The organism is Bradyrhizobium sp. HKCCYLRH1034 (assembly GCF_051168375.1).
Classification (GTDB): domain Bacteria; phylum Pseudomonadota; class Alphaproteobacteria; order Rhizobiales; family Xanthobacteraceae; genus Bradyrhizobium.
In genome coordinates this window covers 112,411-160,000 of record NZ_JBNPUW010000016.1, presented here as the reverse complement: position 1 = coordinate 160,000, position 47,590 = coordinate 112,411, and the positions used below count along the sequence as shown (strand labels likewise).

The window sequence follows — 47,590 nt, the reverse complement described above, 5'->3', positions numbered from 1 at the left end:
GATCAGGTGATAGGGCTTGTACATCGCCGCATAGCGGCCAGTGGCGTCCGTCTTCAGGCCATATTGGCGGAAGCAGTCCGCGGCGTAGTCGCTCGGCGCCTCCAGCACGACATAGACGCCCCAGCGCAGATCGCGAAACACAGGCCGTCCGTCGCGCTCCAGCGATGACACCACCTCGACCATGCCCGATCGTTCCAGCACGCCGCCGCGGTCGCGCGGGCGCAGGACATGGGGCAGATCATCGACACCGCAGGGGGGAAACAGCAGTCCGTCCGTGGGCACGTCGAGCCCCGTCGCGTTGGCGATCGCGGCCATCTCGATGGCCGACTTGGTGCCGTCGAGGAAGGAATTGAACATCTGCGGATTCATGCCGGCGGACTGTGCTTCGCCGGCCGTCAGCCCGTAATGCTGCCAGACGCCGTCCGGCGTCACGTCGTGATAGGCCGGCAGATATTTCGTGCCCTTGCCGGCCGCGACCACGTGGAAGCCGGTCGCGCGCGCCCAGTCGACGAGCTCGGCCGTCAGCGCCGGCTGGTCGCCATAGGCCAGTGAATAGACAACGCCCGCCTTGCGCGCCTCTTCCGCGAGAAGCGGCCCGGCCAGCACGTCGGCCTCGACATTGACCATCACGATGTGCTTGCCAGCATTGATCGCGGCGCGCGCGTGGCGGATGCCGGCAGCAGGGTTGCCGGTCGCTTCGACAACGACGTCAATGCCGTCACCCGTCGCCTTCGAACCGTCGGGGCTGAAATTCGTGCGCGCGATCAGCTCGGCGCTCCAGCCGACCGTCCGGCAAGCGTCGCGGGCGCGGTCGGGATCGAGGTCGATGATGACGGGGACCTCGAGGCCCGCGACGTGCGGCACCTGCGCCAGGAACATCGAGCCGAACTTGCCGGCGCCGATCAGTGCGACGCGCACAGGCTTGCCGGCGGCGGCGCGGGCTTGGAGGAGGGCGTGGAGGTTCATTGGATAGTCCAGTGTCGATGCTTGCGCGAGCTGGCGTGATTTTCCTGACTCGTCATGGCCGGGCTTGACCCGGCCATCCATCTCTCATGGGGGAGTCGTCCTGTGGATGGATGCCCGGGTCAAGCCCGGGCATGACGCCTCTTTTCGTAGCGCGATTGTCTGCCTCACTCCGCCGCCTCGCGATTTTTCGCGCGGGCGAGCTGCAGCAGCGCGTCATCCGGAAGCATCGCGATCGGGGTGAAGTCGCGATGCGCGATGTACTCCGGCCGCGTCGGGGTGCGGATATGGTTCGAGACGGCGTTGAGCGTGAGGTACACGATCTTGCGCGGGTAAGGCGTGATGTTGCCGGCGGAGCCGTGCACAAGATTGCCGTGGAACATCAGCATGCCGCCGGGCTTTCCGGTCGGCGCGACGATGCCGCCTTCCGCGACCAGCCGCGTCACCGTCGCCTCGTCCAAGGTCCACAACGGATAGGACGTGGTCGCGAGATCATGCGACGCCTCGAGGTCGCCGGCATGCTGGCTGCGCGGCACCAGCATCAAGGGGCCGTTGATCGGCATCACTTCGTCGAGGAAGATCGCGATGTTCATCGCGCGCGGCTCCGGCATGCCGTCGTCGCGCTTCCAGGTGCCGTAGTCCTGGTGCCATTGCCAGACATCACCGGTGAAGGCCGATTTGGCGTTGATCTTGAACTGATGCATGTAGACCTTCTCGCCGAAGATCTGCTCGATCGGCTCGATCATGCGCGGATGCGCCGCGAGCACGCGGAAGGCGTCGTTGTAGAGGTGGGCGGCAAACGCCGTGCGCGGCGCGCCGCTCTTCTCGCGCCAGACCTCGGGACGGTTAGCCGCATAGATCGCCTCGGCCTCGCGGGCGAGAAAGGCGGTCTCCTCGGGGCTGAACAGCTCGGGCAGGAACAGCCAGCCCTCGCGGTTGAAGAATGCGATCTGCTCCGGCGTCAGCTTCATGGCCGTCTCCCTCGCCTTGGTTTCCTCGGATGAGGCGCCCGCTCTTGGCGCCGGGCTGCCCCCGCGCCGTGCTCCCATCCTTTCGGCCTGCCGATGGGCATCACGGTGCTTCCGCTGTCGACATTGGCAGAATCCGGGTGGATCGCAACATTCTCCAAGCCTAATTTGACTGGCAGATGATACGGGGCAGAGCGGCGATGGAGTCCGTCATGTCAGAGCAAAGCTTTGCAATTTTCGAGACCGCGATCGGCCCTTGCGCGATCGCATGGGGAGCGCGCGGCATCAATGCGGTGCAACTGCCGATGGGCGGCGTCGCGCAGATCCGCATCCGGATGCAGCAGCGTTACGAAGGCATCGGCGAAGCCGAGCCGCCGCCGCATGTGCGGCGCACCATCACGCGGATCACGGCGCTGCTTGCCGGAGAGCCGGATGATCTCAGCGATGTCGACCTCGATCTCGACGGCGTCAGCGCGTTCCAGCGCGGCGTCTACGAGATCGCGCGCCGGATCCCGCCGGGCCGAACCCTGACCTATGGCGATATCGCCAAGCAGCTCGGGGGAGTCGAGCTGTCACGCGAGGTCGGCCAGGCGCTCGGGCGCAACCCGTGCCCGATCGTGGTACCCTGCCATCGCGTGCTGGCGGCGGGCAACAAGCCCGGCGGCTTCTCCGCCAATGGCGGTGTCGAGACCAAGCTGAAGATGCTGGCGATCGAAGGCGCCGCGGTGAACCATACGCCGAGCCTGTTCGATTGACGGGCGCGGTGACCGGCGCCGCGCCCGTGTCTCAGACCGCCTCGCAGGCGAAGCCGTTGCCCTTGCGGGTAATGCGGCCGACCGAGGGCGACGGGAAGTGCGCCGTGCAGCACAGCGTCGACGTGTCGCAATAGCGCTCGAGAAAGGCGCGGCGCGTCACCCCGGCCTGAGCCGGGTCGACGTCGAATCTCGGTGACAGCTCGGGAAAGCTGAGCTGCAGCGGCGTGTGGATCAGGTCGCCGGCGAACACCGCATCGTCTCTGCCCCTGCCGACGGCGACTGCGATATGGCCGGGCGTGTGGCCCGGCGTCGGCAGCAGCCGGACATGATCACCGATCGCGAATGCGTCGCCGACGATGTCGGCGCGCCTGGCCTCGACCACCGGCAGCACGCTGTCGGCGAATGGAGGCACCTCGGCCTTGGCATTCTGCGCCACCCAGTAGTCATATTCGCGCTGCGCGAACACGTAGCGCGCATTCGGGAAGGTCGGCACCCAGCGGCCGTTGTCGAGCCGCGTATTCCAGCCGACATGATCGGTGTGCAGATGCGTGCACATCACGACGTCGATGTCGTCGACCGATACGCCCGCGGCCGCAAGCGCAAGCATGTAGCTGTCGTCGGTCTTCATGTTCCAGACCGGCCGCGCGCGCGGCTTGTCGTTGCCGATGCAGCTGTCGATCAGGATGGTGTGGTGAGGCGTCCTCACCACGTAGGACTGAAAGCACAGGATCAGCGTGTCCTGCGCATCGAGGGCACCGGCCGCCTGCAGCGCGCTGCGCTCTGCCGCCAGCATCGCCGGTGTCAGCGCCGGAAACATCTCACGCGCCGGCAGGAACGTGGTTTCCTGCTCGATGATGCGATGAATGGTCGTGTCTGCAACCGAGAACGTCAGCGTCACGGCAGCTCCTGTTCAGGGATCAAGCCGCCGGCGGCACCGAGATCTTCACCGATTCGCGTTCGAGCATCTTGTTGTGGAATGCGTCGAGTGCTGGAAATGCCTTGCGCCAGCCGCAATCGGCGAAGCGGAAATCGGCATAGCCGAGTACGCAGACGAGTCCGATCGCGACGATGTCGAACGGGCGTGTCATCAAGTCGGGCTGCGCATTGAAGCGCGCCATGCCCATCCAGGCCCTGTTCCAATGATCGTCGGACCAGGCCTGCCAGCGTAGGCCCTCGGGCCGCACCATCGCCTCGTAGCGGCATAGCAGCATGGAATCGAGCATGCCTTGCAGCATGGAATGCTCGCTCTTGACCTTCCAGCGCGACGGGCCGGAAGCGGGGATCAGCTTGTTGCCGCCGGCGAGCTCGTCGAGATATTCGACGATCACGTAGGAATCCAGGATCACGTCGCCATTGTCGAGGATCAGCACCGGCAGCTTCTTCAGCGGCGTGATCTTCGAATACTCCTCATTGGCCTGGCCCGGCACCACGGCTGCAGGCACGAATTCGAGCCGGTCGATCAGCCCGAGTTCGATGGCAGCGATGCGCACCTTGCGGGCGAATGGCGAGGCGGGCGAGAAGGTGAGTTTCATCGGAAGTGTCCTCTGGCTGGTCATTCCGGGGCGATGCGAAGCATCGAACCCGGAATCTCGAGATTCCGGGTCTGGCGCTACGCGCCATCCCGGAATGACTCACAAGTCGATATCGCGCCTTACGCCTCGATGATCTCCTGGCGCTGCTCGCCGAGGCGCTCGATGCCGAGCGTGACGACGTCTCCGACATTGAGGAAGGTCGGCGGCTTCATGCCCATGCCGACGCCGGGAGGCGTGCCGGTGGTGACGATGTCGCCGGGCAGGAGCGTCATGAACTGCGAGACGTAGGAGATGCACTTCGCCATCGAGAAGATCATCGTCGCGGTGGTGCCGGTCTGGCGGCGCTGGCCGTTGACGTCGAGCCACATCGACAGGTTCTGCACGTCTGGAATCTCGTCCTTGGTGACGAGCCACGGACCTACGGGACCGAACGTGTCGTGCGACTTGCCCTTGGTCCACTGGCCCAGGCGCTCGATCTGGAAGTTGCGCTCGGAGACGTCGTTGCAGATCGTGTAGCCCGCGATGTGGTTCAACGCCTCGGCCTCTGAGACGTATTTGGCGCGAGTGCCGATGATGGCGGCGATCTCGACTTCCCAGTCGAGCTTGGTCGAGCCGCGCGGCTTCTCGACCTGATCATAGGGACCGCACAGCGCGGTGTTGGCTTTCAGGAAGAAGATCGGCTCGGCCGGGATCGGGTTGCCGGTCTCCTTGGCATGGTCGGAGTAGTTGAGGCCGATCGCCACGAATTTCGAGATGCCGGTGACAGGGGCGCCGAGCCGCGGCTTGCCGGCAACGGCGGGCAGGGAGGCCGGATCGAGCGCGGCGAGCTTCTTCAGCGACTCCGGCGCATAGGCCGCGCCATCGAGGTCCTTCACATGCGCCGACAGGTCGCGCAACTGGCCGGATGCGTCGATCAGGCCCGGCTTTTCCGCGCCCTTCTCGCCGTAGCGAACAAGCTTCATTGGTTTCTCTCCCTCAATTCCCTGGTATTCCAGAGCCCTGTCATGGAGCATGGCGGGAGGAAATTCAACCTTGCGGGCTATGCGTCGCCGCTGCCCTGTAATGCCTCGAAGCGGAAGGCGGCGCCGTCCCGCCGGATATGGCCGGCATGGAAATGGCCGCCGATCACCAGCGTCTCGGTGTCGGCAAAACGCGAGAACAGCGCCCGCCGGGTCGCGATCGCCTGCGCCGGATCGGAATCGACCGTCGAGCTCCAATCGAGACGCGCCATCTGGCAGGGATGGTGGGCGACGTCCCCGGTGAGCACGGCCTGCGCGCCATCCGAGCGGATGTGCAGGCTGACATGACCCGGGCTGTGCCCCGGCGTCGGGATCAGGGTGATCTCGTCGGTGATCACCGCTTCGCTTCCGACGAACTCCGCGCGTCCGGCGGCGACGATCGGCTGCACGGAATCGGCGAAGGTCGCCGTCTCGTCGGCGGCCTCGCTGTGATCGCGCCAATGCTCATATTCGGTGCGGCCGAAAACGTAGCGCGCATTGGAGAAAGTCGGGACCCAGCGGCCGTCGACCAGCCGCGTATTCCAGCCGACATGGTCGACATGGAGGTGGGTGCAGATCACCATGTCGATGCTCTCAGGCGGGAGGCCGGCAGCGCTCATCGTTTCCAGGAACGGTGTCGCGCGGTTGTTCCACATTGGCACGCTGCGGCCCTGCTTGTCGTTGCCGAGCCCGGTGTCGACCACGATCCGCATCGTCGGTGTTTCCAGCACCAGGGTGTGGATCGACATCTTCAGCCGACCTTCATCGGTCGCAAAATCGGGCGTGAGCCAGGACAGCTCGCGGATCGTCTCGGGTGTTGCCTGCGGCAGGATGAAGCGGGTGCCGCCGACGGTCTCCAGCTCGACGAATTTGGTGACCCTGACCCGGCCGATCGTCCAAGACATGCGCGCTTCCTCGTCCTATTCTTGATGCCGGTCACGATGCCGCGCGGCTTGTTCCGGCGCAATGGATCAACTGCCCGGAACAGGCGTTGCTGCAGTCCGTCCATGAGGAGAACGCCATGCCAGAGCTGACGATATCGCCCGAGAAGGTCGCCTTCCTGATCGAAAAGGCGCGCGAGTTCGACGTCAAGGAGCAGGCGACCGATGAGGAATCCGGCTCGAATGCCGTCGATGACGACATGGTCGACGTGCTCCAGGATAGCGGCGATGATCCCGTGGTGCGCGAGATCACCGGCTTCATCAACGCGATGACCGAGGACGAGCAGACCGATCTCGTCGCCTTGATGCGGCTCGGCCGCGGCGACGGCGATATCGACGAGTGGGACGATCTGCGCCGCGAGGCCGCCGGCCAGCGCGACCGCCACACCGCGCGTTATCTGCTGGGCGAGCCGATGCTCGGCGACCTGCTGGCGGAGGGCCTCGATGCGTTCGGCATCGATTGGACCGAAGGCCGCACCACGGCGGATTCGTCGAGCCCAAGCCAGCGCGACGAGGACGAGAAGCGGTAGGTCGTTCGGAAAGGCAGAGTCGCTGTATTCATAGCGCGGATGGCAAACAGAACTCACAGCTTTATTAGTTGGATTCGAATTCCTATTGCGCCGGCACTGCGCTCCCTCGCCCCGCTTGCGGGGAGAGGGTTGGGGTGAGAGGGACTCTCCACAGACACCGCGTTCGCGGAGAGCCCCCCTCACCCCGATTGCATCTCGCGATGCAATCCGACCTCTCCCCGCAAGCGGGGCGAGGTGAAAGCCCGGGATCGGCGTAGCAGGTTTCCGCGCCAGACCGCCCAAGGAAGTCTGTCTTACAGCGTGCCTGGGAAGGCGCCGCCGTCGAGCAGGATGTTCTGGCCGGTGATGTAGCCGGCCTTGGCGCCGCACAGGAAGGCGCAGGCGAGTCCAAATTCCTCGGGATCGCCGAAGCGACCTGCAGGGTTCGTCTTGGCGCGGTCGGCGAGGATCTGCTCCGGCGTGACACCGCGCTTCTCGGCCTCGCCCTTTGCCGTCGAGAGCAGGCGGTCGGTCTCGAACGGCCCCGGCAGCAGCGCATTGATCGTGACGTTGTTGATCACGGTCTTGCGCGACAGGCCGGCGACGAAGCCGGTGAGGCCGGCGCGGGCGCCGTTGGAGAGGCCGAGAATGTCGATCGGCGCCTTCACCGCGGCCGAGGTGATGTTGACGATGCGGCCGAACTTGCGCGCCATCATGCCGTCGACGGTCGCCTTGATCAGCTCGATCGGCGTCAGCATGTTGGCGTCGAGCGCCTTGATCCAGTCGTCGCGGGTCCAGTTGCGGAAATCGCCGGGCGGCGGGCCGCCGGCGTTGTTGATCAGGATGTCCGGATCCGGGCAGGCCTTCAGCACGGCGGCGCGGCCCTCGGGCGTGGTGATGTCGCCCGCCACTTCCGTGACGGTGACGCCAGGATTGGCCGCGCGGATCTCGGCCGCGGTCTTCGCCAGCACTTCGGCGCCGCGCGCCGTGATTGTGACATGTACGCCTTCATTGGCCAGCGCGATGGCGCAGGCGCGGCCCAGGCCCTTGCTGGAGGCGCAGACGATGGCGCGGCGGCCCTTGATCCCGAGATCCACGATTGATCACTCCGATATGTCAGTGAGGCTGGAAGAAAGATGGGCGCATTCTAGCCAACCGAATTGCCGCTGATAAGAGCAGCCGGCCTGTGCCGAATTGCATGGCTCGCTATGACCGGAGAGGCGGCGCCGCCGTGTCCGTCAGATGCGCCGTTCCTGCTTCAGCCGGTCGATCAGGCTTGCGAGCTCCGGAGGCAGCGAGCGGAAGCCTTTTGCGCCTGCGAGCGAGAGCATCGGCCGCAGGCGTGATCCCTCGAGGAAGCGCGGCTGACGCTCGGGGGGAACGATCCTGTCGAACACCAGCACCAGCGTGGTCGCGACCATGCCGGTGCGCACGGCGCCGAGCAGAGCGCCGCCGAGCCGGTCGCCAAAACCGGCCTCGGAACCGATCGCTTCGTCGAGCAGGATGCGGCCGATCTTGCCCAGCGCCATGCCGATGACGACGAAGGCGGCGAAGAACTGCAGCCAGTTCTGTGCCAGCGGAGTGCCGTGCACGTCGCGCAGTTGCGGGCTCATCGCCGCAACCGCGCCCATCGCCAGCGGCATCGCGAGCAGGTAGGCCAGAATCGTGATGGCGCTGCGCAACAGCCCGGTCGAGAAGCCGCTGTAGACGGCAACCATCAGTGCGGCACAAGCGGCGAGGTCGAAAGCGTTCATGGTTGCTCCGCCGCGGTTGTAGGCCGGGCCCGGTAAACGATTCCGGTTTGCGCTGCTTCAAATCGTCTGTATCAATGCGCCGCAACAAATGAGCAATCGTGGGAGGAACCATGTCCGAGCTGTTCGACGTCAGCCGCGAGGTGATCCTGATCACCGGCGCGAGCCAGGGGCTCGGCCGGCAGTTCGCCCGGGTTCTATCGGCACGTGGCGCCGCCGTCGCGCTCGCGGCACGCCAGACCGGCAAGCTCAAGGCGTTGGAGGCGGAGCTCAAGGCAAGGGGTGGTCGCGCCGCCGCGGTCGAGATGGACGTGACGAGCATGGCATCGATCGTCAGGGGCATGGATGCGGCCGAGGCCGCGCTCGGACCCGTGACGGTGCTGATCAACAATGCTGGCATCGCGGTAGAGAAGCTCGCGGTCGAGCAGAGCGAGGCGGATTGGGACGCCGTGATCGGCGCCAATCTGAAGGGCGCCTATTTTGCCGCAACCGAAGCAGCTCGGCGCATGGCCGCGCGCAAGACCGGCGGCAACATCATCAACATTGCCTCGGTGCTCGGCTTCAGCGTCGTCAAGTTCATCTCGCCCTATGCGATCTCCAAGGCCGGCGTGGTGCAGGCGACCAAGGCGCTGGCGCTGGAGCTCGCGGCGAGCGGCATCCGCGTCAACGCACTGGCGCCCGGCTACATCGACACCGACATCAATCACGAGGTCTGGGAGACACCGGCGGGCGAGAAGCTGGTCAAGCGGATTCCGCAGCGGCGCGTCGGCCACGAGAGCGACCTCGACGGCGCGATCCTGCTGCTGGCGTCCAACGCCTCGCGCTACATGACCGGCAGCGTCGTCACGGTGGACGGCGGCTTCCTGCTGACGTGAGGCCCTGCTGATCGGCAGGTTGATTTCCCTCGATGGCGAGCGGTCTCAGCCTTTCAGCTCGCGCTTGATCATGTCGGCGGCCTTCTCGCCGATCATGATGGTCGGCGCATTGGTGTTGCCGCCGATCAGGGTCGGCATGATCGAGGCGTCGACCACGCGCAGGCCGGACATTCCGCGCACCTTCAATTCGGGATCGACCACGGCGAGCGGATCGTCGACGCCCATCTTGCAGGTGCCGACAGGATGGTAGACCGTATCGACGCGGGCGCGCAGGATGGCGCGGATGTCGTCGTCGGTCCTGACATCCGACGTGAACAGGTCGCGCTTGCCGAGGCTGCGCATCGCCGGCGTCTGCATCAGCCGCAGCGTGGTCTTGTAGCCGGCCACCATGGTTTCGAGATCGTCGGCCTCGCCCAGGAAGTTGGGATCGATCAGCGGCGCGGCGAGCGGATCGGCATTCTTCAAGCCGACCATGCCGCGGCTCTTCGGCCTGAGCAGACAGAAATGGCAGGAGAAGCCATTGCCGTGGCGCTTGCGGCCGTGATCGTCGGTGACGGCCATGCCGAAATGCAACTGGATGTCGGGCGCGTCGAGATCAGGCCGCGTCTTCAGGAAGCCGCCGCATTCGGCGAAGTTCGAGGTCAGGACGCCGCGGCGCTCGCGGCGATATTGGCCGATGCCCGCCAGCAGCCGGCGCAGGCCTTTCGGCGACAACGAAGAAAAGTTGGGGTTGTCGGAGGTGTAGGCGAAGATGAAATCCGGATGGTCCTGCAGGTTCTGTCCGACACCCGGCAAATGGTGGACGCCGGCGATGCCGAGCCGCGCCAGGGCGCTCGCGTCGCCGATGCCCGACAGCATCAGCAATTGCGGGGTCTGGAACGCTCCGGAGGCGAGGATCACTTCGCGCCGGCAGCGGATCTCCTTGACCTCCTTGCCCTGGTGATACTTGACGCCGACCGCGCGCTTGCCCTCGAACAGGATCATCGACGCATGCGCCGAGGTCTCGACCCGCAGGTTGCTGCGGCTGCCGCGATGCGGCTGGATGTAGGCCCGTGCCGCGCTCCAGCGCTCGCCATTCTTCTGCGTGACCTGATAGAGCCCGAGCCCCTCCTGCGTGTCGGCATTGAAATCGTCGCGGACCGGAAACTGCGCTTCGCGCGCCGCCTGGAGAAAGATGTCGTGCACGGGATTGTCGGTCCGCAGCCGGCTGACCGGCAGTGGTCCCGATTGGCCGTGATACGCGCCGTTGAACTCGGCGTTGTTCTCGGCGCGCTTGAAGTAGGGCAGCACGTCGTCATACGACCATCCGGTGTTGCCGAGGGAAGCCCAATGATCGTAGTCGGCGCGGTGGCCGCGGATGTAGACCATGGCGTTGATCGCGGAGGAGCCGCCGAGCCCGCGGCCGCGCGGCTGATAGCCGCTGCGCCCGTCCAGGCCCTTTTGCGGCACGGTGGTGAAGGACCAGTTGTTGACGGGCCCCGCGACCATCAGGAACAGCATGTAGGGCGTGGTCACGATCCAGTTGTCGTTGCGTCCCCCGGCGTCGAGCAGCGCGACGGATGTCGCCGGATCTTCCGACAGGCGGCCGGCAACCGTTGCGCCGCCGCTGCCGCCGCCCACGACGATGAAATCGACCTCGTCCGTCACGCATCTCTCCCTGATGTTTGTCTTGCTTGTTGTTCGAATGTCGTTCCGGCGGCGCGCGGCAGGTGGCGAAGTCATTTGCGCTGAGCGTCGAACTCGGAATCGAGAGTTTGGTCTGCACCCGATCGTCTCGGGATTCCTGGGGGCGCGCTCTGCGCCCCGGGAACGACGATTGGCTAGGACAGGAATCGCAGAAGCTTTTCGATCCGCGCGATGCTGGCGCCGTAGGGTGGATAGAGATCCTTCATGCGGTTGAAGGGAGAGCGGTAGAACACCGGCTTCAACTTGCTGAAGCTGTTGAAGCCCCATTCGCCGTGATAATGGCCGATGCCGGAGGCGCCGACGCCGCCCATCGGCTGGTTCATCTGCGCAAAATGCAGAAGGCAGTCGTTGATGGTGACGCCGCCGGAGACGGTGCGCGCCAGCACCGTGTCGCGGGCCGCAGCGTCAGTGCCGAACCAGTACAGCGCGAGCGGCCGGTCGTGGGCGTTGATGTGGCGGATGACGTCGTCGGATTGCCGATAGGTCATGATCGGCAGCAGCGGACCGAAGATCTCCTCCTGCATGACCGCCATGTCCGCGCTCGCGCCGACCACGATCGTCGGTGGAAATTTCCGCAGCTTCTTCCAGGCCGGATCTTCCGGGCTGGTCGTGCTCAGCGTCCTGGCGCCGCGCGCGATCGCATCGCGCAGCAATCCTTCCAGCCTAGCATAGTGCCGCTCGGAGATGATCGACGTGTAGTCGCCATTGGCCGGGTTGGTGCCGAACATCTGCAGCATGTGCCGGTGCAGCTTGCTCGCGAATGCGTCCGCGTGCTGTTCGGGCACGAACACGTAGTCCGGCGCGATGCAGGTCTGGCCGGCGTTGAGCAGCTTGGCATAGGCGATGCGCTCCGCGGCTTCGTCGATGTCGGCGGAGACGTCGACGATGGTCGGTGACTTGCCGCCGAGCTCGAGCGTCACCGGGGTCAGGTTGCGCCCGGCGGCCTCAGCGACGATGCGGCCGACGCGGGTCGAGCCGGTGAAGACCAGATGATCGAACGGCAGCGCGGCAAAGGTCTCCGCGACGCCGTCCTCGATGCCGGTGACGATGAGCTCAGTCGGGTCGAAATTCGCCGCGATGAGCTCCTTGAGCAGCGCGGAGAAGTGCGGCGTCAGCTCGCTCGGCTTGATCATGACCCGGTTGCCGGCGGCGAGCGCGCCGATTGCTGGCGCCAGCGTCAGCTGCAACGGGTAATTCCACGGCGCGATGATGCCGACCACGCCGAGCGGCTGCGGGATCAGGCGGTTGCGCGCCGGCCAGAACTGCAGCGCGGTGGCGATGCGCCGCGGCGCCATCCAGCGCGGCAGCACCTTGAGCGTGTGCCTGATCTCGGCCTGCAGGAACAGCGTTTCGGCAATCGTCGTCTCGACGGCGCAGCGGTGGCCGAAATCGGCCGAGATCGCCTGCTCCAGGCGCTTCTCGTTGTCCGACAGCATCGCTCGCAGCCGCTTCAGGCCGTCCAGCCGTGCCGCGAGAGCGGGCGGGGGCGCATTGCGGGAGGCCTCGACCTGGGCGTGGAACGCGTCGTCGAGCGCCGAGAGGGCTGGGCTCTTCAGGGACTGGTCCATGGACGTCTCCTCGCGTGTACCGCGGCCGCGTGCAGGGCCGTCATTCTGGTTGGCTTAAAGCTGCCGCGTTGCGGGACCCTTGGCAAGCACGGCGTCGGTTTTGTGCCGGCTGGGCGCGAGCGTGGAGCCAATCCATTTGGGGTGTGTGTCGTCGGTCCCTGCCGCCGCCCCCCGAAGAACTTGTCCTTGTCCCCAGCCCGGGCCGTGCCGTGGTCCCGGCCGGCAAATAGGTCGCTCTCATATGTATTTGTAATGTTGAGGTAATTTCTGATGTGAGTCGTGAGAGAGGCGGTGTCACAATCCGGCAAAAAAACTTCCCGAAAGGCCTTTCCAAACCGGCCTCGCATTGGTACATACCGCCCGCACCCGACGGCCGGCTAGGCCAACGGGCTCAAGCCTTCTCAGGAAGCCTTTGGGATGGATCGGCAGCGCCTCGGTGTCTGCCAGGACCGCCCGGCGCTTCTCTGAAGGTGACGCACAAGTTAACGCGGGGTGGAGCAGCCCGGTAGCTCGTCAGGCTCATAACCTGAAGGTCATAGGTTCAAATCCTATCCCCGCAACCACTTCTGTCATAACTCACTCACCGTCCCGGTCTAACCGCTGGGACGGACTCCGGGAATGAGGGATCCCGACGGCCCAGGTTCGGCTGCGCGCAGCCGCTATCTTTGGGGTTCATCGAGAGTGAAGGACAGACGTCCTCTCGACAGAACCTTGCCTTTACTACGAATCGGAGGGGCGGACGTTCGAATCGTTCCCGGCGCGCCATCGACTGCCCTAGGGGAGCGCCAACACCGCTCACCCCCTCTAGAGCGTTGGCCGTCCGAAGTGCCTCCAAGCGGAGGCACAAAACTTGAAAATACAAAGAATTACAGAAAGCCAGCGGCACGCTCGCGGTAGAATTCGGCCGTATCACCCGGACCGATGCCGCCCCGTGCCAGCCAAAGCGTGCAACAAAACGTCCAACAGGACGTCCAACATTTCGTCCAACAGGGGAGGGAATCATTCCTGACTTCCTCACCCGTCGGAATGGTACCTGGCATTCGCTCGGCGCGTGCCGGTCGAGTTTGCGGCACTGGACCCGCGTGGCATCGTCAAGCATTCGACCAGGGTTCGCTGTCTTCTGACCGCACGGGCCGGAGGGCCACGCGCGTTGCCGATCAACTGAACCAGGAACTTGAGAACCATTGGCAGGAGCTTCTTGCCTGCCAGATGGGCATTGCACCGCAGGGATATAACGAGGCCCGTGTCGGGCCCGCTCGCTGGGCTTTTGCGCAAGCTCGATGAGTGGATCAGGCGGCGGTTGCGCGCCATCGTCTGGACCCAATGGAAGCACGGTCGCACTCGCTTCGATGAGCTGCAACGCCGCGGCGTTGGCCGGGAGCTGGCACTCAAGACCGCCGGCAACCCACGTGGCCCTTGGCGGCTCTCGAACAGTGCCGCGCTGACCATGGCTCTGCCGAACGTCTTCTTCGTATCACGCGGCTTGCCTTACGGCACGCTCGTGCAATCAAGTGCCAAGCGTTACAATTTTCCACATAGCACTTTGGCACAAGAACCAGCTGGCCATCGGCAGCCGACGATCACGGAAAACCAATCCTGAAAAAACGTATGACAGCAAAGATGCGCTTCACGAAAACCTTCGGCGCGTGGGCGCCGCTCGACGCCAGATGCAGCCGGAAACCACGCACATCCTCTGGCTCGGCCTGATCGGGAGAGCGGCCGAGCAACGCGGCGAAGTCCTTGACCCTTTGTACGTAGTCATGTTGGGTCTTCGGAGCGAACTTGCGGATCGCCATGTCTTCGATCATGCGCTGGCGCAACGGGCTGATGGCCTGCTTGGTCATTGGGGATGCTCCTGTCTTGAGTGAGGTGTCGAACCCCTCATCTCAAGACAGGACGCCCCGTTGCGCTATCGTCTTGCCTCCGCCGCCAGCCGCGGAGTCCGCGCGAGCGGTTTAGTCCAATGGACCGGGGGCGACGTTCGATCGGGCAAATACGAGGTTCGCTTTCCCGGACGAGCGGGCGCGGCATCGCCGCGCTGGCGGAGTCGCCTGGTGGCCCCATCTTGGACCCTCGGTCATAGCCGGCGATGTCGCTCTCAGGGGACAACCGAACGTGAGTCGTCGCACAGCCGGAAGGTTGCTATTGACCTAAACGGCCTTCCTACAGATAGTCTACGGCCTGTCCCGGCAACACGTATCCATACACTCGGAAGCCATCGTCCGTTTCATCCGCGGGCAGATGGATCTTTTCGAGTGCACTCCGAATCTTTTGACGGTGAGATCGGTCTGTCGCGAAAGAACAGTTCACAGGTCACGAGGTCAGCTCACAGCTTGGGCAAATCAATAAAACCCAACCGGATCGCTTTCACAATGGCTACGAGCCGGCTCCCCGTCTCCAGCTTTTCCATCGCGTTTCTAAGATGAAAATTAACCGTGTTCGTGCTGATTTGCAAAACGATACTAATATCCCACGAGGATTTGCCCTGGGCTGCCCAATGGAGGCAGTCAATTTCCCGTTTCGATAGCTTCAGCGATCGATCACCTGCCATTGTTTGGATAACCCTTCTTTTGACGCTTGGACGAGGAGCCGCGTGTGCGCTCGGCACCTCCGGAACATTGTCCATCGCTCTCCGACTTCGTCATCGCATGTAGAGCGGTTGGTCAATGGCAGACCCTCGGCAAAACCGGACCTCCCATGACCGGCTTCAATGTCAAGCCTCATTATGAGTTGAGTGCATCGCGCGGTTCGCGTTTCGCTCGGTAGCGATCCGCGATCAGAGTTCCGAAGGCTCCAAGGAAGGTGAGCATCCACGGTCCGAGCGGCTTCCCATCGGAAAAATATCCGACAAGCATGCTGCCTGCCGCAGCAGCCAAAAGTTGCAGCGCGCTGAGCAATGCTGCGGCACTACCGGCGCTCGACGCGTGCTGGGCCAAAGCGCCGACGCTCGCGTTCGGGAATATCACCCCAGTGCATAGCATAACAATTCCGACAGCTAATACGGTAAGCGCGCCAGACTGGGGCTGCAAAAAAGCGACCAAGGGAAGTCCGATCGAGACCAACAGCATTGTAGCCGAAGCGACCCCAAGCACGGCATCTCCGCCGAACCGATGGAATAGATGGGCGTTAATCTGGGCAGAAAGAATATAGCAGACGGACCATATCGCGTACGCGACCGAATACAACCAGGACGAATATCCATAGAACTCGATAAGAATAGCGGGTGAACTCGTGATGTACGCGTATAGTGTGAACATAGCAAAACAACTCATGACGACATTCGTCACGAAGCCGGGCTCGCCTAAGATCCGCAAGTTCAACGCAAGAACGTGCGCCGGCATAACCGTCATGCGCATTTGTTGTGGCAGCGTCTCGGGAACAAACGCAGAGGCAACTGCGCAAGATATTAGTCCATACCCTGTGCAAAACCAAAAAATCGCCCTCCATCCAAATTCATTAAGCAGGAGCGAACCGCCGATTGGCGCTACAATGGGGCCGACGCCCATTACCAGTATCAGTTTGGCGAGCAGATGTCTTGCGACTTGACCGGTCGCGATGTCACGGACCATCGCACGCGGTATGACCGTAGGTGCCGAGCATCCAAGCGCAGCGAAAAAACGCAGCGCGGCCAGCGATTCGATATCGGTGGCCAAAGCACAACCGGCAGAGGCCGCAGTGTAGACGAGAATGCCGCAGATTAAAGGGGTGCGGCGCCCAAACCCATCGGATAGCACGCCTTGGATAGCTTGACCGAGGGCCAAGCCAATAAACCACGCGGCAAGGGTAATTTGAGCGCTGCCCTTCGGGGCGGCGAACGTGGTTTCGATCGCCGGAAAGGCGGGCAGATACATGACGGTTGACACTGAGCTGATCGAAATCAGAACGCCCAGGATAGTCGGTAGGAGAGGAGACGTTTTCACCGTCATGTTCTCGAAAGTTGGATTGGACTTTGAGGCTAGGCTGCGTCGACTTGCGCCGGTCGCCCTAACGTGCTCGCGACGACCTCACGCAGCGTATCGATCGCAAACGACAGATCCGTAGAGGAAATCGTTAAAGGCGGCAGCAGTTTCACGACATGGTCGTGGACGCCACAGGTCTCGGCGATTACGCCATTCTCAAACAAACGTTTAGAGATCTGATCGGCAAGAGCAACGGACCGGAATGACAAACCCGTGATAAGTCCTCGGCCAACCACGCTTGCCTCGCCGTCCGTAGAGTCAGCAATCGCGGTCAGTTCCCTTGTCAACACATTTGCGTGCTCCTGAACCGATCTCGCGAAGTCACCGTTCGTCCAGTAACATCGGATAGCAGCCGTTGCGCCGACAAACGCAAGATTATTTCCGCGGAAGGTTCCATTGTGCTCACCCGGCGACCAAATGTCGAGGTCAGGGCGGATCAATACTACGGATAGCGGCGCTCCGAGGCCGCTCAGCGATTTGGAAAGTACGACCATATCTGGCTGAACCGCGCTACCCTCGAAGCTAAAGAACGATCCGGTCCGCCCACAACCAGCTTGAATGTCGTCGACGATAAGCAACGCTCCGATCTCCCGGCAGAGCCCAGCGATTCTCTCGATCCAAGACATGCGTGCGGCAGCGAGACCACCTTCGCCCTGTACCAGTTCAACGATCACCGCTGCCGGTCGATCAATTCCAGAGCCTGGCGATGTGAGCATCGCTTCGATGTAATCGCAAACGTCGACTGACGGACCGAAATAACCGTCGTACGGAAGGAACGTAACATTTGTAAGTGCGACGCCGGCACCCGCCCTCTTGACGGGATTCGATGTCAAAGCGAGCGCGCCAAGACTCATCCCATGATAGCCGTTTGTGAACGCCACGACATTGGTACGACCAGTGATCTTGCGCGCCAATTTCAATGCCGCTTCAACAGCATTAGTTCCGGTCGGACCTGTAAACTGAATTTTGTACGTAAGTCCGCGTGGAGCGAGGATGCTATCTGAAAAAGCCTGCAAGAATTCGGCCTTCGCTACCGTATGAAGATCTAGCGATTGAACGATGCCGCTTCCATTGAGATACTCGATCACCGGCGCGACGATAAGAGGGTTGTTGTGCCCATAGTTCAAACTTCCAGCACCTGCAAGAAGGTCGAGGTACTTTCGGCCATCTGTGTCCACCATCCAGGCGCCGCTTGCGGACGAAAAGGTAACCGGGAAATGTCTGCAATAGGATCGCACGTTAGATTCCGCGCAGTCGAATATTGTCGTATACATTGCTTAGTCCCTCTCGTTTAAGACGCACTAGGGCAACCTAGGAAGCTGGATGATTGCGCTCCTGGAGCAGCGAGGCCGACCCGAAGCCGCTATGAGTGCGCAGTCGCTCTAGCATTTCGTCGCGGCTTGACCACATCAGATAAAACGGTTCACCCGGAAATGAGGCTGGTGCAGGCGCGACGATGCAAGGAGCGATATGCGAGAAGGCGTTGCTGCCGAGCGGGAGCGTTGATCGCGCAACCCTCTCAAAGCATGTCGCGCAAAGCCATTCGACCCCGAAGTGCTTGATTGAGAGCAAGCGAGTCATCCGTCCGACGCACGCATTGATTCCCTCCTGTCGGAGTTCGGGCGCGACGAAGGCGGCCCCACAATACGCGACTTTGCCGGCCATGAAGGGGAACTCCGGCGTGAGCAATTCTTCCGCAAACGGCGCCAATCGCGGAGCGAGATCCCAAAAGACCTTTCCCACAGCCAGGTCGTAGCGAAAATCGTGGCTATCGATCAACTTGATGGCTGCTGTCGCAACGCAATGGCCCGATCTGCGCGCGATCGCCCAAAAACTATTTGCTGGCGTAAGGTAGCTGTGTTCTGGATCGTACGTGCTGAGAACTACCTCGCCGGAGAGCTCATAGTAGGCAGCCGCAAAAACGGCGAAATCGCTACCGACTTCGAATGTAAGGCCCAGGCCGGCGAGATAGGCGTGCCCTCGACGAACATAATCATTAATGAAGAGCAGCCAATCGGGAACTGGGTAAGAGCGCATGTGTGTGTACCTTATCGTCTCGCGGTGTTCATTGTGCCTCAACTGAGTTTTCGCTGACCAGGCGCCGAATGCGAACTTTTCCGGTATTGGTCGATGGCAGCGTATCGGCATAAACGTAGCGGGCTGGGTACACGTGAGCTCCAAATAGTCGTGTGACCGTCCGACCAATCGTACGCTCATGCTCTGCTCGCATGGCAGGGGAAACGCTACGTGCGAGCGTGATCAAGTAGAAGGTATGCCCACGGACGACGTCCGGCTCGATCACAATTGTCATTGGCCTGTCTGGAAACACCATTTCAAGCTCGGTCGCGAGGAGTCCGAGACGAACGTTAACGCCGTTGACTTTCACCAGATCGTCTCGACGGCCATTGAGCCGGATCTGTCGCCCCGGATGAATTTCTACGTCATCTTCGATGGTGATGCCGTCGAGATTGGGGCCAAGCTCTCCGCTTGGTGAAGCTGTTGCGCAGCGTGGGCTCAATACACGGAGCCGTCCCTCAAGGTCTGGACCGAGCAGAGTGGTGTCGGAACACAGCTGCCAAAAGCTCGCGTCGTCGCGCGCCGATTGTCGATATGCAATTGCGCCAGTTTCCGTCGATCCGAAGATTTCGCGGAGGGCGTAAGAGGACGGGCGGCCAAAGTTCGGCATGTCCCGAGCAACTCGCGGGACCGGGCCAGCAGAATGGAGGATTGTCGTCGATGGATCGTCCAGAACCCCGGTGCGCATCAACATCTGCCAAGTCGAGGGGAGGCTAAGAATAATTCGTCTCCCGGACGATGGAACGCGGAGGATTTCACCTCCCTGAAGCTGGGGGCAATAGGTCAGGCGAGCGCGCTTGTTGCGCGCGAGTGCGATCCCGCACAAGAAGCCGAAGGCGTGGTTTACAGGAGCGAATGAAACCACTTCATCGACTTGCTCGAGTGCGAAAGCCTGCACAATGCAGTTCGCTTCAAGTTCGACCTGCAGCATCGATCGCCACGCTACCTTTGCCGTCCCAGTCGTCCCTGAGGAGCGTAGACCGATACTTGCACAGAGGGGGATAGTCTGGCGAAGCTGGCTAGCCCGCCAAAAATCGATCGACCAGGGGGCGCATGTGAGCGAGCGATCGAGTTCGCTGCGCACCATGCATCGCTCGTCTGATTTAGAATCGAATAGCAGAGCCTGCAGCTCCGGCCAGGACAATTCCTTGGCCGCTGGTCGGGTGGTCGTATCCATCGCGTCCACGTTCGCGCCTCCTCGGCATTCACTCCGCAGCACCTGACACGTGCTTAACGCTCAACTTTCGTTCGACCAATTGGGCTGCCCGTCGAACAGTCGAAAGATTAAAGGAGAGATCGTCAACACCAAAATCGATCTCGATTCCGAATAGTTCTTCAAGGAGTGAGACCATTTCCATAGCTTTCAGGCTGTCGAAGTTCAGTCCAGGAATGCTTGGAAGGGGCGTGTCGATCTGAGCGAGTTTCAGCTCGAACGGAAATAGTTCGCGCGAAGCGGCTAAGATCTTGTCAACAGTCGTCTCGCCCGGCATTGCGCCCCTCCTTTACTGCGCGATCGCGCATTTCGGCCAATATGACATTCCAATGATCGAACGGATCAACCGGGATCAGTCGTATGAAGAGGCGGTCGTGCGGGAATACGTCTTTCGACGCACTGAGCACACCCTCAACAATCTTGTCACGCCAGGAGCGCTCACGTGTTTGGTCTACCTCGATAGCAATAAACGCGACGGAGGCCAGCGATTTCACATTCGAGCGGGCGAGCGGGGCGGGTCCAGAGAATACGGCACTCGGATCAATGACCAGCCAGCGAGTAAGTACGTGCCTGACATCGACTCCCAGCCGTCCGAAGGTGACCGTGACGCGTCGACAGAAGCGGCCCCGCATAGTGGGGTCTTTGAGGTCGGAGTGGATCGTTAAGGTGGGCATGGCTCAAGCGGTCAACGCGAGAACAGGAAGCGAGAACGCGGGATCATCAGCCTTACGCTTCAAAAGCGTAAATAGCGCTACCGCTAATGGATCCTGGCCGCTTTGCTGTAGCGGCGTCCATCCGATCTCACCGGTCTTGGAAACGAGTTTCGCAAGAAAACGGTCCAGCGAAGATGATGACATAGGGAGGCGATCGTTCTGGCCATAGGCAAGCAACGCTTGGTAGGTCGCATAAAGGCTTGGCAGAGAGGCTCTTGTTTCTCGGAAACCGGACATGATAGACAGTTCGCCGAGACAATTGGCGGTCTTCTCGGCCAAATCTCGTTGGCCAAGGCTGTGCAGTATATAGCTAGCCTGGGCAGTCGCACTTCCGCTTGATAAGCCGCGGGGTGTAGCGGCGGCGCCGTCCGGGCGCAAGCATCGCATAACAAAGCCGGTAAGAGAGCGATGATCGATTTCGTTGTTGGCGTCCCTTCCAAGCGAGGTAAGGATGGCAACCGCGGACATCGATGACGTCATATCAGATCCTCGCCCCACCCAATACCCGAAGCCGCCATCTGGGTTTTGCAACTCTCTAATCCATTCGACCAGCCTTCCTTCCTCGCGGAGCCGCCGGCCCGCCAGGCGGAGGGCCGACACGGCCCATAGTGAACAGCGCACCTCTGCGCCGCGCCCCGGCATATACATTACGCCGCCTTCCCATGGGGTATGTGCCGTTTGGAGCCATTCGCACAGCGTCTCGATAGAGGGATGTCGGGGGGAATTGATGCAGGCGATCATCACTGCCGATGCGGTCGTCAGTGCGTCGCTGGCAAGCGCGATTGGGCGATAGTTGAGCCCTCCCGACGGGACGCTTGTCCGTATAACACTTCGGCGTACGACATCCGCTTGGGCCGCCTCCAGCTTCGAGTCGAGCGCCGCGAGTGCTCCGACAGCCGAAAAGTTTGCCCATACATCGGACTGAGCGCTGCCCTCCCAACGAGTAAACCCCTCCGGCGTCAGTTGGCCGAGTATCCACTCGCGGCACGCTTCCGGCTCGGCTGGAGACCATCCCAGAGCTCGAAGAGCGCTTGTGGCCCGAAACGTCGCCCACATGCATGGCGCTGCGTTCGCATGAAAGCAAAACGCGCCGGTTTCCGCCTGTCTGCTCTGCATCCACTTTAGAAGTTCGTGCCCTTGCCAGGGCAGATCCGGACGCTGTTGGAGAGCTTTAAGAGCGTTAACGGCGTAGTAGACCGCCCTTACATCCGATTGTCGGTGGCCTGGACACCAAGTAAGGCCACCGTCTGGCAATTGAAGCGAGCGCAGCCAAGTTAAGAGCTCGGCCTGGGCGGGAATCTTCGCCCGCACGATTTCGTGGAAAAGACGCGCGGCGTAGTAAGTCGCCCATACGTCCGGCTCCTGCCCGGCGATCATTGCAAAGCCGCCGTTGCCGTGTTGGAGGCGAGCCAGCCAGTCGGCCATTCTTGGAATTTCGGGCACGGGCGCGCCCAAGTCCGTCAATGCTTGGCTGCAGTAGTATGTGGCCCACACGTCTGATATCAGTCCCCGTTGCCACGCGAAGCCTCCATCGCGATTTCGTCGTGACAAGAGGTAATGTATCGTTCCGCTGCGCTCGGGCTCGGGCAGCGTGTACTCCAACCACCTCAGGGTTCTCACACCAGCGTAGGTGGCCCAAAGGTCTGCCCCGCCAGTGCCCGCCCCGCCGTCCCGCAACAGATGCAACGAGCCTGACAGGCGCTCGATGGACGGGTCGAGGCTAAGCTGCGACGGCATTGGAGCGCTTCCAGCTCTTTAGCGACGCCCCACTCTTTGTCGTGATGGGAAGCTGAGCTACAATCTCGAGTTCAAAATTCAGTCCATGATCGCGAAATGATCTGGCCGCATTTTTCGAGAGCTCGTCTAGTCTGTCGCTATAGTCCGGGTCGTGTTCCAGAATGATGCCGACAACTTCGTTATTCCGAACCTTTAGTAGGTATCCAGTGACTCCTTTGGTATTGTAGACCATGCTATCGACCTCGGCTGTGAGGTAATTGCGGCTACCAATTCCGAGCGTCTCTTCTTCGCGCCCTAGAATCTCGAGGTATTTTCTCGAGCTGCTCGTGTCACCTAGTATCTTGACTCTGTCGCCTGTGTCGAAGCGCAGCAGCGGCCTTGCGAATGCATTCAACGTAGTGATGACCAGTTGACCGCAATCCCCTGGCTCGGCAGGCTTGATTCCTTCTGGTGTCGATATCTCACAGATATATGCATATTCCAGAAGCCGGAGAGAGTTGTCGCTGCCTGTTGCGGCAATCGTTCCTGTCTCGGTCGACCCGTAGCTCGCAACGTAGACGTCGGCGTCCCACTCGGACGCCAGCATCTGCCGCAATTCCCGGCAGACGACCTCGCCGGAAAGCATGATGGTGTTTACCGAGGCGGCGCAAGAGCGAAAGGTTCCTCGGATCTTGAATACACGCATCATCTGGATCAGCGTGCCGGGTGATGCAAATACTACCGTGGGCTGAAAGCGACTGCAGAGCGCTTCAATCCGATCCCAGGAAACAATGCCTTGGGTGAAGGGAAAGCATCTCGCGACGCAAGCACTTGCCATTTCGCATACGCCGACGATTAGATCGCCGATAGGTGCGATATCGGACGGCAGCAAGGTCAAGCAGCGGTCATTCGGCCGAATGACCTCTCCCCATTGTAGAAACACACTTCCGTAATTCCAGGCGATATCTTCTGCCGTTCTGCGTGTCGGCGTTGCCGTTCCTGTTGTTCCAGTCGATTCATAGTACTTGACTGCTTGTTCGATAAGGCTGCTCTCGAAATCATCGGGACGCGCCTTCAAGGCAGCTTTAGAAGTAACATCGAGTTGTTGAAAGGCGCCGACGCTAAAGCGGCCCAGATGTGAGTATGCCCGCGACGACTTCGCGATATCCCAAACCCGCGCGAGCTTTCTTTCCTGATACGCGCGGAGCAGTGGAGGACATTCGCTTTGCCAAACGCTTCGCATCTCGGCAAGTGCATTGTTGGCCTCCGACGAGGCGCTCGTCGCTTCAATATTCATCGGAAACTCCGTGGATAGGCCGACAGTGTGACGTCGAGCGGCGATGGAGAGGCTAGAAGTCGAGGAACACGTAGTCGGCGCACTTGCCGCTGCGGTCGTTGATGACGAACGGCTCGCTCGAATCCACCGACAATATCTCGCGAAGGACGTCGTTCTGGACGTCGTCCTCGATGAGCGCCTTCAGGACATCATCATGCGATGGCTCCGCCGCACCGAACTGAGGCCTTATCCGGATCTCGATTCGCTTCACAACGCCGTCGCGCTGACGGAGTATGACCTGGGAATCTTCGATGTTGCGAATACGGCGTACCGCCTGCGCGATCGCTCTAGGCGAGACGTTGTTTCCGTCGAAGAATATTCTGTTGTCGGCGCGGCCCAATACTTTAAACTCAAGAATACGTCCGTCAGCGGTCTGATCGACCGCCTCAATGAGATCGGGAACCTTGTATCTCAGCATTGGGTTGATGACGGCCTCATTCAATGACGTTACGACCAGTGAGCCGTCCACCAACTCGACGTATTGATAGTCAAGGGCCCGGAATTGGTTGCGCGGCATCTCTGGCGTTTGGAAGCCGATCACCCATGGTTCAGTCCCACCGTAAACGCTCCAGAGCTCAGCGTTGGGGAATGCGCGCGTTATAGCCCGTTCGTGAAAACCCTTTAGAGGCTCTCCGGTCCAGAGGACTGCTTGGACCGTCGGCATGTCCCGGCCAAGCTTGACCACATAAGAAGCGATGATCTCCAGCAATGTAGGGTTTCCGGAGATTACGCAGGCCTCGGATTGGAGGAGCACGCGGCCCCAGATTGCATCGAGATCGAGGTCGTTTGCGACATTGCCGAGGTGCAGGTATATCATCCCCTTCGAGAGACAAAGCTCTCGGAAGAAGTGGTTTGCTGACCAGGCCTTGCCGCCAGAAGAGAAATCGACGAAGCGCCGACCAGACGTCCGGGACGTCGGATTCCATGATTGCAGTATCTCTGGGATGTGCTGATGCCGTGGTTGTAACCCGATTTTGGGTTGACCGGTTGTCCCAGACGACATGAATAGATAGGCGCCGCTCCCTCGCCAAGCGTCGGAGATCTCGCGCATGGCGTGCAGGTATCCCTGCTCGGTCAGGAGAGGTACGGCGCGTAGGTCGGCAGGACTCCTGATAGGGTCGGCAGATGTGTACGCCTCAGCCAAGTTCGGAAGAGTGCGGAGGTAGCTCAACAGACGATTGGGAACGGTCCAACACACATCCATCACGCAACATCCTTTTGCATCTAACGGTAGTATGGTAGTATCAGTTGAACTTCAACGCGTCCAATACGAATGAAATATAGGGCGTCTTCTAAAACAGGTATGACATGCCTCAGTTGCGACGTTTCCGGCAATTCATCGTAGTTGCGGAAGAATTGAGCTTCAGTCGGGCGGCTAAGCGCCTCAATATTGCGCAGCCGCCTTTGACGGCGGCAATCAAGGCTTTAGAGGCCGAGCTGGGGCAGACATTGATTGATCGTGGTACCCGCGTTTTTGGTCTGACCACGGCCGGGAAAGTATTTCTCCGTGAAGCAAAATTGACTGTTGCACAAGCTGATCGAGCCATGTCGCGCGTACGAAGCGCAGAGCAGCCCATCGAGGGGCCTCTACGGATTTCGTTCGTTGGGATGGGCGGAGCATACAACCTTGTTCCTCGGTCGTTGCGGCAATTGCGTGCCGAGCATCCGAAGATGGAGCTCGTCCTTGTCAAGGCAACAACCGCACAACAGATGAAGATGCTGCATACGCGGCAGGTGGACATCGCGATCGTTGCTGGCCCCGTGCTCACAGCCGACCGGCTTTCCACGGAGTTGCTATTTTCCAGCCAAATGGTTGCAATAGTTCCCGACAACCATCGCTTCGCGAGCCCTTCTGTGACAACGGTGTCGCTTGTCGACCTCGCGCACGAGAACTGGATTTTATTCCCACCGACCGAGGGGCCAGGGCTTTATGGCAGCATTGTTGCAGCTTGCGCTCAGACGGGCTTCCACCCTTACGTGAGTCATTGCGTACCTGACTTCCAGACCGCGATAGGCTTGGTCGCTGGCGGGCTTGGGATTTCGGTCATTCCTATGTCACTTCGATCGGAGATCCGGCCGGGCGTGGCCGTGCGTCAACTGACCGGATGTGGAACACCTATCAACTATGATCTCCTAATGACCTGGCGGTCCGAACCGGACGCGTCGCCGGCCACTGCGAGCTATATTTCTATCTTGCGGCGGGTCGCGCAACAGGGACCTCAAGAGCCTGATCTGGACGTTCCGGACTTATCGTTGCTGCCAAGTGCACATCCCGAGTTGCCCTAGAACCATCGACGAGCCATTTTCGAATTTTGCACCGCCACTCCCGCGACCCACTAAATCTGGTAGGTCACCCGGGTGAGTTGGTGTGCTTGAGTGGCCGTCGCTCCACGAAGGAGGAGGCGAGAGCAATGATAGCGGTTACAGACAAGGTCACATCGTTCTTCCGCGCATGCAAATTGGAGGACCAATCGGCTACGTCGCCCCTTCCGGAAACGCTCCGCATGTCGCTGGAGGCACGCGTCGAAGCGAGGCAGGATGGAAGCCTTGATGCTGACCGTTGGAGGTCTGAGTGCGGCATCTGGAGCACATGGGCAGATACTCGCTATCGAGCCTGCGCACATCGGAAAGAGTTAGGATCGAACGCACGGGCTATACGCATTGGAGTGAAGGACACGATCAACGTCGTTGGCTTTCCCACGCGTCTTGGTCTGCGGCATCATCGGCACTATCCGGACAGCAGTGCCGCTGCCGTTCGAGCGATAGATACAGAGTTCGCAGAGATAGTCGCCAAGGTTGTCACGACTGAGCTTAACCTCGGTGTTGGCTCCGGCTGTGTCAATCCCTACGTGCCGGACGTTGCTCCCGCCGGCTCGAGTACCGGATCGGCCGTGTCTGTGACAGCCAACATTTGCGACATATCCCTCGGGACGGATGTGCTTGGATCCATCCGCTGGCCAGCGGGAAATTGTGGCGCTGTCGGTCTACGCACGACCTGCGACAGAGCCGACCTTCATGGTATCTTCCCTCTGTCTCCTCAGATGGACGCACTGGGCTGGGTCACACGCAGCGCTGAGGATCTTTTCTTCTTATGGCAACTGTTGCGCCTCGGCGGTCAAGAGAGATCAGCGATTGCGCCTTTAGGCCGCTGCCAAGTCTCGGTTGTTGAGAACGCTTTTGATCGAGGTTGTTGTCATCCTGAAATGCGGGACGCGTTGCATCTTGCATGCCGTCTACTCGAGGACGCCGGGCACCACATTCGATCGGTGCGATTGGACGATCTCTGGGCGCAGCGCGAAGCGGCATGGCAACTCTGTGCTCGCGAGGCTTGGGATGGTTACCGCCTGTGGCAGAAATGGATGAAAACTGAATTGTCGGAATCGACGCAGGCTGCGCTGGAAATCGGAGCTCGCATCGATGATCAATCCTATGGCCGAATACTCGACAGACTTGCAGCGTGCCGCAAAGATATCGAGTCGCGGTTCGACGCGGAGTCTGCCGAGATTTGGTTGCTACCTCTTCACCCGACACCGCCTCGCAGCCTGAGGGACGCTGTGATGCCCAAATCGACCATCCCAGCCTCAGACCAACCCGACTACGAACAACGATTGGGCTACACGCCAATCGCGAGTTTCGCTGGACTTCCTGCAATCACCATGCCGATAAAACGAAGCGAAGTAAGTGGTGCTCCCCTGGCCATTCAAATGCTTGGCCGCCCACACCGAGAAACGCAGCTTATTGCTATAGCCGCCGACTTGGAACGGGTAAGAGGCGATCTCAGATGGAATCCATCTTGAACCGATCAGATCGACGAGAAACTACTTGAGTCCCAGGAGCGAAAGGAAGATCGATGACGGATGCAGTTGTCGTAAGCGGTGGTGCAAGCGGGATTGGCCTTGCGGTCGCCAAGCACTTCCATCAACAGAGCGCTCACGTAGTCGTTCTTGGGCGTCGCGCAGATCGGTTGGAGAAAGCGGCTGAACACCTGAATCGGAGCGGAGGCGTTCCGGTTCTCCCGATTGCCGTTGATCTCACCCAGGCAGACCAAGTACAGCGCGTCTGCGACGAAATCACACACAGGCATAAGGAAATACGCGTTCTGGTGGCGGCGGCCGGCGGGAATGTTGTGCTGACGTCACCGCCCGGTTCATACGGCCCAGACCTCTCGGGTATTGCGAGGCGCTGGACCGAAAACTTCGCATCTAATGTGTTGAGTGCCGTCCTCCTCATCGAAGGCTTACGCAGGCACCTCAGTGCGCCGGGCGGACGGATCATTCTTATCAGCTCTATTGCGGCATATCGAGGGTCGGGCAACGGCTGTTACGGCGCCGCCAAGGCGGCCTTGCACCCGTATTGTTATGATCTCGGCGCGGAACTCGGACCAAAGGGCATCACGGTGAATGTGGTCGCACCCGGCTATATTGCGGAGACTGAGTTCTTCGGCGATCGCTTATCGCCTGAGCGCCGAGAAATGCTGATCGGTCAGACGATGAATAGGCGAGCGGGTCTGCCCTCTGATATCGCCAGCACGATCGGATGGTTGGCCTCGCGCGAAGCCGGACATATCACGGGCCAGATCGTTCAGGTCAACGGGGGGGCTGAGCGAGGAAGATAAGAACTGCTGCGTGCGGCGGAGCGAAACCGCCTTTGGAGGCGCGCCGCAGTTGGCCCGCGTATCCACAACTGACGCTGACGCCATGCCCAGGCTCTTCTCGCTGATCCTGAAGGCCGCGGGCTATGATCCGGGGCCTGAGCCTCGCTCACGGCAGCGCTCGGCGAACGACCCACAGGTGAGATCCTGGCTGCAAAATTGCAGGGCGAGACGATCAGCTTCGGTCCCAAGCTCACGGATGGTCCGTTCACAATGCGATTCGAGCTCAACGGCCGGATGACCTATCCGCACTGGAAAGAGTCCCTTGGACCTGCAGCCGGGACATGACGGTCGCGGAGGATAAGATCTGTATCCTGAACTCGGGTGCCCGTCGTCGCTGTTACATCCCAGCTTGGCCTCCCGTTCATCTTGCAAGCCGCGTTGCCACGACTTTTCGCGATGCCAAAGCTTCAACCAGAAGAGAGCTTCGGAGGGGCGCATGTCGTGCATCTTATCAAACAAAACGCTTGTGGCTATCTGGTGAGTGCAAACCGGCCCACCATTGATACACAAACAAGGCGCCGTCGATCCGCGGGCATGGACTGACCTGCCCCTAAGAATTTCCTCCAGAACGATTTAGAGTCCGGCCTGACGAAGGACGGACAGATGAAGCGAAAGCGGTTCACGGAAGAGCAGATCATCGCGGTTTTGAAGGAGCACGAGGCCGGTGCGAAGACGGCCGATCTGGCTCGGAAGCACGGGATTTCGGAAGCGACGTTCTACAATTGGAAGGCTAAATTCGGCGGCATGGACGTCTCCGAAGCCAAGCGGCTGAAGGCGCTCGAGGACGAGAATGCCAAGCTGAAGAAGCTGCTGGCCGAGCAGATGCTCGATGCGGCCGCGCTGCGGGAGCTGCTCTCAAAAAAATGGTAAGGCCTGCCGCCAAGCGCGCCGCGGCGGCGCACCTGCAGGCCAAGCTGGGCCTGTCGGAACGGCGGGCCTGTTCGATCGTCGGAGCGGACCGGACGATGGTCCGCTACCGGTCCCGCCGGCCCCCCGACACCGCGCTTCGGGGCCGCTTGCGCGAGCTCGCCAGCGAGCGGCGGCGCTTCGGCTATCGACGGCTGTTCATTCTGTTGCGGCGGGAGGGCGAGCCGTCCGGGATCAACCGCATCCATCGGCTTTACCGGGAGGAAGGGCTCGCGGTGCGCAAGCGCCGCAGCCGCCGCAAGGCCTGCGGCGTCCGCGTGCCAATCCTGGTCGATGCGAGGCCGAATGCGCGCTGGTCGCTGGACTTCGTGTCCGATCAGTTCGCAGGCGGGCGGCGCTTCCGCATCCTCAACATCGTCGACGACGTCACCAAGGAGTGCCTGGGCGCGATTGCCGACACTTCGCTCTCGGGGCGGCGGGTGGCGCGGGAGCTGACCTCGATCATCGCCCGGCGCGGCAAGCCGGGCTCGATCGTCTCGGACAACGGCACCGAGTTTACCAGCAACGCGATGCTGGCCTGGTGCAGGGACAACGCGATCGACTGGCACTTCATCGCACCGGGCAAGCCGATCCAGAACGCCTTCGTCGAGAGCTTCAACGGCCGGATGCGCGACGAGTTCTTGAATGAAACGCTGTTCTTCGGTCTCGATGATACCAGGCGCAGGCTCGCCGCCTGGGTTGCCGACTACAACAACGCGCGGCCGCATTCCTCGCTGAGATACCAGACCCCTGCGGCCTTTGCCGCCAACCTCACCGCAACGGGCGATCGGCTGCGCAACCCCGACCAGCTCCGCCAATCGCCCGTTGCTCCACCCGCGCCACTCGGCGTACAACCCACCCGGACTCTAAACGCTGCTGGATGAAACTTCGGTGGCAGCTCAGGACGAGCACAGAATTCCGGTGCAGCGCTTCATGCGCTAAGCCGCTCCGTCCAGAACAGCCCTCGGCGGCCATGTCGCGCGCTGCGAGGACTGCGCCTACACGTCCATCGCCTACAACTCCTGCCGCAACCGGCACCGTCCGAAGTGCCAGGGCGCCGCGGCGAAGCAGTGGCTCGCCGACCCCGAGGCTGAGCTGCTGCCGGTGCCGTATTATCACGTCGTGTTTACGCTGCCGGCCCGGATCGCCGACATCGCCTACCACAACCGGGCCGCCGTCTACGATCTGCTGTTCAAGGCCTCGGCCGAGACCATGCTGACGATCGCCTCGGACCCGAAGCATCTCGGCGCCAGGATCGGCATCATGTCTGTGCTGCACACCTGGGGCTCGGCCATGACCCATCACCCGCATGTGCACATGATCGTGCCGGGCGGCGGGATCGCGCCCGATGGCCGGAGCTGGGTTTCCTGCCGGCCGGGGTTCTTCCTGCCGGTGCGCGTGCTCTCACGCCTGTTCCGGCGGCTGTTCCTGGAGCGTCTTGCCGCCCTCCACCAGGCCGGGCGCCTGAGCTTCTTCGGCAACGACGCTCATCTCGCCGGAGCACAATCGTTCGCCGCATGGCTTGCAGCGTCGCGCAAGACGGAATGGGTCGTCCATGTCAAGCGTCCGTTTGGCGGGCCACAGGCCGTGCTGGCCTATCTGTCGCGCTATACCCACCGCGTCGCCATCTCCAACAGCCGCCTGATCGCCTTCGACCGGCACGGCGTCACCTTCCGGTGGAAGGATTACCGGGTCGACGGCCGCGACCGTCAAAAGCGGATGACGCTCGCGACAGACGAGTTCATCCGCCGCTTCCTCATCCACGTGCTGCCGAAGGGCCTCCACCGCATCCGCCACTACGGCCTGCTGGCGCGGGGCGCCTGCGCCGACAACGTCGCACGCGCGCGCGAACTGCTCGCCGTCAGGGATCGTGAGGATAAGCCGGCCGAGACCATCGTCGACATGGCCAAGTCGCCCTGTCCATGCTGCGGCGGCCGCATGATCGTCATCAAGGTCTTTGAGCGAGGCGCAACGCCGCGTCACCAACCGACCGCACCAACCGGCGCCATCAGGATCGATACCTCATGACCGCGCACCCGCCATTGTGCAAAGTTGCTCGCAGTGCCTGCCGCTCATCGACCGGTCACGGCGGCGTCCGCCCCAACGTTCCTCTGTCCTCGTCAATCCGCAGACGACACGTCGAGACCGGGGCCGTGCACCACCCGTTCAGCGACTGCACCGCCGCCGCGTCGCGCGCTGCACCGGCTCAAACTCAATCGGCCAGCTCACCTGCAGCGCTCAAATCCCCATAGAGCCTGCCGCGCCAGTCCTGCCCATCATGCGCGGTTTCCTCCCTTGGAGGCTTTCGGACGCCGGCCGCCCGAATGTGCCGCGCCGTCAATCATGCGGCCGGCATCCGAAACCCTTCACATTTACAGACATCAACCGTGGCAGCTCTGCCTTTAAATCATCGCGGTTGGCACGAGGTTACTTAGAGCGGCAAGGAGCCGTCACATGATCGTTGACCGCGGAACTTTCATTGCCTGCGCCGTGGTTGCGGTGGTAGCGCTCATCCGGGATTTGCTGGCTCGGCCGTCGGTTCCCCCGCTGCTGGGACGCGCCCCGTTATCTTCCTTGTCGAAGGGTGGAGCGTTCAAAGCGACGAGGAGACCGCCGACCAGATGTGGTTCAGGACCGACCGCGGATGGCGAGCCATCTGGCGGTAGTTTGCAATTGTTGTGCATCAACGACGAACTGCTGAGACAGTTCGATCTATCCCCTTGTGTGTTGCAGTGTCCGCCTCGAGCGCCTGCTTCCCCTTCGCGGCCCACAGCGCTCGTGCCCGTTCGCCTTGATCGCTCTTGAGCTTGGCAGCCATCCAAAGCAACGCGCCAAGGATAGTGGCGCGATCATCGCCAGTTAGGTCCGCGATACCGGCTTTGACGATGAGCCCACCGAGTTCGATGAGATGCCGCGTGCGCTTGCGGCGCTCGACCTGCCACGTGCGCATGTCATGCCGCGCCCTTGCGGACTGATGCCGGTTGAGAGCCACCCGGTTGCGCCGGAGGGCCGTCCACGTCGCGGTCAGTTGCTGGCGCATTTCGCCGCGCTCGTCCTTGAAAGAACGCGGTCCCGCGCCTGGCCCATGCCTCCTTCTTTCCGGCCTCTTCTGTCTCGGCCAGCACGATCAGTGCTCCCGCTAATTCATCGGCACTTAGCGCGTCGGCTCCGGTAGCGATCACCAGTTCGCCGAGCTGTTGCACTTTGCGGCTCTTAAGGCCACGCGCCTTGTCCCCAAGTGCCTTCAGTTCAGCATCAAAGTCCCTAGGCTTGCGCATCGTCGTTTCCATCCGCGTTGATAGAGAAATGATAGCCGAGCGCCCGGCACAATGCTGTAAGGTCGCCGGGACTGGCCGGGACGGGCTGGTCCCTCCCGAGATTTTTTCGAGGGAGGGCGCGCTTATACGTCGTTCCGACGTGCGCTTCGCTGTGCCAGTGATTGGATCGCGATGGCGATCTACCATCTTTACGTCAAGGTCATTGGCCGGAAGGCCGGGAGCAGTGCGGTGGCATCGGCCGCCTATCGCTCGGCTTCGCGGCTGCGCGACGAGCGGCTCGGCCGCGAGCAAGACTTTTCCGGGAAGCGCGGCGTCGTCCATTCCGAGGTGATGCTGCCGGGGAACGCGCCGGAGGCATGGCGCGATCGCGAGCGGCTTTGGAATGATGTCGAAGCGTTCGAAATCCGGAAAGATGCCCAGCTGGCCCGCGAGGTGGAGTTTGCGCTTCCGCGCGAGATGAGTGAGGCGCAGGGCATCGAGCTAGCCCGTGATTTTGTTCGGAGCGAGTTCGTGGACTTTGGCATGATCGCCGATCTCAATGTGCATTGGGACAGGGCCGAGGACGGACTGCCGAAACCTCATGCTCATGTCATGCTGACCCTGCGCGCGGTCGATCAGAACGGCTTTGGCAAGAAGGTACGAGACTGGAATCGCACCGAGATGGTCGAGCGCTGGCGCGAACGCTGGGCGGAGCTCGCCAATGAGCGGCTGGCTGAGCTCGACATCGACGCACGGATCGACCATCGCAGTCTGGAAGCCCAGGGCATCGCGCTGGAGCCGCAAAGCCAGATCGGCGCGCCGGCGAAACGGATTGAGGTTCGGGGCGTCGCTGGAGAAGTCGGTGAGGCCGACCGGGCCGAGATGCACCGCGAGATCGCGCGCGGCAATGGTGCGCGGATCATCGCCGATCCCTTGCTTGGACTGGACGCTATCACCCTGCAGCAATCGACCTTCACCCGTCGCGATATGGCGAGGTTCGCGCACCGGCATAGCGACGGGCTCGACCAGTTCAATGAGGTGGTGGGCGCACTGCAGGGAGCGCCCGATCTGGTCGAACTCGGCAAGGACGCCCGCGGCGAGGATCGGTTCACCACCCGCGGGATGATCGAGGCAGAACAGCGCCTGCACCGGGCCGCTGAACTGATGGCGGAACGGGAGCGCCATGAGGTGCGCGACGCGGATCGCCAGGCCGCTCTGGCGGGTGCGGAAGCGCGCGGCCTGTTGCTGTCATCCGAGCAGGTTGACGCCTTGGCGCACGTCACCGATGGACGCGATCTGGGCGTCGTTATCGGACATGCCGGGACGGGAAAGAGCGCGCTGTTGGGGGTGGCGCGGGAGGCATGGGAAGCGGCCGGCTTCGAGGTCCGGGGCGTGGCGCTGTCCGGCATTGCCGCGGAAAACCTCGAAAGCGGATCGGGTATATCGTCACGCACGATTGCCAGCCTGGAGCATGGCTGGGAACAAGGCCGTGATTTGCTCAAATCGAGCGATGTGGTGGTGATCGACGAGGCCGGCATGGTCGGTACGCGGCAACTTGAGCGCGTGCTGTCCCATGCTGCCGAGGCTGGCGCAAAGGTGGTGCTGGTCGGCGATCCGCAGCAGCTGCAGGCCATCGAGGCGGGCGCTGCGTTCCGGTCAATCCATGAGCGTCACGGCGGCGCCGAGATCGGCGAAGTGCGGCGTCAGCGGGAGGACTGGCAGCGCGACGCCACGCGCGATCTGGCGACCGGCAAAGTAGGCCATGCGCTCGAGGCCTACCGCACCCACGGCATGGTGCATGAGGCCCAGACCCGCGAGCAGGCGCGCAGCGATCTGATTGAGCGCTGGGACCGCGACCGGCAGGCATCACCGGATCGGAGTCGGATCATCCTGACCCACACCAATGACGAAGTGCAGGCGCTGAACGAGGCAGCGCGCGAGCGGATGCGGGCCGCTGGCGATCTCGGCGACGAGGTGCGAGTAGCGGTCGAGCGCGGGGCGAGAGACTTCGCCGGCGGAGACCGCGTCATGTTCCTGCAGAACGAGCGCGGCCTTGGCGTGAAGAACGGCACGCTGGGCACCGTCGAGCAGGTCAGCGTGCGATCCATGACTGTGCAGACCGACGATGGCCGATCCGTGCGTTTCGACCTCAAGGACTACAACCGGATCGACCACGGTTATGCCGCGACGATCCACAAGGCGCAGGGTGTGACGGTCGACCGGGTCCATGTACTGGCAACGCCCGGCATGGACGCCCACAGCAGCTATGTCGCCCTGTCGCGGCATCGCGACAGCGTGGACCTGCATTATGGCCGCGACGATTTTATCGATGCGGATCGGCTCAACCGTGCCCTGTCGCGCGAGCGGTCGAAGGACATGGCCTCGGATTACGACCGTGCCGATCCCGTCCAGAGCTACGCCGCGCGGCGCGGGATCACGTTCCGCGAGCGCGTGGCCGAGATCGTGCGCAAGGCCGTGCCGGAGAAGCTGCGCGGCATGTTCGACGGCCTTAGCGTTCCTGGAGAGGTGCTCGACCGGGATGGCGGACGACGGCCCGAGCGGGGATCCCCCGAAAGAGAAAACATCGGCACGGCAGCCGACCGGCGCGAAGCCGAAGTGCCGGCAAGGACCGTGGCGCAAGATCCCGAAGCGGAAGCCCGTCGCGTGCGGACCCGGGCGCTGGTGCGCCATGCTCGTGCCGTGGATGCGATCTTCGCGGCGCATGAGACGGGCGGCAGAGCGAGCCCCGAACAGGTCAAAGAGCTACAGACCGCCCGCCAGGCCTTCGAAAAGGTGCGTCCCTATGGCTCCCACGACGCTGAGGCCGCCTACAAGAAGAACCCCGAGCTGGTCCGGGAGGCCGCCGGCGGACGCCTCAACCGCGCCGTCCGCGCGCTCCAGCTCGAGACCGAACTGCGCATTGATCCGAGCCGCCGCGCCGACCGCTTCGTGGAGCGCTGGCAGAAGCTCGATCACACCAGCCAGCGCCAGTACCAGGCCGGCGACAGGTCCGGCTATAGGGCGACGCGCGCGGCGATGGGCGACATGGCCAAAGGCCTCGAACGCGATCCACAACTGGAGTCCGTCCTCGCCAGCCGCAGGAAAGACCTCGGCATCGCCTTCGAATCAGGTGGCCGGCTCGGCCAGCAATTGGCCATCGCCCATGGCATAGGCTTTGGAAGAGACCGAGGCCTCGAACGTTGACCCAGCCTGTTTGCCGCCGTCTGCACGCCACAGTACGACGCCTTGAAAAACGCCCTTGCGCGCGCGACTGCTTGCTCTGTGTAGATCAGGAGCAGTCAGCAGGAGGCAGCGCAGCCATGCGCGAACCAGATCGGATCGTCCGCCTAAAAACCGTTCTTGCCCGTACCGGCCTGTCCCGATCCACCATCTACCGCAAGATCGGCGAAGGCACATTCCCAGCCCAACTCAGGATCAGCGTCAACGGCGCAGGCTGGCGGGAATCCGACATCAACCGATGGATCGCCGATCCCGCGGCGTGGCGTCCGACATGCCTGTCCGTCGCCTGCACGGGCGATGTCCGCTCCGGGGGCCAACCGGAAGTAGTGCACGGCAGGACCGAAAGGCGACATCTGACCCGAAGCTGAATCTTCGATCAAGTCAGCAGCGTCCCCTTCCAGCCGATTTCGTTGAAAAAGTCGCCAGTTGCGGCGCAGAGATATCGGTGATTCAGTCTGTCTAATTGGCGGGACTGAAGGTCATGATGGGGCATCGGCAAGTCGAACAGGCTGCGTTGTTCTATGAGTTCTCGCTGGAAAGGCACATCCCAGCCGACCACCTGTTGCGGTCGATCGATAGGTTCGTCGACTTCGAGGACCTGCGACGGGAGTTGGCACCGTTCTACAGCAACATCGGCCGGCCCTCGATCGATCCGGAGCTGATGATCAGGATGCTCCTGATCGGCTATTGCTTCGGCATACGTTCGGAACGGCGCCTCTGTGATGAAGTCCACCTCAATCTGGCCTACCGCTGGTTCTGCCGGTTGGGTCTGGATGGAGCTGTCCCCGATCACTCGACGTTCTCGAAGAACAGGCACGGCCGCTTTCGTGAGAGCGATCTCTTCCGTCGCGTGTTCGAGACCGTCTTGCGCCGCTGCATCCGGGAGCGGCTGGTCGGCGGCGAAGGGTTCGCAGTCGACGCGAGCCTGATCAAGGCGGATGCCAACCGACAGAAGGGAATCGAAGGCGATAAGGGGCTTCCGCCGGAGGCCGCGGGTCGAGCGATCGACGAGTATCTTGCCGTTCTTGATGATGCCGCGTTCGGTGCCGCGACGGAGGTCACGCCCAAGTTCGTGTCGCCCTCCGACCCGGCGGCGCGCTGGACGGGAGCGCACGGCGGCCAGGCCTTCTTCGCTTACTCGACGAATTATCTGGTCGACGTCGAGAATGCGATCATCGTCGATGTCGAGGCGACCACGGCGATCCGCCAGGCAGAAGTATTGGCCGCCAAGCGCATGATTGAGCGTTCAATCGAAAGGTTCGATCTTTATCCAAGCCGGCTTCTCGGCGACAGCGCCTATGGCTCCGCTGAGATGCTCGGGTGGCTGGTCTACGAGCACGGGATCGAGCCGCACGTGACCGTCTTCGACAAGTCGGCCCGCACCGACGGGACCTTCTCGCGTGAGGCCTTCACCTACGACCATACCAGGGACGTCTATCGCTGTCCCGCTGGCAAACCCCTCACCACTACAGGGACGCTGGTGAACAACGACACGACGGTCCTCTACCGTGCGAGCAAGCGCGATTGTCAAGCATGCTCTCTAAGAAGCAGGTGTTGCCCCAACACCCCGGCTCGAAAAGTGCCGCGCTCGATCTACGAGGGCGCTCGCGACATGGCACGCGAGATCGCAAGCTCATGGGAAGGCCGCACTTCACGCCGGCTCCGCAAGAAGATTGAGATGCTGTTCGCGCATCTCAAGCGCATCCTCAAGCTAGATCGGCTGCGACTAAGAGGGCCGAACGGCGCACGCGACGAGTTCACCCTCGCTGCAGCCGCTCAGAACCTTCGTAAGATGGCCAAGCTGATCCCGATGCCCGCGCTGACGCCCGCGTGAACCACACCGCGCCAATTCGTCCTCGAAACAGATGGCGTTCACGACGAAACTACTGCCGACTTTTTCAACGGAATCGGCCCATAACGGATCTGGTCGCCGGCTCGCGTGAAGGTCTGCTTCTGATTCTCAACCGGAAGCAGGGGCCCGGGAACAGCGCTCGGACACGGCTGTATTTTGCTGTCTTCTTAGGGTTGAGGAAACCGGTTCGCGCTATTCGCCTGTGACCTTCAAGACGGTACGGTTGGCCCCAAGGATAATGTCCGGTGTACTTCATCGCCTTTATGATCGTGGTCGTCTTGACTGCCGTGGTGTCGCTTCGCCGATCCATGACTCTATCACGGAACGCTCGGGGGGCTGGCCCGGCCCGGCGGCTGGCAGCGCGGCGGCGGGCGCTTTGGCCTGTATTCTGCGCGGCAATTTTTGAGCTTGGGTTGATTGGACTTAGTCATGTTCAAGACAACCAGGAACTTGGTCCCTCCGCGACGATCCATCTCATGGCGCTTACGGCCGCTTTTATCGGCGGCTGGTTTCTTGGCGTCATTGGCGGAATGGATTGGGACTGAAGCGCCGCAAGAAACGCCAAGCAAGAAAGCCCGTCGGGCGAATCAGTTGCGCGATCTGGTCTGCAACGCCGTCGTTTGCGCTCGCCGCAACTACACGAAACACATGTGCCGAAACGGCGATTTTGCGCATTGTCTCAACGTGATCGCGCCCGCAGCCCCTTCCGGGCGAAAGATTTCACTTTCGTTTTTCCAGAATACGTGTCTATCCTCCACCCATCCCGCCTCAACGAGAGGGGCGTACGCGCGGTCGTCACGAGACGCGAGGCGGGCAGGCGGTGGACGTGTCGGGTTGCAGCGTGGCTTTGGCTGCGCGGACGAACAATCCCGATGCGGACGTGAAGTCGCGTGGTCCTGGCCTCCCGATGCCGAGGTCAAGCCTGAGCGTGATGCGAGAGCATCGGCGCAGGCGATGGGGGCAATCAAGCCGGTCCCCAGGGAGAGCGCGAAAGAAGCGTTAAAACCATCGCGCAGGGAAGGCTGGGCTCATCCGGCTGCACCTGTGGTTCCTGCCCCGTGCACTTTTGTTCGCACGGGGGCCATGGGCGTCAGCCGACGCCCAGCCTTCCCTGCGCCCTCGATTGAATGAGGGCCGAACGTCGGTCATCGCTCGGACGCATCGCGCCGCGAGGACGATGAGGCGTGTCTCGATGCTGTTTGAGATGTGGAGACGGATCTCGGCCCCGATGGGCGCTCTTCGTTTTGGCTCCGTCATTGCGCTCGCAATGACGCGGAGCTTGTCGACGTAGTTGTCGTAGCCTGGATGAGCGCAGCGATTTCCGGGGGCAACGAGGCTGCGGATGAGACCCCGGATGTCGCTGCGCGCATCCGGGCTGCCCGCGAGGAGCGTGAGAACCTACTGCGTCGCGCGCGACAGCGAGAACTCGCCGTTGCGGACGCGCTCCGGCAGGCCTTCGACGAAGGTCGCCACCGCGTCCTCGCCATAGGTGGTGACGAGTTCGGCCAGCGCCGCGAACAGGCTGGCCTGCGCCAGGCAGTCGCCGTCGACGCCGTCATGGCGCGCTTCCGCCCAGGCTTCGTTGAGGTAGCTGAGCGCGGCCTGCTTCTGCTCGTGGTCGGGCAGGACGGCGGGGAGGGCGCTGAAAGTGACGGGAAAGCTCATTGAATTCAGTCTGGCGGGGCCGCGAGGCGCGTTGAATTCCGAACGCGGACGCGCCGGACCAGTGAGGTTTACCACGCAGGCGGCGGACGCCTAGGCCAGTTCTTTAGGAAAGGTTAACAAGGTTAACGCAAACGTGGATAACGCCCGCGCGCCGTCAACCATGGGCCATCAGTTGGCGTAGCGCGCCGTGAGGTCGCGCGAGATCTTCGAGCCCTCGTCGATGTAGCGGCGGATCGCCACCATCGCCGCCGGCGTGCAGGTCCGGTAGGTCTGCTGAAAGCCGTTATAGCCGCGGTTGAAGCCGGCGATCATCCGGGCGCGGCGTTCGCCCGACGGCGTCTCGGCATCGATCAGAGCCTGCATCTGGTTGCGCCATTTGGCGCCTTCATTGCTGCCGCAGATGCCGCGGAGGTAATGCAGGGTTCCAAGGATCTCGGCCAGCCGCTGCAGATCGCCATCGAACGGCGCGGCCGCATCCTGCGCGCGCGCGGGCACAATGGCGCAGGCGGCAACGAGCATGAGGACGGCCAGGAGGCGCTTGGGGATCATGGGGAACACCGACGTCATATGCCTTTGCCGGACGGCGGACGCAAGGCGCCTACACCAGGGTCCGTGCGGCGGCGATGATCTCCGGCAGTCCGTCAGTCAGCGTGAGGCCCTCGAGCGCATCGGGGAGGCGCCACTGAAAGTCGTCCAGTTCCGGGTTGAGGCGGGGCTCTCCGGCCTGCCAGCGGGCCGCAAAGGGAAGGATCACATAGTGGCCGCCGCCGCCCTGGGCCGGCAGGACCTCGCGCCAGCCGGCCAGCCCGACAATTGCGATCGAGAGTGCGGTTTCCTCCATGACCTCGCGCGCGACGGCCTCGTGCAGGGTCTCGCCGAGCTCCACCCGGCCGCCGGGCAGCGTGTAGACGCCCTTGGCAGGGGAACGCGCCCGGCGCACCAGCAGGAGCTTGCCGTCGCGGAAGATGGCGGCGCTGACGGCGAGTTGGGGGTGGCGGGGCGGCGTCGGGGGGGGCATGCCAATGGCTCCAGGCGTGGTCTGCGCCGTAGCGTGAAGACGACCGGGCCGGTAGCCCGTGCTGCTCAGAAGCTTGCCATGATGGCATCGACGGTGTCGACCTCGTCGACCGGGTCAGGGTCGACCTCGATGTCGCCATTGATGATGCCGCCGGCCTGCGTCACCAGCGGCTTGACCCACGCCGCAGCCTGCTCGGCGAGCTTGGCCTTGGTGGCGTCCTGCTTGGCAGCGCGCATCGCGCTGCCGACCGCGAGCAGGATGTCGGTCATGGTCTTCGTGAGATGATCGAACTTGTCGCGAATCGCCGGGTCGGCCTGCTCATAGGCCTCGATGACGAGATCGCGGGCCTTGAAATTGGTGTGCGTGAAATGTTCTGGATAGGTCAGCGGCGACCACGCCAGAAAATCCTCGGCGCATTCCGGAATATCGGGAATCATTTCGAGCAGCATCACGGCTTCGTTGAAATGATTCAGATAGTCGGTGGCGAGCCCGGTGCGCGGATTGATGTTGGCGGCGCGCAGCATCGCGGCCCGCGCCGGGTCAATGGCGCTGCCCGCCGGTCGTTGGGTCGTGCGATCGGTAGGCACGGAATGGGTCGCCGCTGCGGTCATCCGCTGCAGTGTTGGCAACCCAAGTTAAAAGGTGCTGAACACACGACGATTTGAGTGAGATTATGTGTGGACGCTTCGTGATCACTTCACCACCCGCGGCTCTCAGGCAGATTTTCGGCTACGAGGAGCAGCCGAACTTTCCGCCGCGGCACAATATTGCTCCGACCCAGCCGATTCCCGTAGTTCTTCTGGATCAGGACATCAGGCATTTTCGGCTCATGCGCTGGGGATTCATTCCGGCCTGGGTCAAGGATCCCCGTAATTTCACGCTGCTGATCAATGCGCGTTCGGAGACCGTACGCGAGAAGCCGGCGTTCAAGAATGCGATCCGGCGGCGCCGCGTGCTGGTGCCCGCTGATGGATATTACGAGTGGCAGGTGATCGATGGTCGCAAGCGGCCGTTCTTCATCCACCGCAGTGACGGCGCGCCGCTCGGCTTCGCGGCCCTCGCCGAGACCTGGTGCGGGCCGAACGGCGAGGAGGTCGATACGGTGGCGATCGTCACCGCGGCTGCGAGCCGCGATCTCGCCACGCTGCATCATCGTGTTCCCGTGACGATCAGGCCGGATGATTTCGCGCTGTGGCTCGATTGCCGTTCCGATGATCCTGAGGAGGCCATGCGGCTGCTGGTCGCGCCTCGCGAGGGCGAGTTCGCGTGGTACGAGGTCTCCACGCGCGTCAACACGGTGGCCAACGACGACGAGCAGCTGCTGCTGCCGATGACCGCGGAGCTGCGTGCCGCCGAGGACGCGCAGCGCAAGCCGGCGAAGAAGGTTGCATCCCGCAAAGTTTCGCCTGCGCCTGCGGATGACGGGCAGGGGAGTTTGTTCTGAGGCGGGATATCTCGACAGAGAAGATCGTCAGTACCGCGAAAGCGGGATCCAGTGCGCCGGGGCCTCTCGTGCCGAAACGGCTGCTGGTGGAATACTGGGTCCCCCGCCTTCGCGGAGGACGACAGAGGAGCAAGACCCGCGACCGAGCGTTGGCCGCGCTCAGGCAAAGATCCTCAGCGCGGCGTGCTGCAGCAGCATGATGGTCTTGGCGTCCTGGATGCGGCCGTCGGCGATCATCGCGAGCGCGTCGTCGATCGAGAGTTCCAGCACCTCGATCTCCTCGCCCTCATGTGCGAGCCCGCCGCCGGCGCCGACGCGCATGTGAGGCTCGTATTCGGCGACGAAGAAATGGATCTTCTCGGTGACGACGCCCGGGCTCATGAACGCCTCGAACACGAACTTGACGTCGTGCAGCCGGAACCCGGTCTCCTCCTCGGCTTCGAGCCGGATGCGCTCCTCCGGCGAGGCGTCGTCGAGCAGGCCGGCCGCGGCCTCGATCAGCAGATCGTCATGGCCGTTGACGAACGCGGGATAGCGGAACTGCTTGACCAGGATGACGCTGCGCTGGGCGAGGTTGTAGGGCAGGATCGCCGCCGCGTTGCCGCGGTCGAACACGTCGCGGCTCTGCATCTGCCACGTGCCGTCGTCGCGCCGCCACTCGAACTTCGTCGAGGTCAGCGTCCCGTAATGGTCGGAGAGCACGCGCGTCTCGTGGACGCGGATGCGGTCGGAGATGCTCATCGCTCGCCTCTATTTCATGCCGGGCGTCGGCGGGCGCCCGTCGAGCCATTTCGAGAACACGACGCTGTCCTGCACGGCATAGTCGAGCGCCTGGTAGAATTCCTGCACCTTGGTGTTGTCGCCGCGCACCATCAGCATCAGCTTGGCGATGCCGCGCGCCCGCAGCCAGTCCTCGGCGGCGGCCATGATGCCGCGGCCATGGTCGCGGCCGCGATGCGCGGGATCGACGCTGACATAGTAGACCCAGCCGCGATGGCCGTCATGGCCCACCATGACGGAGGCTGCGATGGCGCCGCCGCTGCGGCCGACCAGTACGGTAGAGCTGTCGCCACGGCGGGCGAGCGCGATGTCGGCGGCCGGATCGTTCCAGGGCCGCGTCAGGCCGCAGCGCTGCCACAGCGAAATGATCGCGGGCACGTCGGCATCGGTGATGTCGGAAATGGCGAGAGCGGGAGCAGAATCCATGGGAGCGTCGACAGCCTAGAGCACCTTGCCGGGATTCATGATCCCGAGCGGATCGAATTGTGCCTTGATCGCGCGCATCAGCGCGATGGCGGTCGGGTCCTTGACGTCAGGCAGTTCGTCGCGCTTGAGCACGCCGATGCCGTGCTCGGCCGAGATCGAGCCGCCCATGCGCAGCACGATCTCGAACACGACCGCGTTGACCTCGTGCCAGCGCGCGAGATAGTCGGCGGTGTTGGCGCCGATCGGCTGGCTGACGTTGTAGTGGATGTTGCCGTCGCCGAGATGGCCGAACGGCACCGGACGCGCGCCGGGCATCAGCTTCACCACGGCGGCATTGGCCTCGGCAATGAAGGCGGGCACCGCGGCGACCGGCACCGAGATGTCGTGCTTGATCGAGCCACCCTCCGGCTTCTGCGCCGCAGAGATGTCCTCGCGCAGCTTCCAGAACGCCATGCGCTGGGCGAGGCTGTCGGCGATCGCGGCGTCGTCGACGATGCCGTCTTCGAGGCCTTGCTCCAGAATGGTCTCGAGCGTGGCGCGGGCATCCTCGCGCGACGACGACAGTTCCATCAGCACGAACCAGGGATGGGCGCCCGACAGCGGCGCGCGGTTGCCAGCGGCGTGGCGGATCGAGAAGTCGAGCGCGATCGCGGCGATCAGCTCGAAGCTCGTGAGGCTGCCGGCGGCCTCGCGTTGCGCGATCGCCAGCAGCTTGAGCGCGTCCTCCGGCGACTTGAGGCCGACGAAGGCGGTCTCGATCGCGCGTGGCTTCGGGAACAGCTTCAGGCTCGCCGCGGTGATGATGCCGAGCGTGCCCTCGGCGCCGATGAACAGATTGCGCAGATCGTAACCGGTGTTGTCCTTCTTCAGTTTCGACAGCGCATTGAGCACCCGCCCGTCGGCCAGCACCACCTCGACCCCCAACGCCATCTCACGCGCCACGCCATAGGCGAGCGCGGCGGTGCCGCCGGCGTTGGTCGAGAGATTGCCGCCGATGGTGCAACTGCCCTCGGCGCCGAGCGACAGCGGAAACAGGCGGTCGACCTCGGCAGCCTTCTGCTGCGCCACCTGCAGCACGACGCCGGCCTCGGCGATCATCGTGTTGGAGGCGGTGTCGACGTCGCGGATCTTGTCCATGCGCCTGAGCGACACCACCACCTCGCCATTGTGCGGCGTCTGGCCGCCGACGAGGCCGGTGTTGCCGCCTTGCGGCACCAGCGCGATGCGATGCTGGCTGGCAAGCTTGCAGATTGCGGCGACCTCGGCCGTCGAGCCTGGGCGCAGCACCAGCGGCGAGCGGCCGTGGAACAGGTTGCGCTCCTCGGTGACGTAAGGCGCGACGTCGGTCTCCGCGGTCAGCGCCTGGCGCTCGCCGACGATGGCAGCGAATTGCGCGATCAAATCGGGCGGCAGCGGCGGCAGGGCAGGCTGGCTGATGTTCATGCTTAGTCGCTTCCAGTGTTATCTCGGCGCGGCGGCGCGGCGCAGCCGGTCGTTGATGGCCTCGCCCAGTCCGTCGTTCGGGATCGGCATCACCGCGATGCTGCGCGCTCCCTTGGCATCGAGGCTGCGAAGATAGCCGAAAAGATGCGTCGCCGCCTCTGCCGGATCGCCGGAGGGCGACAGGTTCAGGATCGCGGCGGCCTCGTGGGCTCCGGGCAAGGTGGTGGGTCCGAAGGCGAGCAGCGCCTCGCCGGGCGCGACCTCGCTGGCGTCGAGGCGTACGCGGGCGCACGGGGCATAGTGGGAGGCCAGCATGCCCGGTGCCAGAGGCTGCTCGGACGTCTCGGTCTCTGCGGCGGGCCGCGCCAGCACACGGCCGAGCACGGCCTCGATCGCCTCGCTCGGAACTCCGCCCGGGCGCAGCAGCGTCGGCGCATCAAAGCAGCCGACGATGGTCGATTCGACTCCGACCTCGACCGGCCCGCCGTCCAGGATGAGGTCGATTCGCCCGGTGAGATCGGCCGCGACATGCGCCGCCGTGGTCGGTGACACGTGGCCGGAGATGTTGGCGGAGGGCGCCACGACGGCGCCGCCGAACGCCATGAGCAGAGCTTGTGCGGTCGGATGCGCCGGCACGCGGATCGCCACCGTATCGAGGCCGGCGGTGGCGAGGTCGGCGACGGGACAGCCGTCGCTCTGCGGCACCACGAGGGTCAGCGGTCCCGGCCAGAACGCAGCGGCCAGACGCTCGGCGGTGGCATTGAAGCGGCCGATACGCTGCGCCGCCGCGATATCGGCGACATGGGCGATCAACGGATTGAAGGCGGGCCGGCCCTTGGCCTGATAGAGGCGTGCGATGGCCGCGGCATTGGCCGCATCGGCGCCGAGGCCGTAGACGGTCTCGGTCGGGAACGCGACCAGTCCGCCGCGCGCGAACGTCGCCGCGGCTTGCGCGATTCCAGCCGCGTCGGCGGGCAGGATCCTGGTCTCGATCGCTTGCATGTCTGGGGCGGGCATCGATGGTACGGGACGGCGGTGGCTTCCGCGCTCGGCTATAGCGGGCGCGGACGTCCGAATGAAGCGCGCAAATCGCCTGTCGCCTTGCGCTCGCGCCATGGCCGCCGGACAAAGCCCCACGGCCTCAAGCAGTTAACCCCTCCGCCGACGATCGACGATTTCGATGCGATTTCCTGCCTTGTGTCCTTGCGAAGACGGAAACCCGACGCTATAAGCCGGCTTCCCAAGTCGGAGCGTGGCTCAGCCCGGTAGAGCACTGCGTTCGGGACGCAGGGGTCGCAGGTTCGAATCCTGCCGCTCCGACCATTTTTTCCCAGAGTTTCTCTCCTGCGTACGATCTTCGATGGGGCTGGCCACCGTTTTGGCCACCGAAACATTGAAGCCCTTTTGACCGATCGCAACCGCCGCACCTTGCAGGTAGTCGGGGTGATGGTGGCCATAGGTGTCTTGCAAGATCTCCGGGGACATTCCTAGGAACCCGGCTGCTTCCCAGATTGATACGCCCCGCTGCATCAGCCAGGTCGCGGCGGTATGGCGCAAGGTATGCGGGGTGACTTTGCCGGGCAGGCCAGCCAACCCGACGGCTCTGCTGAACCCCTTCTTTACCGATGCAACCGGCTTGCCGTTGAACTCGACGAAGCACGTGGCGATCAGCTTGCGATCTTTCCACCGCCGCAGGTGGGCGAGCAGCCGCGGGGGTATGGGCGCTGGAGTCTGGCGCTTCTTGGTTGCACGCTTCCCGATCGGCTTTCGGTAGAATATCCCGTGCTCAAGGTCGACGTAAGAGCGGCCCCGCTCCGTATACGGCGAGGCTGACGCAATAGCTCCAGCCCGAGTGCCAGTGTAAAGGCCGATCAGAATAAATCTGGCCACATGTCTCAGTGGCCGACGGTTCGTGCTGACCGGATCACCTTTCGACGCTCCTGAATGGATCGTCTGCTTCTCTCGATGCCGCCAGCAATGCCAAATAAGCGCGGCAGCTTCCTGTCGCGTAAGCCATCGGTCGCGCGGAGCTCCCTTCGGCGGAAGTGACACGCGCACTAAGCCCCGGTGAAAGCCTTCTTTCGCATGATGGTTGATGGCAGCACGAAATGTCTCCAGGTCCCGGCGTGCACCACCGCGGTTGCCACGATGCCTGACATATGCGGCGCAGGTCTGGGCATTGACCGCGGACAGTCTCTTGCCGCCCCAGAATTCATTGAGGCGGTCAATCCTAGCTCCGATCTCGAACTGGTCGCCCGGTTCGCCGATATCGGTCAGATAGATCGACAGTACGTCAGCACAGTCGATATCCTCGATATCCTGCCGGCGGCGTTCGGGTTGATACTTTTCGGCGATGTAATCCGCTAGGGCCTGCTCTGCCTCTCGAGGCGGTTTCGTTTCAGTCGAGCTCGCAACGCATCCCGTGGCGATATGGCGATCTCCATCTTTGATGATCCAGACCGCCTGATGAACAAGTTTTCCGTCTCGGTATCGGGCCTTTCTCTTGTAGAGTCTGATCCCTTTGCTTGGACGCGACATAGCTCCCTCATGGCCCTGATAGCTTCAAGGGTAGTATAGTCTTTATTCGCGATCCGTTCGAGAGTCAGTCGGCCTCTAGCACCTTCTCTACGCAGACCTGAAGCGGTCATAGACCCATCCGGGAAGGCTATTTTGGCAGCAACGTCTAAGCGCAGTGGTGCAGATGGGTCGATCGTGCCAGCGATAGGCTGCGTGACTCGCTTCGGCATCAACAGCCTCAATCTCAACAAGTCGCGGCAGTCGTTTGGATTCTGCGCAGATCGCGGGACTTGTCTGGTCACTGGCGACTTACATTATCGTCGCAAGCCTCGTGAGTTACGAATTTGCCGGGTCGAAGCTTGTCGCAGATTTTCGCGCGCAAAGGACAACCCCGAGAGGGGTGGGAGAACATTTATCCGGCGCGCTCGGAGGAGCGGCACCAGTCCAATCTCGAAGCAATCCGACTTCGAGCAAAATGGTGCGTTCCTGGTGCAGCACCCCATCCGCCGGCCCGCCACTCATCCGCGACCTGTTGTACACACGAGAAGCCAGGGGAATTGAACCGGCGACCAGACCGTTATGAGCGGGAGGAGATTGACCCGATTCGTTGAGTTTCCTTGTCTTTTACTCGATTTCGATCTCGTTTATCGCGGTTCCTTCAGGTTGTTTTCTGGTGCGAAACTGGTGCAGCCTGTTGGGGTGACCCTGCCTCCAAGTTTTATCCAGGTCTGAGTTCGTTCGGGCGTGCCGTAGTTGAATAGGAGCCGCCGTCCTTGAGGGTGAACATTTCCGGCGCTAGTGAACGCGACCGTGCGGAAGTTCCCAGCTG

Annotated in this window: 44 protein-coding genes, 2 tRNA genes and 3 pseudogenes (1 of these 49 cut by a window edge); 17 read left to right on the top strand and 32 right to left on the bottom strand. The window is 62.6% G+C overall.

All coding sequences use genetic code 11. From position 1 onward, the window contains the following. Positions 1–966, bottom strand: partial view of an NAD(P)H-dependent oxidoreductase gene (locus ACQR0W_RS29580; protein WP_316171776.1) — the 5' portion only. It extends 342 nt beyond the left edge of the window; the window shows 966 of its 1,308 coding nt (coding positions 1–966); the start codon lies at positions 964–966; the stop codon falls past the left edge of the window. Positions 967–1,130: 164 nt separating this feature from the next. Further along, positions 1,131–1,934: a phytanoyl-CoA dioxygenase family protein gene (locus ACQR0W_RS29575; RefSeq protein WP_316166775.1), complete on the bottom strand. Its 804-nt coding sequence runs from the start codon at positions 1,932–1,934 to the stop codon at positions 1,131–1,133. A 209-nt stretch (positions 1,935–2,143) separates the two neighbouring features. Between ACQR0W_RS29575 and ACQR0W_RS29570 the strand changes: the two genes are divergently transcribed. Continuing rightward, positions 2,144–2,686: a methylated-DNA--[protein]-cysteine S-methyltransferase gene (locus ACQR0W_RS29570; protein ID WP_315753793.1), complete on the top strand. Its 543-nt coding sequence runs from the start codon at positions 2,144–2,146 to the stop codon at positions 2,684–2,686. A 31-nt stretch (positions 2,687–2,717) separates the two neighbouring features. Here the strand turns inward: ACQR0W_RS29570 and ACQR0W_RS29565 are convergent, their stop codons facing one another. The 4 genes from ACQR0W_RS29565 to ACQR0W_RS29550 all read right to left on the bottom strand — a co-directional run bounded on the left by ACQR0W_RS29565 (position 2,718) and on the right by ACQR0W_RS29550 (position 6,121). After that, positions 2,718–3,584, bottom strand: a complete 867-nt coding sequence (locus ACQR0W_RS29565) for an MBL fold metallo-hydrolase (protein WP_434840903.1) — start codon at positions 3,582–3,584, stop codon at positions 2,718–2,720. A gap of 19 nt (positions 3,585–3,603) precedes the next feature. Then, positions 3,604–4,218 (bottom strand): glutathione S-transferase family protein, encoded by a 615-nt coding sequence (locus ACQR0W_RS29560; RefSeq protein ID WP_315753790.1) that lies wholly within the window; start codon positions 4,216–4,218, stop codon positions 3,604–3,606. A 119-nt stretch (positions 4,219–4,337) separates the two neighbouring features. Beyond that, positions 4,338–5,180 carry a fumarylacetoacetate hydrolase family protein gene (locus ACQR0W_RS29555; protein WP_315718081.1) on the bottom strand — a complete coding sequence of 281 codons (843 nt, stop codon included), beginning with the start codon at positions 5,178–5,180 and terminating at the stop codon, positions 4,338–4,340. A 77-nt stretch (positions 5,181–5,257) separates the two neighbouring features. After that, on the bottom strand, positions 5,258–6,121 hold the full coding sequence (locus ACQR0W_RS29550; RefSeq protein ID WP_315753788.1) for an MBL fold metallo-hydrolase: 864 nt from the start codon (positions 6,119–6,121) through the stop codon (positions 5,258–5,260). Positions 6,122–6,237: 116 nt separating this feature from the next. On the opposite strand from ACQR0W_RS29550, the gene ACQR0W_RS29545 reads away from it, so the two are divergent. Then, complete coding sequence (locus tag ACQR0W_RS29545) at positions 6,238–6,687, top strand: DUF3775 domain-containing protein (protein WP_315718078.1); 450 nt, start codon at positions 6,238–6,240, stop codon at positions 6,685–6,687. 293 nt (positions 6,688–6,980) lie between these two features. Here the strand turns inward: ACQR0W_RS29545 and ACQR0W_RS29540 are convergent, their stop codons facing one another. Both ACQR0W_RS29540 and ACQR0W_RS29535 read right to left on the bottom strand, forming a co-directional pair. Next, on the bottom strand, positions 6,981–7,763 hold the full coding sequence (locus tag ACQR0W_RS29540; RefSeq protein ID WP_315753786.1) for an SDR family oxidoreductase: 783 nt from the start codon (positions 7,761–7,763) through the stop codon (positions 6,981–6,983). 141 nt (positions 7,764–7,904) lie between these two features. Then, positions 7,905–8,420 (bottom strand): CvpA family protein, encoded by a 516-nt coding sequence (locus ACQR0W_RS29535; RefSeq protein WP_315718075.1) that lies wholly within the window; start codon positions 8,418–8,420, stop codon positions 7,905–7,907. Between the two features lie 110 nt (positions 8,421–8,530). Here ACQR0W_RS29535 and ACQR0W_RS29530 point away from each other — a divergent pair, with 110 nt between their 5' ends. Next, a complete protein-coding gene (locus ACQR0W_RS29530) occupies positions 8,531–9,292 on the top strand; it encodes an SDR family NAD(P)-dependent oxidoreductase (RefSeq protein WP_315718074.1) in 762 nt (253 codons plus the stop codon). 45 nt (positions 9,293–9,337) lie between these two features. Here ACQR0W_RS29530 and ACQR0W_RS29525 read toward each other — a convergent pair whose 3' ends face one another. After that, positions 9,338–10,939 carry a GMC family oxidoreductase gene (locus ACQR0W_RS29525; RefSeq protein ID WP_316171772.1) on the bottom strand — a complete coding sequence of 534 codons (1,602 nt, stop codon included), beginning with the start codon at positions 10,937–10,939 and terminating at the stop codon, positions 9,338–9,340. A gap of 173 nt (positions 10,940–11,112) precedes the next feature. After that, on the bottom strand, positions 11,113–12,546 hold the full coding sequence (locus ACQR0W_RS29520; protein WP_316171771.1) for a coniferyl aldehyde dehydrogenase: 1,434 nt from the start codon (positions 12,544–12,546) through the stop codon (positions 11,113–11,115). A gap of 486 nt (positions 12,547–13,032) precedes the next feature. Here ACQR0W_RS29520 and ACQR0W_RS29515 point away from each other — a divergent pair. After that, positions 13,033–13,109, top strand: a tRNA-Met gene (locus tag ACQR0W_RS29515). Positions 13,110–13,789: 680 nt separating this feature from the next. Further along, positions 13,790–14,146: a group II intron maturase-specific domain-containing protein gene (locus tag ACQR0W_RS29510; RefSeq protein WP_315718070.1), complete on the top strand. Its 357-nt coding sequence runs from the start codon at positions 13,790–13,792 to the stop codon at positions 14,144–14,146. Here ACQR0W_RS29510 and ACQR0W_RS29505 read toward each other — a convergent pair. The 11 genes from ACQR0W_RS29505 to ACQR0W_RS29455 all read right to left on the bottom strand — a co-directional run bounded on the left by ACQR0W_RS29505 (position 14,127) and on the right by ACQR0W_RS29455 (position 24,610). Beyond that, on the bottom strand, positions 14,127–14,390 hold the full coding sequence (locus tag ACQR0W_RS29505) for a phage integrase N-terminal SAM-like domain-containing protein (protein WP_315769830.1): 264 nt from the start codon (positions 14,388–14,390) through the stop codon (positions 14,127–14,129). The two genes, ACQR0W_RS29510 and ACQR0W_RS29505, sit on opposite strands and share 20 nt — an antisense overlap. A 482-nt stretch (positions 14,391–14,872) precedes the next feature. Further along, positions 14,873–15,172 carry a helix-turn-helix domain-containing protein gene (locus ACQR0W_RS29500; RefSeq protein WP_315718612.1) on the bottom strand — a complete coding sequence of 100 codons (300 nt, stop codon included), beginning with the start codon at positions 15,170–15,172 and terminating at the stop codon, positions 14,873–14,875. A 97-nt stretch (positions 15,173–15,269) separates the two neighbouring features. Beyond that, the gene (locus tag ACQR0W_RS29495) at positions 15,270–16,472 is read right to left on the bottom strand and encodes a Bcr/CflA family efflux MFS transporter (RefSeq protein ID WP_315718613.1); all 1,203 of its coding nucleotides are present in this window, start codon (positions 16,470–16,472) and stop codon (positions 15,270–15,272) included. Between the two features lie 29 nt (positions 16,473–16,501). Beyond that, complete coding sequence (gene ectB, locus ACQR0W_RS29490; RefSeq protein ID WP_315718614.1) at positions 16,502–17,779, bottom strand: diaminobutyrate--2-oxoglutarate transaminase; 1,278 nt, start codon at positions 17,777–17,779, stop codon at positions 16,502–16,504. Positions 17,780–17,816: 37 nt separating this feature from the next. Next, entirely contained in the window at positions 17,817–18,542 is a 726-nt protein-coding gene (locus tag ACQR0W_RS29485) for a hypothetical protein (protein ID WP_315718615.1), read from the bottom strand. A 28-nt stretch (positions 18,543–18,570) separates the two neighbouring features. Continuing rightward, complete coding sequence (locus ACQR0W_RS29480; protein WP_434888678.1) at positions 18,571–19,668, bottom strand: AMP-binding protein; 1,098 nt, start codon at positions 19,666–19,668, stop codon at positions 18,571–18,573. Positions 19,669–19,786: 118 nt separating this feature from the next. Continuing rightward, entirely contained in the window at positions 19,787–20,071 is a 285-nt protein-coding gene (locus ACQR0W_RS29475) for an acyl carrier protein (protein ID WP_315718616.1), read from the bottom strand. Next, positions 20,049–20,468 carry a hypothetical protein gene (locus ACQR0W_RS29470; RefSeq protein WP_315718617.1) on the bottom strand — a complete coding sequence of 140 codons (420 nt, stop codon included), beginning with the start codon at positions 20,466–20,468 and terminating at the stop codon, positions 20,049–20,051. Before ACQR0W_RS29470 ends, ACQR0W_RS29475 begins: the two co-directional genes overlap by 23 nt. 3 nt (positions 20,469–20,471) lie before the next feature. Next, positions 20,472–22,244 carry a prenyltransferase/squalene oxidase repeat-containing protein gene (locus ACQR0W_RS29465; protein WP_434840902.1) on the bottom strand — a complete coding sequence of 591 codons (1,773 nt, stop codon included), beginning with the start codon at positions 22,242–22,244 and terminating at the stop codon, positions 20,472–20,474. After that, positions 22,228–23,520 carry a phenylacetate--CoA ligase family protein gene (locus ACQR0W_RS29460; RefSeq protein ID WP_315718619.1) on the bottom strand — a complete coding sequence of 431 codons (1,293 nt, stop codon included), beginning with the start codon at positions 23,518–23,520 and terminating at the stop codon, positions 22,228–22,230. Before ACQR0W_RS29460 ends, ACQR0W_RS29465 begins: the two co-directional genes overlap by 17 nt. A 52-nt stretch (positions 23,521–23,572) precedes the next feature. Continuing rightward, on the bottom strand, positions 23,573–24,610 hold the full coding sequence (locus ACQR0W_RS29455) for an AMP-binding protein (protein ID WP_315718620.1): 1,038 nt from the start codon (positions 24,608–24,610) through the stop codon (positions 23,573–23,575). A gap of 257 nt (positions 24,611–24,867) precedes the next feature. Here ACQR0W_RS29455 and ACQR0W_RS29450 point away from each other — a divergent pair, with 257 nt between their 5' ends. From ACQR0W_RS29450 to ACQR0W_RS29430, 5 genes and pseudogenes are all read left to right on the top strand, one after another. Further along, complete coding sequence (locus ACQR0W_RS29450) at positions 24,868–25,845, top strand: LysR family transcriptional regulator (RefSeq protein WP_315718621.1); 978 nt, start codon at positions 24,868–24,870, stop codon at positions 25,843–25,845. A 380-nt stretch (positions 25,846–26,225) separates the two neighbouring features. Beyond that, positions 26,226–27,356, top strand: coding sequence for an amidase (locus tag ACQR0W_RS29445; RefSeq protein WP_315718622.1), 1,131 nt, complete (start codon positions 26,226–26,228; stop codon positions 27,354–27,356). Between the two features lie 53 nt (positions 27,357–27,409). Further along, a complete protein-coding gene (locus ACQR0W_RS29440; protein WP_315718623.1) occupies positions 27,410–28,174 on the top strand; it encodes an SDR family NAD(P)-dependent oxidoreductase in 765 nt (254 codons plus the stop codon). 642 nt (positions 28,175–28,816) lie between these two features. Beyond that, positions 28,817–30,003 (top strand): IS3 family transposase gene (locus ACQR0W_RS29435; RefSeq protein WP_315772782.1). Its coding sequence is split into 2 segments (ribosomal slippage): positions 28,817–29,078 and positions 29,078–30,003, totalling 1,188 coding nucleotides; the frame shifts between segments, so codons are not numbered across the junction. A gap of 76 nt (positions 30,004–30,079) precedes the next feature. Next, a pseudogene (locus ACQR0W_RS29430) lies at positions 30,080–31,147 on the top strand (IS91 family transposase); the annotation flags it as partial. 655 nt (positions 31,148–31,802) lie between these two features. Here the strand turns inward: ACQR0W_RS29430 and ACQR0W_RS29425 are convergent. Together ACQR0W_RS29425 and ACQR0W_RS29420 are read right to left on the bottom strand one after the other, a co-directional pair. After that, a complete protein-coding gene (locus ACQR0W_RS29425; protein ID WP_315718659.1) occupies positions 31,803–32,069 on the bottom strand; it encodes a conjugal transfer protein TraD in 267 nt (88 codons plus the stop codon). A gap of 1 nt (position 32,070) precedes the next feature. Next, positions 32,071–32,397: a conjugal transfer protein TraD gene (locus ACQR0W_RS29420; protein WP_315718660.1), complete on the bottom strand. Its 327-nt coding sequence runs from the start codon at positions 32,395–32,397 to the stop codon at positions 32,071–32,073. Between the two features lie 171 nt (positions 32,398–32,568). Here ACQR0W_RS29420 and traA point away from each other — a divergent pair, with 171 nt between their 5' ends. From traA to ACQR0W_RS29400, 4 genes and pseudogenes are all read left to right on the top strand, one after another. Further along, positions 32,569–35,580 (top strand): Ti-type conjugative transfer relaxase TraA, encoded by a 3,012-nt coding sequence (gene traA, locus ACQR0W_RS29415; RefSeq protein WP_315718661.1) that lies wholly within the window; start codon positions 32,569–32,571, stop codon positions 35,578–35,580. Between the two features lie 116 nt (positions 35,581–35,696). Next, positions 35,697–35,885, top strand: a pseudogene (locus tag ACQR0W_RS29410) (helix-turn-helix transcriptional regulator); the annotation flags it as partial. Between the two features lie 212 nt (positions 35,886–36,097). Beyond that, on the top strand, positions 36,098–37,450 hold the full coding sequence (locus ACQR0W_RS29405) for a transposase (RefSeq protein ID WP_434888677.1): 1,353 nt from the start codon (positions 36,098–36,100) through the stop codon (positions 37,448–37,450). A 263-nt stretch (positions 37,451–37,713) separates the two neighbouring features. Further along, positions 37,714–38,013: a hypothetical protein gene (locus ACQR0W_RS29400; RefSeq protein ID WP_316187347.1), complete on the top strand. Its 300-nt coding sequence runs from the start codon at positions 37,714–37,716 to the stop codon at positions 38,011–38,013. A gap of 853 nt (positions 38,014–38,866) precedes the next feature. Here ACQR0W_RS29400 and ACQR0W_RS29395 read toward each other — a convergent pair. The 4 genes from ACQR0W_RS29395 to ACQR0W_RS29380 all read right to left on the bottom strand — a co-directional run bounded on the left by ACQR0W_RS29395 (position 38,867) and on the right by ACQR0W_RS29380 (position 40,738). Continuing rightward, entirely contained in the window at positions 38,867–39,133 is a 267-nt protein-coding gene (locus ACQR0W_RS29395) for a hypothetical protein (RefSeq protein ID WP_315717207.1), read from the bottom strand. A 168-nt stretch (positions 39,134–39,301) separates the two neighbouring features. Further along, positions 39,302–39,700, bottom strand: coding sequence for a TIGR02301 family protein (locus ACQR0W_RS29390; RefSeq protein ID WP_315717206.1), 399 nt, complete (start codon positions 39,698–39,700; stop codon positions 39,302–39,304). A 31-nt stretch (positions 39,701–39,731) separates the two neighbouring features. After that, a complete protein-coding gene (locus ACQR0W_RS29385; protein WP_316187348.1) occupies positions 39,732–40,151 on the bottom strand; it encodes an NUDIX hydrolase in 420 nt (139 codons plus the stop codon). Positions 40,152–40,216: 65 nt separating this feature from the next. Then, positions 40,217–40,738, bottom strand: coding sequence for a hypothetical protein (locus tag ACQR0W_RS29380; protein ID WP_315828341.1), 522 nt, complete (start codon positions 40,736–40,738; stop codon positions 40,217–40,219). Positions 40,739–40,824: 86 nt separating this feature from the next. Between ACQR0W_RS29380 and ACQR0W_RS29375 the strand changes: the two genes are divergently transcribed. After that, entirely contained in the window at positions 40,825–41,595 is a 771-nt protein-coding gene (locus ACQR0W_RS29375; protein ID WP_316171382.1) for an SOS response-associated peptidase, read from the top strand. 159 nt (positions 41,596–41,754) lie between these two features. On the opposite strand, the gene ACQR0W_RS29370 is transcribed toward ACQR0W_RS29375, so the two are convergent. The 4 genes from ACQR0W_RS29370 to ACQR0W_RS29355 are packed head-to-tail and all read right to left on the bottom strand — an operon-like array spanning position 41,755 to position 45,261. Next, complete coding sequence (locus ACQR0W_RS29370) at positions 41,755–42,336, bottom strand: NUDIX domain-containing protein (RefSeq protein ID WP_316187349.1); 582 nt, start codon at positions 42,334–42,336, stop codon at positions 41,755–41,757. Positions 42,337–42,345: 9 nt separating this feature from the next. Next, complete coding sequence (locus tag ACQR0W_RS29365; protein WP_316187350.1) at positions 42,346–42,801, bottom strand: GNAT family acetyltransferase; 456 nt, start codon at positions 42,799–42,801, stop codon at positions 42,346–42,348. 15 nt (positions 42,802–42,816) lie between these two features. Beyond that, positions 42,817–44,244 carry an FAD-binding oxidoreductase gene (locus ACQR0W_RS29360; RefSeq protein WP_316171385.1) on the bottom strand — a complete coding sequence of 476 codons (1,428 nt, stop codon included), beginning with the start codon at positions 44,242–44,244 and terminating at the stop codon, positions 42,817–42,819. An 18-nt stretch (positions 44,245–44,262) separates the two neighbouring features. After that, positions 44,263–45,261, bottom strand: coding sequence for an L-threonylcarbamoyladenylate synthase (locus tag ACQR0W_RS29355; protein WP_315828346.1), 999 nt, complete (start codon positions 45,259–45,261; stop codon positions 44,263–44,265). 229 nt (positions 45,262–45,490) lie between these two features. Here ACQR0W_RS29355 and ACQR0W_RS29350 point away from each other — a divergent pair. After that, positions 45,491–45,567 (top strand) — tRNA-Pro (locus ACQR0W_RS29350). 174 nt (positions 45,568–45,741) lie between these two features. Here the strand turns inward: ACQR0W_RS29350 and ACQR0W_RS29345 are convergent. Continuing rightward, positions 45,742–46,134: pseudogene (locus ACQR0W_RS29345) on the bottom strand (tyrosine-type recombinase/integrase); the annotation flags it as partial. Positions 46,135–46,311: 177 nt separating this feature from the next. Here ACQR0W_RS29345 and ACQR0W_RS29340 point away from each other — a divergent pair. Then, a complete protein-coding gene (locus tag ACQR0W_RS29340; protein WP_434840770.1) occupies positions 46,312–46,611 on the top strand; it encodes a hypothetical protein in 300 nt (99 codons plus the stop codon). Positions 46,612–47,590: the final 979 nt, after the last annotated feature.

What these genes read in the sequence shown, in the direction of transcription:
- ACQR0W_RS29575 (WP_316166775.1), bottom strand. Translation starts at nt 1,934, where the DNA reads ATGAAGCTGACGCCGGAGCAGATCGCATTCTTCAACCGCGAGGGCTGG.
- ACQR0W_RS29570 (WP_315753793.1), top strand. Translation starts at nt 2,144, where the DNA reads ATGTCAGAGCAAAGCTTTGCAATTTTCGAGACCGCGATCGGCCCTTGC.
- ACQR0W_RS29560 (WP_315753790.1), bottom strand. Translation starts at nt 4,218, where the DNA reads ATGAAACTCACCTTCTCGCCCGCCTCGCCATTCGCCCGCAAGGTGCGC.
- ACQR0W_RS29555 (WP_315718081.1), bottom strand. Translation starts at nt 5,180, where the DNA reads ATGAAGCTTGTTCGCTACGGCGAGAAGGGCGCGGAAAAGCCGGGCCTG.
- ACQR0W_RS29550 (WP_315753788.1), bottom strand. Translation starts at nt 6,121, where the DNA reads ATGTCTTGGACGATCGGCCGGGTCAGGGTCACCAAATTCGTCGAGCTG.
- ACQR0W_RS29545 (WP_315718078.1), top strand. Translation starts at nt 6,238, where the DNA reads ATGCCAGAGCTGACGATATCGCCCGAGAAGGTCGCCTTCCTGATCGAA.
- ACQR0W_RS29535 (WP_315718075.1), bottom strand. Translation starts at nt 8,420, where the DNA reads ATGAACGCTTTCGACCTCGCCGCTTGTGCCGCACTGATGGTTGCCGTC.
- ACQR0W_RS29530 (WP_315718074.1), top strand. Translation starts at nt 8,531, where the DNA reads ATGTCCGAGCTGTTCGACGTCAGCCGCGAGGTGATCCTGATCACCGGC.
- ACQR0W_RS29520 (WP_316171771.1), bottom strand. Translation starts at nt 12,546, where the DNA reads ATGGACCAGTCCCTGAAGAGCCCAGCCCTCTCGGCGCTCGACGACGCG.
- ACQR0W_RS29505 (WP_315769830.1), bottom strand. Translation starts at nt 14,390, where the DNA reads ATGACCAAGCAGGCCATCAGCCCGTTGCGCCAGCGCATGATCGAAGAC.
- ACQR0W_RS29500 (WP_315718612.1), bottom strand. Translation starts at nt 15,172, where the DNA reads ATGGACAATGTTCCGGAGGTGCCGAGCGCACACGCGGCTCCTCGTCCA.
- ACQR0W_RS29495 (WP_315718613.1), bottom strand. Translation starts at nt 16,472, where the DNA reads ATGACGGTGAAAACGTCTCCTCTCCTACCGACTATCCTGGGCGTTCTG.
- ectB (WP_315718614.1), bottom strand. Translation starts at nt 17,779, where the DNA reads ATGTATACGACAATATTCGACTGCGCGGAATCTAACGTGCGATCCTAT.
- ACQR0W_RS29485 (WP_315718615.1), bottom strand. Translation starts at nt 18,542, where the DNA reads ATGCGCTCTTACCCAGTTCCCGATTGGCTGCTCTTCATTAATGATTAT.
- ACQR0W_RS29480 (WP_434888678.1), bottom strand. Translation starts at nt 19,668, where the DNA reads ATGGTGCGCAGCGAACTCGATCGCTCGCTCACATGCGCCCCCTGGTCG.
- ACQR0W_RS29475 (WP_315718616.1), bottom strand. Translation starts at nt 20,071, where the DNA reads ATGCCGGGCGAGACGACTGTTGACAAGATCTTAGCCGCTTCGCGCGAA.
- ACQR0W_RS29470 (WP_315718617.1), bottom strand. Translation starts at nt 20,468, where the DNA reads ATGCCCACCTTAACGATCCACTCCGACCTCAAAGACCCCACTATGCGG.
- ACQR0W_RS29465 (WP_434840902.1), bottom strand. Translation starts at nt 22,244, where the DNA reads ATGCCGTCGCAGCTTAGCCTCGACCCGTCCATCGAGCGCCTGTCAGGC.
- ACQR0W_RS29460 (WP_315718619.1), bottom strand. Translation starts at nt 23,520, where the DNA reads ATGAATATTGAAGCGACGAGCGCCTCGTCGGAGGCCAACAATGCACTT.
- ACQR0W_RS29455 (WP_315718620.1), bottom strand. Translation starts at nt 24,610, where the DNA reads ATGCGCGAGATCTCCGACGCTTGGCGAGGGAGCGGCGCCTATCTATTC.
- ACQR0W_RS29450 (WP_315718621.1), top strand. Translation starts at nt 24,868, where the DNA reads ATGCCTCAGTTGCGACGTTTCCGGCAATTCATCGTAGTTGCGGAAGAA.
- ACQR0W_RS29440 (WP_315718623.1), top strand. Translation starts at nt 27,410, where the DNA reads ATGACGGATGCAGTTGTCGTAAGCGGTGGTGCAAGCGGGATTGGCCTT.
- ACQR0W_RS29425 (WP_315718659.1), bottom strand. Translation starts at nt 32,069, where the DNA reads ATGCGCACGTGGCAGGTCGAGCGCCGCAAGCGCACGCGGCATCTCATC.
- ACQR0W_RS29420 (WP_315718660.1), bottom strand. Translation starts at nt 32,397, where the DNA reads ATGCGCAAGCCTAGGGACTTTGATGCTGAACTGAAGGCACTTGGGGAC.
- traA (WP_315718661.1), top strand. Translation starts at nt 32,569, where the DNA reads ATGGCGATCTACCATCTTTACGTCAAGGTCATTGGCCGGAAGGCCGGG.
- ACQR0W_RS29405 (WP_434888677.1), top strand. Translation starts at nt 36,098, where the DNA reads ATGATGGGGCATCGGCAAGTCGAACAGGCTGCGTTGTTCTATGAGTTC.
- ACQR0W_RS29395 (WP_315717207.1), bottom strand. Translation starts at nt 39,133, where the DNA reads ATGAGCTTTCCCGTCACTTTCAGCGCCCTCCCCGCCGTCCTGCCCGAC.
- ACQR0W_RS29390 (WP_315717206.1), bottom strand. Translation starts at nt 39,700, where the DNA reads ATGACGTCGGTGTTCCCCATGATCCCCAAGCGCCTCCTGGCCGTCCTC.
- ACQR0W_RS29385 (WP_316187348.1), bottom strand. Translation starts at nt 40,151, where the DNA reads ATGCCCCCCCCGACGCCGCCCCGCCACCCCCAACTCGCCGTCAGCGCC.
- ACQR0W_RS29375 (WP_316171382.1), top strand. Translation starts at nt 40,825, where the DNA reads ATGTGTGGACGCTTCGTGATCACTTCACCACCCGCGGCTCTCAGGCAG.
- ACQR0W_RS29370 (WP_316187349.1), bottom strand. Translation starts at nt 42,336, where the DNA reads ATGAGCATCTCCGACCGCATCCGCGTCCACGAGACGCGCGTGCTCTCC.
- ACQR0W_RS29365 (WP_316187350.1), bottom strand. Translation starts at nt 42,801, where the DNA reads ATGGATTCTGCTCCCGCTCTCGCCATTTCCGACATCACCGATGCCGAC.
- ACQR0W_RS29360 (WP_316171385.1), bottom strand. Translation starts at nt 44,244, where the DNA reads ATGAACATCAGCCAGCCTGCCCTGCCGCCGCTGCCGCCCGATTTGATC.
- ACQR0W_RS29355 (WP_315828346.1), bottom strand. Translation starts at nt 45,261, where the DNA reads ATGCCCGCCCCAGACATGCAAGCGATCGAGACCAGGATCCTGCCCGCC.